52 protein-coding genes (1 of these 52 running past the window's edge) are annotated in these 57,671 nt (G+C 51.5%); 18 read left to right on the plus strand and 34 right to left on the minus strand.

What is annotated here, in order from left to right:
* Positions 1–139: 139 nt before the first annotated feature.
* Both ABYP33_RS03200 and ABYP33_RS03205 read right to left on the minus strand, forming a co-directional pair.
* Positions 140–1,870 carry a potassium/proton antiporter gene (locus ABYP33_RS03200; RefSeq protein ID WP_373088332.1) on the minus strand — a complete coding sequence of 577 codons (1,731 nt, stop codon included), beginning with the start codon at positions 1,868–1,870 and terminating at the stop codon, positions 140–142.
* A 176-nt stretch (positions 1,871–2,046) separates the two neighbouring features.
* On the minus strand, positions 2,047–3,057 hold the full coding sequence (locus tag ABYP33_RS03205; RefSeq protein ID WP_373088334.1) for an AraC family transcriptional regulator ligand-binding domain-containing protein: 1,011 nt from the start codon (positions 3,055–3,057) through the stop codon (positions 2,047–2,049).
* A gap of 114 nt (positions 3,058–3,171) precedes the next feature.
* On the opposite strand from ABYP33_RS03205, the gene ABYP33_RS03210 reads away from it, so the two are divergent.
* The 3 genes from ABYP33_RS03210 to ABYP33_RS03220 all read left to right on the plus strand — a co-directional run bounded on the left by ABYP33_RS03210 (position 3,172) and on the right by ABYP33_RS03220 (position 4,413).
* Entirely contained in the window at positions 3,172–3,654 is a 483-nt protein-coding gene (locus ABYP33_RS03210; RefSeq protein ID WP_373088337.1) for a hypothetical protein, read from the plus strand.
* A 14-nt stretch (positions 3,655–3,668) separates the two neighbouring features.
* Positions 3,669–4,196 (plus strand): parallel beta-helix domain-containing protein, encoded by a 528-nt coding sequence (locus ABYP33_RS03215; RefSeq protein ID WP_373088450.1) that lies wholly within the window; start codon positions 3,669–3,671, stop codon positions 4,194–4,196.
* An 82-nt stretch (positions 4,197–4,278) separates the two neighbouring features.
* Entirely contained in the window at positions 4,279–4,413 is a 135-nt protein-coding gene (locus ABYP33_RS03220) for a hypothetical protein (protein WP_373088339.1), read from the plus strand.
* A 147-nt stretch (positions 4,414–4,560) separates the two neighbouring features.
* Here the strand turns inward: ABYP33_RS03220 and ABYP33_RS03225 are convergent, their stop codons facing one another.
* The 5 genes from ABYP33_RS03225 to ABYP33_RS03245 all read right to left on the minus strand — a co-directional run bounded on the left by ABYP33_RS03225 (position 4,561) and on the right by ABYP33_RS03245 (position 17,820).
* The gene (locus tag ABYP33_RS03225; protein ID WP_373088341.1) at positions 4,561–6,894 is read right to left on the minus strand and encodes an ATP-dependent DNA helicase; all 2,334 of its coding nucleotides are present in this window, start codon (positions 6,892–6,894) and stop codon (positions 4,561–4,563) included.
* On the minus strand, positions 6,876–8,564 hold the full coding sequence (locus ABYP33_RS03230; RefSeq protein WP_373088344.1) for a VRR-NUC domain-containing protein: 1,689 nt from the start codon (positions 8,562–8,564) through the stop codon (positions 6,876–6,878). The genes ABYP33_RS03225 and ABYP33_RS03230 overlap by 19 nt, the downstream gene beginning before the upstream one ends.
* A gap of 205 nt (positions 8,565–8,769) precedes the next feature.
* On the minus strand, positions 8,770–11,025 hold the full coding sequence (locus tag ABYP33_RS03235) for a mechanosensitive ion channel domain-containing protein (RefSeq protein WP_373088347.1): 2,256 nt from the start codon (positions 11,023–11,025) through the stop codon (positions 8,770–8,772).
* Positions 11,026–11,189: 164 nt separating this feature from the next.
* Positions 11,190–15,992 carry an NAD-glutamate dehydrogenase gene (locus ABYP33_RS03240; protein ID WP_373088349.1) on the minus strand — a complete coding sequence of 1,601 codons (4,803 nt, stop codon included), beginning with the start codon at positions 15,990–15,992 and terminating at the stop codon, positions 11,190–11,192.
* Between the two features lie 622 nt (positions 15,993–16,614).
* Positions 16,615–17,820 carry a cytochrome P450 gene (locus tag ABYP33_RS03245; protein WP_373088351.1) on the minus strand — a complete coding sequence of 402 codons (1,206 nt, stop codon included), beginning with the start codon at positions 17,818–17,820 and terminating at the stop codon, positions 16,615–16,617.
* 465 nt (positions 17,821–18,285) lie between these two features.
* On the opposite strand from ABYP33_RS03245, the gene edd reads away from it, so the two are divergent.
* The 3 genes from edd (at position 18,286) to ABYP33_RS03260 (ending at position 22,670) form a co-directional block, all read left to right on the plus strand.
* On the plus strand, positions 18,286–20,097 hold the full coding sequence (gene edd, locus ABYP33_RS03250) for a phosphogluconate dehydratase (protein WP_373088353.1): 1,812 nt from the start codon (positions 18,286–18,288) through the stop codon (positions 20,095–20,097).
* 48 nt (positions 20,098–20,145) lie between these two features.
* The gene (locus ABYP33_RS03255; protein ID WP_373088355.1) at positions 20,146–20,292 is read left to right on the plus strand and encodes a hypothetical protein; all 147 of its coding nucleotides are present in this window, start codon (positions 20,146–20,148) and stop codon (positions 20,290–20,292) included.
* Between the two features lie 371 nt (positions 20,293–20,663).
* Positions 20,664–22,670, plus strand: a complete 2,007-nt coding sequence (locus ABYP33_RS03260; RefSeq protein WP_373088357.1) for a TonB-dependent receptor plug domain-containing protein — start codon at positions 20,664–20,666, stop codon at positions 22,668–22,670.
* Positions 22,671–22,710: 40 nt separating this feature from the next.
* On the opposite strand, the gene ABYP33_RS03265 is transcribed toward ABYP33_RS03260, so the two are convergent.
* Positions 22,711–23,712 carry an AraC family transcriptional regulator gene (locus tag ABYP33_RS03265; RefSeq protein WP_373088359.1) on the minus strand — a complete coding sequence of 334 codons (1,002 nt, stop codon included), beginning with the start codon at positions 23,710–23,712 and terminating at the stop codon, positions 22,711–22,713.
* A gap of 202 nt (positions 23,713–23,914) precedes the next feature.
* On the opposite strand from ABYP33_RS03265, the gene ABYP33_RS03270 reads away from it, so the two are divergent.
* The 3 genes from ABYP33_RS03270 (at position 23,915) to ABYP33_RS03280 (ending at position 27,158) form a co-directional block, all read left to right on the plus strand.
* Entirely contained in the window at positions 23,915–24,685 is a 771-nt protein-coding gene (locus tag ABYP33_RS03270; protein ID WP_373088361.1) for an SDR family NAD(P)-dependent oxidoreductase, read from the plus strand.
* A 73-nt stretch (positions 24,686–24,758) separates the two neighbouring features.
* Positions 24,759–25,991, plus strand: a complete 1,233-nt coding sequence (locus ABYP33_RS03275; protein WP_373088453.1) for an acetyl-CoA C-acetyltransferase — start codon at positions 24,759–24,761, stop codon at positions 25,989–25,991.
* A gap of 18 nt (positions 25,992–26,009) precedes the next feature.
* Complete coding sequence (locus ABYP33_RS03280; RefSeq protein WP_373088363.1) at positions 26,010–27,158, plus strand: acyl-CoA dehydrogenase family protein; 1,149 nt, start codon at positions 26,010–26,012, stop codon at positions 27,156–27,158.
* A gap of 6 nt (positions 27,159–27,164) precedes the next feature.
* Here ABYP33_RS03280 and ABYP33_RS03285 read toward each other — a convergent pair whose 3' ends face one another.
* A complete protein-coding gene (locus ABYP33_RS03285) occupies positions 27,165–27,980 on the minus strand; it encodes a queuosine precursor transporter (protein WP_373088365.1) in 816 nt (271 codons plus the stop codon).
* A gap of 165 nt (positions 27,981–28,145) precedes the next feature.
* On the opposite strand from ABYP33_RS03285, the gene ABYP33_RS03290 reads away from it, so the two are divergent.
* Positions 28,146–28,874, plus strand: a complete 729-nt coding sequence (locus ABYP33_RS03290) for an SDR family oxidoreductase (RefSeq protein WP_373088367.1) — start codon at positions 28,146–28,148, stop codon at positions 28,872–28,874.
* 9 nt (positions 28,875–28,883) lie between these two features.
* Here ABYP33_RS03290 and ABYP33_RS03295 read toward each other — a convergent pair whose 3' ends face one another.
* The 4 genes from ABYP33_RS03295 to ABYP33_RS03310 all read right to left on the minus strand — a co-directional run bounded on the left by ABYP33_RS03295 (position 28,884) and on the right by ABYP33_RS03310 (position 32,184).
* A complete protein-coding gene (locus tag ABYP33_RS03295) occupies positions 28,884–29,105 on the minus strand; it encodes a DUF3820 family protein (protein ID WP_008246857.1) in 222 nt (73 codons plus the stop codon).
* Positions 29,105–29,788: a TetR family transcriptional regulator gene (locus ABYP33_RS03300; RefSeq protein ID WP_373088370.1), complete on the minus strand. Its 684-nt coding sequence runs from the start codon at positions 29,786–29,788 to the stop codon at positions 29,105–29,107. Before ABYP33_RS03300 ends, ABYP33_RS03295 begins: the two co-directional genes overlap by 1 nt.
* A gap of 91 nt (positions 29,789–29,879) precedes the next feature.
* Positions 29,880–31,028 (minus strand): fatty acid desaturase, encoded by a 1,149-nt coding sequence (locus ABYP33_RS03305; RefSeq protein ID WP_373088372.1) that lies wholly within the window; start codon positions 31,026–31,028, stop codon positions 29,880–29,882.
* Between the two features lie 28 nt (positions 31,029–31,056).
* A complete protein-coding gene (locus ABYP33_RS03310) occupies positions 31,057–32,184 on the minus strand; it encodes a ferredoxin reductase (protein ID WP_373088375.1) in 1,128 nt (375 codons plus the stop codon).
* 342 nt (positions 32,185–32,526) lie between these two features.
* Between ABYP33_RS03310 and nadA the strand changes: the two genes are divergently transcribed.
* Positions 32,527–33,582 (plus strand): quinolinate synthase NadA, encoded by a 1,056-nt coding sequence (gene nadA / locus ABYP33_RS03315; protein WP_373088377.1) that lies wholly within the window; start codon positions 32,527–32,529, stop codon positions 33,580–33,582.
* Positions 33,579–34,331 carry a class I SAM-dependent methyltransferase gene (locus ABYP33_RS03320; RefSeq protein ID WP_373088380.1) on the plus strand — a complete coding sequence of 251 codons (753 nt, stop codon included), beginning with the start codon at positions 33,579–33,581 and terminating at the stop codon, positions 34,329–34,331. Before nadA ends, ABYP33_RS03320 begins: the two co-directional genes overlap by 4 nt.
* A 256-nt stretch (positions 34,332–34,587) precedes the next feature.
* Here ABYP33_RS03320 and dapE read toward each other — a convergent pair whose 3' ends face one another.
* Positions 34,588–35,724 (minus strand): succinyl-diaminopimelate desuccinylase, encoded by a 1,137-nt coding sequence (gene dapE / locus ABYP33_RS03325; protein ID WP_373088382.1) that lies wholly within the window; start codon positions 35,722–35,724, stop codon positions 34,588–34,590.
* A gap of 224 nt (positions 35,725–35,948) precedes the next feature.
* Here dapE and ABYP33_RS03330 point away from each other — a divergent pair, with 224 nt between their 5' ends.
* On the plus strand, positions 35,949–37,556 hold the full coding sequence (locus tag ABYP33_RS03330) for a class I adenylate-forming enzyme family protein (protein WP_373088384.1): 1,608 nt from the start codon (positions 35,949–35,951) through the stop codon (positions 37,554–37,556).
* Between the two features lie 158 nt (positions 37,557–37,714).
* Positions 37,715–37,903 carry a hypothetical protein gene (locus tag ABYP33_RS03335; RefSeq protein WP_373088387.1) on the plus strand — a complete coding sequence of 63 codons (189 nt, stop codon included), beginning with the start codon at positions 37,715–37,717 and terminating at the stop codon, positions 37,901–37,903.
* A 106-nt stretch (positions 37,904–38,009) separates the two neighbouring features.
* Here the strand turns inward: ABYP33_RS03335 and ABYP33_RS03340 are convergent, their stop codons facing one another.
* Positions 38,010–38,435 (minus strand): MAPEG family protein, encoded by a 426-nt coding sequence (locus ABYP33_RS03340; protein ID WP_373088389.1) that lies wholly within the window; start codon positions 38,433–38,435, stop codon positions 38,010–38,012.
* Between the two features lie 118 nt (positions 38,436–38,553).
* A complete protein-coding gene (locus ABYP33_RS03345) occupies positions 38,554–38,895 on the minus strand; it encodes a hypothetical protein (RefSeq protein WP_373088391.1) in 342 nt (113 codons plus the stop codon).
* A 157-nt stretch (positions 38,896–39,052) separates the two neighbouring features.
* On the opposite strand from ABYP33_RS03345, the gene ABYP33_RS03350 reads away from it, so the two are divergent.
* Together ABYP33_RS03350 and ABYP33_RS03355 are read left to right on the plus strand one after the other, a co-directional pair.
* Positions 39,053–39,298 (plus strand): hypothetical protein, encoded by a 246-nt coding sequence (locus ABYP33_RS03350; protein WP_373088394.1) that lies wholly within the window; start codon positions 39,053–39,055, stop codon positions 39,296–39,298.
* Positions 39,299–39,400: 102 nt separating this feature from the next.
* Positions 39,401–39,757, plus strand: a complete 357-nt coding sequence (locus ABYP33_RS03355) for a VOC family protein (RefSeq protein WP_373088396.1) — start codon at positions 39,401–39,403, stop codon at positions 39,755–39,757.
* A 20-nt stretch (positions 39,758–39,777) separates the two neighbouring features.
* On the opposite strand, the gene ABYP33_RS03360 is transcribed toward ABYP33_RS03355, so the two are convergent.
* Positions 39,778–40,668, minus strand: coding sequence for a sterol desaturase family protein (locus ABYP33_RS03360; RefSeq protein WP_373088399.1), 891 nt, complete (start codon positions 40,666–40,668; stop codon positions 39,778–39,780).
* 166 nt (positions 40,669–40,834) lie between these two features.
* Here ABYP33_RS03360 and ABYP33_RS03365 point away from each other — a divergent pair, with 166 nt between their 5' ends.
* Positions 40,835–41,842: an AraC family transcriptional regulator gene (locus ABYP33_RS03365; protein WP_373088402.1), complete on the plus strand. Its 1,008-nt coding sequence runs from the start codon at positions 40,835–40,837 to the stop codon at positions 41,840–41,842.
* Here the strand turns inward: ABYP33_RS03365 and ABYP33_RS03370 are convergent.
* From ABYP33_RS03370 to ABYP33_RS03405, 8 genes are all read right to left on the minus strand, one after another.
* On the minus strand, positions 41,839–42,267 hold the full coding sequence (locus ABYP33_RS03370; protein ID WP_373088405.1) for a DUF1499 domain-containing protein: 429 nt from the start codon (positions 42,265–42,267) through the stop codon (positions 41,839–41,841). The two genes, ABYP33_RS03365 and ABYP33_RS03370, sit on opposite strands and share 4 nt — an antisense overlap.
* Positions 42,268–42,376: 109 nt before the next feature.
* Positions 42,377–42,913, minus strand: coding sequence for a YaeQ family protein (locus ABYP33_RS03375; RefSeq protein ID WP_373088407.1), 537 nt, complete (start codon positions 42,911–42,913; stop codon positions 42,377–42,379).
* A gap of 49 nt (positions 42,914–42,962) precedes the next feature.
* Complete coding sequence (locus ABYP33_RS03380; protein ID WP_373088410.1) at positions 42,963–43,388, minus strand: YqaA family protein; 426 nt, start codon at positions 43,386–43,388, stop codon at positions 42,963–42,965.
* A complete protein-coding gene (locus ABYP33_RS03385) occupies positions 43,385–44,050 on the minus strand; it encodes a gamma-glutamyl-gamma-aminobutyrate hydrolase family protein (RefSeq protein WP_373088412.1) in 666 nt (221 codons plus the stop codon). The genes ABYP33_RS03380 and ABYP33_RS03385 overlap by 4 nt, the downstream gene beginning before the upstream one ends.
* Complete coding sequence (locus ABYP33_RS03390) at positions 44,047–45,063, minus strand: amidoligase family protein (RefSeq protein WP_373088414.1); 1,017 nt, start codon at positions 45,061–45,063, stop codon at positions 44,047–44,049. The genes ABYP33_RS03385 and ABYP33_RS03390 overlap by 4 nt, the downstream gene beginning before the upstream one ends.
* Positions 45,056–46,120 (minus strand): AI-2E family transporter, encoded by a 1,065-nt coding sequence (locus ABYP33_RS03395; RefSeq protein ID WP_373088456.1) that lies wholly within the window; start codon positions 46,118–46,120, stop codon positions 45,056–45,058. The genes ABYP33_RS03390 and ABYP33_RS03395 overlap by 8 nt, the downstream gene beginning before the upstream one ends.
* A gap of 54 nt (positions 46,121–46,174) precedes the next feature.
* Positions 46,175–46,360 (minus strand): PLD nuclease N-terminal domain-containing protein, encoded by a 186-nt coding sequence (locus ABYP33_RS03400; protein ID WP_373088416.1) that lies wholly within the window; start codon positions 46,358–46,360, stop codon positions 46,175–46,177.
* A 421-nt stretch (positions 46,361–46,781) separates the two neighbouring features.
* Positions 46,782–47,069: a hypothetical protein gene (locus ABYP33_RS03405; RefSeq protein WP_373088418.1), complete on the minus strand. Its 288-nt coding sequence runs from the start codon at positions 47,067–47,069 to the stop codon at positions 46,782–46,784.
* 200 nt (positions 47,070–47,269) lie between these two features.
* On the opposite strand from ABYP33_RS03405, the gene ABYP33_RS03410 reads away from it, so the two are divergent.
* Positions 47,270–48,643 (plus strand): DsbA family protein, encoded by a 1,374-nt coding sequence (locus ABYP33_RS03410; RefSeq protein WP_373088421.1) that lies wholly within the window; start codon positions 47,270–47,272, stop codon positions 48,641–48,643.
* Positions 48,644–48,685: 42 nt separating this feature from the next.
* On the opposite strand, the gene ABYP33_RS03415 is transcribed toward ABYP33_RS03410, so the two are convergent.
* The 9 genes from ABYP33_RS03415 to map all read right to left on the minus strand — a co-directional run.
* Positions 48,686–49,450, minus strand: coding sequence for an SDR family oxidoreductase (locus tag ABYP33_RS03415; RefSeq protein ID WP_373088424.1), 765 nt, complete (start codon positions 49,448–49,450; stop codon positions 48,686–48,688).
* A gap of 66 nt (positions 49,451–49,516) precedes the next feature.
* A complete protein-coding gene (locus ABYP33_RS03420) occupies positions 49,517–50,203 on the minus strand; it encodes a TetR/AcrR family transcriptional regulator (RefSeq protein ID WP_373088426.1) in 687 nt (228 codons plus the stop codon).
* Positions 50,204–50,337: 134 nt separating this feature from the next.
* The gene (locus ABYP33_RS03425) at positions 50,338–50,871 is read right to left on the minus strand and encodes a glutathione S-transferase family protein (protein ID WP_373088429.1); all 534 of its coding nucleotides are present in this window, start codon (positions 50,869–50,871) and stop codon (positions 50,338–50,340) included.
* Between the two features lie 166 nt (positions 50,872–51,037).
* The gene (gene dapD / locus ABYP33_RS03430; RefSeq protein WP_373088432.1) at positions 51,038–52,075 is read right to left on the minus strand and encodes a 2,3,4,5-tetrahydropyridine-2,6-dicarboxylate N-succinyltransferase; all 1,038 of its coding nucleotides are present in this window, start codon (positions 52,073–52,075) and stop codon (positions 51,038–51,040) included.
* Between the two features lie 20 nt (positions 52,076–52,095).
* Positions 52,096–52,455 carry an ArsC family reductase gene (locus ABYP33_RS03435; RefSeq protein ID WP_373088435.1) on the minus strand — a complete coding sequence of 120 codons (360 nt, stop codon included), beginning with the start codon at positions 52,453–52,455 and terminating at the stop codon, positions 52,096–52,098.
* 88 nt (positions 52,456–52,543) lie between these two features.
* Entirely contained in the window at positions 52,544–53,197 is a 654-nt protein-coding gene (nth, locus tag ABYP33_RS03440; protein ID WP_373088438.1) for an endonuclease III, read from the minus strand.
* Entirely contained in the window at positions 53,191–54,396 is a 1,206-nt protein-coding gene (gene dapC / locus ABYP33_RS03445; protein ID WP_373088441.1) for a succinyldiaminopimelate transaminase, read from the minus strand. The genes nth and dapC overlap by 7 nt, the downstream gene beginning before the upstream one ends.
* The gene (locus ABYP33_RS03450; protein WP_373088444.1) at positions 54,393–57,062 is read right to left on the minus strand and encodes a [protein-PII] uridylyltransferase; all 2,670 of its coding nucleotides are present in this window, start codon (positions 57,060–57,062) and stop codon (positions 54,393–54,395) included. Before ABYP33_RS03450 ends, dapC begins: the two co-directional genes overlap by 4 nt.
* Positions 57,059–57,671, minus strand: the 3' portion of a protein-coding gene (gene map, locus ABYP33_RS03455; protein ID WP_373088447.1) for a type I methionyl aminopeptidase. It continues 185 nt past the right edge of the window; the window shows 613 of its 798 coding nt (coding positions 186–798); the start codon falls outside the window, past its right edge — the gene reads right to left on this strand; the stop codon is at positions 57,059–57,061. The genes ABYP33_RS03450 and map overlap by 4 nt, the downstream gene beginning before the upstream one ends.

The raw sequence follows: 57,671 nt of genomic DNA on the forward strand, positions 1-57,671 counted from the left end.
CCTGCGAACTACCCGTTCAATCTCAAGGCCAGGTATGCCTATAATTCTTCCTGCGTGGGACATCGGTATTCTCCATCAAACTGTTTCTTCGCAAATTCAGTTTAATGAATGCCGGTGTCCCCCGTTAATGATGAAGAGCCTAGCAGTCCAGGTTGAGCTTGAGGCCTATTAAAGAGATCTCCCCATTTTTCATTTCCTTAACAGTTAGCTTGAGCTGCGGGAAGGTCAGCGCGTCACCAACCACGGGACGTCCCTTAAACTTGCGCTTAATATGCTCGCCTACGGTGAGGTGTTTTAATTCATCGGGTATGTCAAAGTTATAAAGGAGCGCCAGATCGCCCAATTTGCTGTTTGGTCGAATTGTAAAATCCCCGAAATAGCTGGACGATTGTTTTGATGACATGCGCGAAAGGGCCGGTGAGAATAAATCGGCTAGTTTTTCGGCCATGCCGGTAGTGGCAACGATGACGACTTGATCACTTTCCCGAAGCGTGTTTTCTTCGTTTGAGTTAAGCGGCACTTCATCGCGAATGAGCGCAACTACCTGAGCGTTAACAGGTAGTACCAGCTGATAGATTGATTTGCCAATGACACTGCTTCCGGCAACCACTTGATATACCACAAGGTCCTTGTGGGGATTGCTGGGCAAGTGGGTACTCTTGAAACTGGGCAGTTTCAGTGCCACTGGCAAGTCGACTTTTAACCAGCGAGCCATTGGCGCAATGGTCCAGCCTTGGATGACCAGCGAGGTTAATACCACGAAGAACACCAATTCAAAGTAGATGCGTGCGTTCTCTAAGCCTGCGAGGGAGGGGAATAGAGCGAGGATGATCGGTACCGCACCGCGTAATCCGCACCAGCTTACAAACACTTGATCGCGCACGGGAAACCTGAACGGCAGAAGTGATACCGCAACAGCCAGTGGCCGCGCGATGAATATTAGAACACCGGCGATAATTAACGCCGGAATGATGATGGGGGGCAGCAGACTTGGCGTTACCAAGAGACCTAGCATTAAGAACATGCCAATCTGACTCAACCAGGCGATGCCATCGTGAAAGCGTCGTATGTCATTCATATACAAAGATGACGTGGTGCCGGTCATCACGCCAGCGATGTAAATGGCGAGAAAACCACTGCCCCCGCTAAAGCTGGTGCCGCCAAATAAGGTGAGCGCGGCGGCAAAGACCATTAAAGGGTATAAGGACAAGGGCAGTGTTATCTTGCCCAGCGCTGCTGGGATGATGTAGCCGCCCAGTACCCCGAAGAGAAGGCCGAGCCCCATTTGCTTGGCGAGCTCGGCTAGCAGCAGCCAGCCACTTAATCCAGTAGGGCTGCTAAGAGCTTCAACGAGCGTGATAGTCAAGAAAATGGCCATAGGGTCGTTGGAGCCAGATTCAATCTCTAGGGTGGCACCGGTTCGATCCTTTAGGTTTAGTCCAGCATTTTTGATGAGGCCGAATACCGCTGCCGCATCTGTTGAGCCGACAATCGCGCCGATCAGTAAGCCCTCTTGCCAAGGTAGGTCAAGGATATAGCAGGCGGCCGCACCGGTTATTCCCGCGGTGAAAAATACGCCCACAGTGGCTAAGGAGAGCGCAGGCCGTAAGCTACTGCGAAAGGTATCCATACGCGTGCCAAGCCCGCCATCAAAAATGATAATGGCGAGGGCGAGGTTGCCAATTAAAAACGCGGTGTCAATATCATCAAAGTGGATGCCGCCGATGCCGTCTTCGCCTGCTAGCATGCCGAGCAGCAAGAATATCAGTAATAGGGGAGCCCCCAGGCGACGAGAGATGATGCTGGCGAACACCGCAAATAAGAATAGTGTGGCGCCGATAAAAACAAGTTGGTAGGTGTGTTCAATCATGTGTCGGCTAGGTGCTCATCACTTGCGGTGTATTGGGGGAGTGCTTTGTAGTCTGACTATGTAGCGGTCATTCTATCCCATTAAGGCGCTCGCCTTGGTTTTATATAGGCAGGCTAGATAAGGTTAGAGAACCGTGGCGATTTCTGTTTTGCTGTCGCCAGCGGGCGGTGCTTTGTTTAAGTGCCAGCTCTTAGTTGGCGAATTCCTGAGCCAGGGCGTCGCTTAAGCATTTTCCCTAGCGATTTCGCATCGGAATAGCCCAGTTTTTCGGCAATCGCCTCCATAGATTCACCGCGCTGCAGCTGGCGGAGGGTGAACTTTTCAAAGACTTGTTCTTGTACTTCTTTGTAAGTAAGGTTTTCATCTTTCAGCCTGCGCAATAGTGTGCGTTCACCTATCTCCAGTTTAGCCGATATGGTTTGCCGCGATGGCGCCACGCCTTTGTCGATCAATTTTAGGATGGCTTTTTCGATAATTGCACCTTGGTTGTTGAGTGTGCGAACTTGATAGTCAAGGCTGGTATCAAGGGATTCGTAGAGCTGAGGGTCGGCTGACTGCAGGGGAAGACCTAGCAGTTTTGCGTCTAGGCATAGTGCGTCTTCCTTGCTGTTAAACCGACAATGTGAGCTTAGCTTGGCCTCATATATATCTTTTAGGCCAAAGCCTGAGTGCGCAAACCAGATTTTGGCATATTTATAGGTGTTGTTTGGGAAGCCGTCTTGCAAAACCCGAACACAGGCGCAGATAAAGGCGTCATACGAGTAATGGCTCACTTCTAAATTGGGGTTTGAGAGGCGAAATCGCATTACGCCTAAATCGCATTCTTCCGTAAGTGAAAACGTCCACACTTCGCTGGCCAAAAATATTTGATCGAGTGCTTCTAAAATGGATTGCCGAAATGTCTTGGCGACTATCATCTTAAAGGCAAGAGAACCAATGGTTCTAAAGCGGAAGTGGTCTAATACATTGAGACCAATATCGCCCCGGCCAGTTAATTGCTGTGCTAACTTCCACAGCGCAGAGAGTTCCTCTTGATTCACCCGGTTCACTGAGTCCCAAGCGGATAAAGGAATACCCGCTTCCTTGAATAATTGCTCGCGATCAAAGCCGCAGGCCGCTGCGGTAACATTGGCGACCATGTTGGCCCACTGGGCATGGGCGGTGAGAGCGAGTGAGCTGTTTGTCACAAATTAACCCGTTTAAGACACGTTTCGTATTGCACCTAATCCTTTCCAATGTAGCATAATTGCTTGATAGCGGCAGCCCGCTCAATAGTTCACAGACGTCGCAGGTGGACTGTTATGTTGAAATTCAAGCAAAGACTCGTATCTCACTATTTACCATTACTGCTGGTGCTCATCCTTGCAGCTTGTGGTGGCGGTGCTAGCGCTAAATCGAACACTGGCTCGAACCCGGGCAATCCAAGCACTATGGATAAAACCGTACTCTCGTTCAAAAATAGCGGCTCGCATAAAGGCTTTCTTGCGACTACCGTGCGCGGCATTACCGTTGAAGATTTGACGGTGCTGGATTCGCCAGGTGATGCTTTCAAGCTACAGGGTGTTGATCACGGAACGTTACGTCGAGTTCGTGCATTTTGGTCTAGCGGCCGCAACACGGCCAACGAAGACACCATAAAGGCGGTAAATTATAAAACAAAGCTGCATGTTGCCTGTACTGATCCCGCGCGCCACAACCCCGACAATCCAAATCCACTTGAAATGGACACGACGTCACCAGATTACAGAGTAAGTTGTCGGGCTACTATGGGGTTTACCCAGTAAACTCACGGAATATTTTGGTTGGGTATGTGGAGTCCGTCGGTGCATCTGACGCCGGTATTTATGTAGGTCAAACCGATAACGCTATTATCCGTAACAGCCGCGCTGCGTTTAACGTCGTTGGTTTTGAAATTGAGAATGTGCGCGGTGGTGGGTATGTCGACAATTTGTCGGAATGTAATACCGGCGGTTTCTTGGTTTATGATTTAGACGGCCTAACGCGTTACGACAGCCGTACTCGTATGTATCGCAATACCTCCCGCAACAATAACACTTGCAATTTTGCCGAACCCGGTAGCATCGTATCTAACGTACCTCGCGGTACCGGTATGTTGACCATGGGTTACGACAAGATCGATATTTTTGATAACACCTTTGAAGACAATGGCACTGCCGGCATTGTGTACACGAGCTACAAGTTATTTGGTGTGCCTGGTGATCGCCGCATGGATTTATACAGTGAAGGTGTTCACATTTGGAATAATACATTTAAAAATAACGGTAACGATCTACCTAGCCCCGATTTCGCCTCGCGGCGGTCGTGAATATGATATTGTTCCCGGTAATTCTGCTGAGTCTATACTGTCCTACCGCCTAGGACCCGAAGCTACCGCGCTGGCTGCACGGATGCCGCCGATAGCGCGGAGCACGGTGCACGCTGGGGCATTTGATTTAGTGACAAAATGGATCAATGAAGTCGTCAACGACACCTACGACAATGCGGATGCCTGCGTCACCAGTAGTGGCTGGCAGTGGCTCTGATTTGGAACTTTGCCGACCGGGCGAAGTGCCGGTGCTTGGTGGCCAATGTTTGCCGCTAGATAGCCTGTAAACGTCTAAGGTAATACTCTAGCGAATAGGCCAGTGTTAGCTGGCCTATTCGCTTTCAAGCTCCCGTCTTTAATTCCCTCAGTGCAGCCACCATTTGGGCAGCATCGCTTTAATATCCTCACGTAAAAAGCGGTCGTCGATGAGTTCAATCACGCCGCGATCTTCGGGGGTGCGTATTAAGCGACCAGCCGCTTGTATGACTTTTTGCATGCCGGGGTAGAGGTAGGTGTAGCGGTAGCCGTCGCCATAGCGCGCTTCCAATCGGGTACGCAAAACCTCGTGCACTTCGTCGTGGGGTGGTAGGCCTAAGGTGGCGACAAAAACCCCAATCAGTTTGTCACCAGGTAGATCGATACCTTCCGAAAATACGCCGCCCAATACTGCAAAGCCAACGCTGGGTGTGGTGTCGCTGGCATCTAAAATAAACTGTTCCCGCGCGGAAGGCGCCATTCCCGCACTTTGGCGAATGGTAGGGATATCTGGCTGCAGTTTGTTTAAACACGCGCACAGCGCATTGAGGTATTCAAAGCTGCTGAGGTAGACGAGGTAGTTGCCGGGTTGCGCCTTGAACTGGGCGGCTATGCGCGCGCTGATCGGTTCTAATGAGGCAAAGCGGTCGTCGCGGCGAGTGCTGATGTCAGTCACAAAGCGCAGCTTAATTTGCTCGCGTTGAAAGGGACTTTCGATGTCTTTAAAGACGCTGGTGGTTGGCATGCCCAAGAGGTCTTGGTGGTAGCGATTTGGCGACAGTGTTGCCGAAAATAGCACGCAGCTATTGGCATCAAGAAAGCGCTGTTTTAAGTGGTCTGCGGGAATTAGGTTGTCGATTTTAAGTTTGGCACTGCCGCGTAAAATGGTGCCCGCTAGGGGCGACACGGTAAACTCTAAGGTGCAAAGTGAATGATCGGCAAAGGCGTCGGCGAGGCGCAGAAAGCCGAGCGCGGTAAACAGCACATACTGAATGTCGGCTGCAGTGGGGTGGTCGCTTAGGTAATCGGTTATGGCTGCAATTAGGCTGTATAAAGCGCTATTTAACTCTTCAGGTACGTCTGCTAAGAAGTAACGGTGTTCTACATCAGCTGCTGGGGTGTCGCTTAAAAAAGGCTTTATTAGCGTTTGCCATGCTTCTTCGAGATCCGCCAGCGGCTTTTGCAGTGGCGTTGGTGCCTTGCTGATGGTGTAGAGCATTTCCGCTTCGCTGAGCACAATGCTGTACATACCGCGGGCGCGGTCGATAAGGTTGTGGGCTTCGTCGACCAATGGTGCAACTTTCCATTCGTTTTGCTTGGTTAGGCTGTGGAGTAGTGCGAATTGATCAAAGTAGTGGTTCACATCGCCGACGATAATATCGCTCCAACGCGCCATTTCTTGGGCGAGAAAGTAGCGGCAAATAGAATGGTTACGGGCAATAGCGCGGAGCGCGGACTGATCTAAAAAACGTTGCTGAATGGCTTCTTCGCGGGCGTCGCTTAAACGGTCAAAAAAGTGTTTAGCCAGCGGGCAGGAGTCACCATGGCAGGCTTTGTCGGGGTGGTCGCAGGCGGCTTCGCGAGAGGAAAGCTCAAGTACGCGAATAGGGGGTGCTTCGAGTCCGCGTGGGGCTTCTTGGTCGACAGGGGCTTGCGCTTTGATAATGGTGCTCAAGCCGTCGAGCCCAAGTTTGCGCCCGGTATTGCGGCAGGTTAAAAAGAACAGGCGGTCTAAACCGGTCTTTGGCATGGCCTTCATTGCGGGGTATAAAACCCCAACGGTTTTACCTATGCCGGTAGGGGCTTGTAAGAGCAGCGGTACCGATGATGCTACTGCCATGTAAACATTGCGTGATAGATCGTGCTGGCCTGTGCGGAAATCCGCGTGGGGGAAATTCAACGCGGCGAGAGCGAAGTCGCGTCGCTCGCGATGGCGCTGTTCTTTTACTGCCCACTGAGCATAATCGCGGCATAAAGCGCTAAGGTAGTTCCACAGTTCGTCGGCGCTAAACTCCAGTGTTTCGTGGGTCTCTTCCTCTTTGCGCACTTCAAAATAGGTCAAGCGAAGATTAATTGACTCGCGATTGTCGCGCCGGCAAAACAGCGCGCCATACACTTTTAACTGTGCCCAGTGCAGTGCGCGGCGGCCGGGGCCAATTCTGGCGACATTGCCCCGATGGGTCTTTATTTCTTCCAGAAAGCAATCTTGTTGCAGTGCGTAGTAACCATCGACACGTCCGCTCACAAACACGTCTTCACATTCACCTTTAAGTAAGTACTCGGCTACGTAGGGATCGGGGCGTCGTTGCTGAACAGTAATATGGCCGATAATACCTTCTTCGGCGCTTGGTGCCGGGGTGTATTTAAACTCCAAGCTGCCGGTGCGGGCGGCAAATTCGCACAGTGATCTCACCGACACATTCATCATGGTGGGGTTATCCATTGCACTTGCGCGACCTCAATGGGAATGCCTGCAGCTAACATAGATTCTATCCATAAGGTTTGGTGGTCGTGCAGTCTATCGCCGGGGCCTTTGACTTCAACGAGTTTGTAGCTTTGCAGGCGAAGGTCAAACACGCACAAGTCTGGCATGCCGCGGCGGTGATTACGTAGGTCACTTAATAGGTGCGTGAAAATCGTTTTTAAGTGCGTAGCGGGAATAATCGCTAAGGCTAAATCCAATAGTGCCTCTGTGATCACCGGCCAGTGTACTAATGAACAAGCGATGCCGTATTTTTGCTGCCAGCTGTGTTTGATCAAGTCGCGGTACTCACCGGAATCTAATGTCGCGAGGCGCTCATCGATTTGAGCTTTTCTGCGTGCTACAAAATCTGGCCGATAGAGATCTGCTGGGCCAGCTTGAAACGGGTGAAAGAAGGCGCCGGGTAAAGGCTCGAACAGGGCTGGCCACAAGAGTAGGCCAAGGAGGCCGGTGAACAGCCAGTTTTCGGTATAAAAGCCTTCTTGCTCGTCGTCTGCCGTGAGCGCGTCTAGGGTCGCAAATTCCACGCGCTGGTCGTTGTTGTTAAGGCTGAACTCAACAATAGGCAGCTTTTGCTTTTTGGGTTTTGGCTGCGGTTTGCCAACTTTGCGGCTAAGCCGCAGGAGAATACGCTGCAGATGAACTTGGGTCTCTAGCCTGAGCGATGATTGTAAATCTTGCTCTAGGGCGTGAATAACGGCGAGCGAATCGTCGCTGTATTTCTCGAGCACCCGATACAGGCGCACCTTGGCCTCATCCAGAACATTGCCGGTATAAAGCTCGATAGCCAGCGGAATGTCGCCTGCACGCTCAGCGTGTTGCGCCATTTGAAAACCCAGCCGTTGGCGTCGATATTCAAGCCAAGAGTTGCTTAAGCGCTCAGGGAGTAGCGGCAAAATGGTGGTGATGTCGCTTGCCTCTTGCAGTGCGGTTTGGCAGTGGTGTAAGGCAAGATAGCTGTTGACGTCGTCGCGGCTGCCGAAAGCGCGAAACTGGGGGTCGAAGGCAACGGCTTCATAGGCTTGATGACCAAGCTCAGTTAATACAAATTCTGACCAGTCCTGATGAAGATTGCCGAAAAACATTAGTCGCAAGCGATCAAATAGTGCCATGCATTGCAGTGACACCAAGCTAAATGGCGCCTCCGGCCACCAGTCGTGGAGCGGACTGGCGCTTGTCGCTAGATCTAGAGTCTCAAGCGCGGTCAGCAACTCGGATTTTGTGGCCGATTTCGGCAGCGCGCTACCGGCGGCGATGAGTAAATTGAGAAGTTCATCGCGGCGGCAGTGTTTATGTATTTGTTCAATAGCTATCAGCGGATTACTGTCGATAAAGCGGTATTTACTTAGCTCATCTAATGCGTTCGCGCTTGATGGAATTTCGTCGTATTTCAGCTTATCACTGCGAAATATCTCGCCCTTGCGAATAATCATTCGGGCCAGTAGGGCCTGTGCGGGAATAGAAAGTTGCAGGAGTTGTTGGAGTGTTGTTAATTCCTCAGCGTCTAGTAGATCGTGATGGTGGGTCATTACCCAAGTCACCACTGCCTGAAGGTTTTTCAGGTAGTAGAGTGGGTCGTCGAGCGAGGCCGGTGCAAGCGCGCTGGCTAGCGGAGTGGCTTGCTCGTTCATCAATTGCGATTGTGCGAGGAGATCTGATTCATGTGCTTATTGTTGTGATTTTATGCTGCTACGTCCATTGATTAATTGCCGCGTTTAGCGGCAGAGAGGCCTGCGTCTAAGACGGGGCATATAATAGCCATAAATTGACACCCATTGAAAACGCCCTAGTTTCCTAATCTAGGGCGTTTTGATTTCGGAGGTGGTATCTATGTAATTACGATGCCGTTGAGCTAGCTTCAGTTGGCGCTATTTCAGGCTGGTCGGTGTCAACTCGAACATAGGCTGGTGGTGCCAAGCCTTCTTTGTCTTCCCCAAAATACAATGTGGTGTGGGGGAAGGGGATTTCGATACCGGCCTTGTCGAAGTGCATTTTCACCAAGCGGTTGTAGGCGCGACCAACGGCCCACTGCATACCCGGCGCGGTTTTGATGAGCACCCGTATATTTACCGAGCTGTCGGCTAGCGCTGAAACGCCGGCAACCTGCAAATCTTCCAGAATATCGTCCTTGTGTGCGCCTTGACGAAGCTCCTCGAAAGCCGCCTTGAGGTGTTCTATCGCATGGTCGATATTTTCGCGGTAGGCAATGCCGTATTCGCCGAGATGGAAGGCGAAGTCCCGGGTGAAATTTGAAACCGCTTCAACGGAGGAAAACGGCACTATATGGTAGGTGCCAAAGAGATCGCGGAGGGCGACCGAGCGAATGCCGACGCGCTCAACGGTCCCTTCATGGCTGCCAACATTCACATAATCGCCGGTATTAATGGCGTTCTCCAGCTGGATGAATACGCCGTTTATAATATCTTGCACTGATTTTTGCGCACCAAAACCAACGGCAAGACCGAGCACACCGGCACCAGCGATTAAGGGGCCAATCTCTACGCCAATCTCTGACAAGATAATCATCACCGTCATGACAATAATGACAATGGCCAGCGAACTGCGGAATAAGCCTAGCAGGGTTTCGGCGCGGGCGGCGGCCGAGGGTGTGACTTTTTTACTCGGTGACAAACGGTGCTCAATGTAGCTGGCTGCTAGGATCCAAAATGCCGAGGCCAGTACTAATATCAGCAAACAATCGAACAGCGATGACACCGCACTGTTACCGGTTTCAGTGTCATACCACGCATGCAAGTCAAATATCGCCCAGGCATCCAAGGTGAACACGCTAATAATAATGGCAACGAGCGTCCCCAGCACTTTTAAACCGGTTGGAATGTAGGTATTCACTCGCGACTGGAGCTGGGGTAATTGTTCGGTGAGCGAAGTCGGTAAATTGATTTCTCTGCCGATGAGTTGACGGATAACCGTCAGCAAGAGCGCGCCAATACCGATGTACAGTCCAGTTTTTAAGCTCGCGGTGGCGATAAACGGCAGAGCTGTTTCTGGGTACATGACGCTGCTAATTGTCACTGCAGTGGCGTAGGCCAGCGCCAAGAGATGCCAGCAGCGCGCAAGCAGGCGCAAGGCAATAGCTCTGCTGCCTTGTTGCAATTTCGCTTTAGCAATTAGGCTTTGGCTTATATTGCGCTTGTTGCGCAGCACCACAATACTAAAGTAAATGGCGGCACAGAGTACAAGGAGCGTCGTTAGCGCAGCGCCCGATGTCGGTGTCAGGTTTTTGTTTACTATAGGTACCAGCACCATCATGCCGTAGCCGGTGAAGCCCACTAAATTGGCAAAGAAGCGGTTACAGTATTTCGCCTGTGTTTCGTGTAATGGTAGTAAGCGTAGCGCTGGGAATCGGCTAGCGAACAACATACGTAGCAGGAGCTTAACACCTTCCACAAGGAGAAAAGCATTTAGTAGTAATGCAAGTCGGGTAGCGTCGGCGCCGTTGTGTGTACTTAGTAGTGACGCGGTTGTGTTACCGATGAGGTAGGCGCCTACAACGACCCCGGTGTCGACTAAGCCCGCCGCCGTCACCGCTCCGATGGTGCGCAGCATGGCGTATTTTTTCGCGCCTTTGCAGGCCCAGGTGTTAATAATGCTAAAAAGGCGGCGGGCAAACAGCCGAAAAAGTATAAAGACCGCAAAGGTCACGCCAATTAATACTGCAATATTGATAGCGGTTGAGGCAATTGCGGCGCTCGCCGCGCTTGCTGCAGTTGCGCTTTCACTGTTAAACAGTGCGGAAATAGCAGTGAACAGCGCGCTAAATTGCTGCTTGATGCTACTGCCAATATTGCTTGTCGTCTGTGCAATTGTGCGCGCAAAGGACTTTTTCTGTTCCCGTTTAGGCTGCGCTTCGGTGTTCGTCAGTTTGTTGTCAGAGGGGCTTGCGGTCGGCTCGCCATCTGCCGCGCGCAATTGGTCGATTAAGGCTTGCCTGCTTCCGCTATTTTCGAGTAAATCCGCTAAGACCAGATTGGTGTTGATTTCCTGGGAAGAGCTCGGGGCCGCGTTTGCATCATTTTTGGCCTGACTGGGGCTTGCACTGAGTATTAATCCGCTTAATACAATGATCAACATGTGGCGCGATCTAAGTCGCTGGTGCTGCAGGCTTGGTGTTTTTGTTTGTCGGCGGGTAAAGCTGATGACGTCCTCCGTATAGGCCGTTGTTTCATATGATTACGGTATATTGACACTCTGTCAGCAAAACGAAGTAAGAGTTCCCTTATTATTGTAAATACGGCTTACGCAGATAGCCTTCCCAGTTGCCGCAATATAACAGAGAGACTTAAATAGTTGGCTTGCTGGGTACTTTTAACCTCGGTAATCAAATTGCTTAAGTACGCGGTTTGGACACTGTTGTTGTTTAGCCAGAGATCGAGTTCGGCAGCAATATTAGCGCTAATGTCGATGTCGTCGGTTACTTTTGCACAGAGCTCGCGATGGCGTTGATATAGGTCGTCACGTAAGGCATTGCGCGCTAGGGCATGCCAGCGGGAGTCGGCAGTGAGTTTGTCGATATGTCGGCGAACCCAGGTGATTTGCAGTGATTCAGCCAGTCTGAAGTAAATTTCGCTCAATACTTTTACAGGTGCGCCAGTGCGTTCCTTCAGCCATGTAATATCGGGGCTGGCAAACAGGGCCTTTAGCATAACAACTCGTCGTGCAACTCGCCGGGGAATGCCGCTGTTACAGTACTCTGCAATACGATGTTCAATGCGATGCAACTCATCTTTAGATAAGTAATGATGGATGTCGTCGGCGAGTAGCTTTATATCTTCGGCATAGCGGCTTATTAAAGTTTGAATATTGTTTAATTGCTCTTTGTTGTTTATTAGCCACAGGGTGATGTGTTTTATCAGGCGGCGAATTTCAAGCATCATGCGGGTTTGATGTTCATCGGGTACTTTATTGTCTAGTTTCTCAATGTCTGCCCACAGTGAACGGATATCAAAAAGGTCGCGGGCCACGGTATACGCGCGAGCTATATCCTCAAAACTGTTGCCGAGCTCGTCATTTAAGCGGTGGGCAAAGGCATTACCCATGCGGTTTACTAGGCTGTTGGTGATTACTGTGCAAATAATTTCGCGGCGCAAGCGATGTTTACTGATCTCGTCGGGGTAGCGATTATCCAATTGCTGCGGGAAATAGCGATAGAGCTCCTGCGCCAAGTAGGGATCTTCTGGAATAGTGGAATCCAGTAATATTTTTTTGATATGAATTTTCGAATAAGATAATAGGCATGCTAGCTCGGGACGGGTGAGTCCGAGTCCGGCAGTCCTGCGGCTCTGAATCGTCTTTTCATCGGGTAGTGATTCGCGTTTTCGATCCAATCCGGCGTCTCGCTCCAATATGCGGATCAGTTCAGCCTGCTCCCCTAATCGCTCCGGGGACTGAGACGCGACCATGCTAATAGATTGAGTTTGCAGGTAGTTACTGCGCAGAACTTGCTGTTCTACATCCCTGGTCATACTTTTTAAGAGCTTGTTGCGGTCAACAAAGCTTATTGCTTGTTTAGCGACGAGCTCGTTTAGCAGTATTTTAATGTTGACTTCATTGTCCGACGAATCGACACCGGCGGAATTGTCGATAAAGTCAGAGTTACAGCGGCCACCGTTCAGCGCGTATTCAATACGGCCAGCTTGGGTTAAACCTAAGTTACCTCCTTCACCGACGGCTTTGCAGCGTAATTGCGAGCCGTTGACGCGCAGGTTGTCGTTGGCGCGATCACCGGCTTGTTGATGGATTTCGCCCTCTGCTTTGACATAGGTGCCAATGCCGCCGTTCCACAGTAAATCCACTGGCGCTTGCAGAATATGATGAATCAATTCATCTGGGGTGTAAACGCGATGTTCCAGTGCGAGTGCTTGGCAGACTTGCACGCTGGGGGTAATACTTTTTAGTGCCCGGGAATAAATACCACCACCTGTTGACAGTCGCGCTTTGTCATAATCATTCCAGTTGGAACGAGGCAGCTTAAATAGGCGTTTTCGCTCTTTCCAACTTTCTTCGGTATTGGGCGTCGGATCGAGAAAAATATGGAGATGATTGAAGGCCGCTAGCAGGGCTGTTTTTTTCGACAGTAGCATGCCATTACCAAAGACATCACCGGCCATATCGCCAATGCCAATGGTGGTAAATTCCTCGCGTTGGATGTCTTTGTTCTGTTCGCGAAAATGGCGTTTGACCGCCTCCCAGCCGCCTTTGGCGGTTATGCCCATCTTTTTGTGGTCGTAGCCGTGAGATCCCCCCGAGGCAAAGGCGTCGCCAATCCAAAAGCCCCGGTCGTTGGACACGCTGTTAGCAATGTCTGAGAACGCCGCCGTCCCTTTGTCGGCGGCAACCACTAAGTAGGGGTCGTCGTCGTCATGACAAACTGATAAGGGTGGACGAATAACTTGGTCGCCCTGTAGATTATCGGTTAGCGACAGCATTGCCCGGATAAAATCTTTATAACATCTGATCACTTCAGCTTGAATGGCTTCTCTAGATCCGTTCTCAGGTAAGCGTCGACACACAAATCCGCCCTTGGCACCGACGGGAACGATAACGGCATTTTTAACCATTTGCGCTTTTACTAAGCCAAGCACTTCGGTGCGGAAATCTTCGGGTCGGTCAGACCACCGCAAGCCACCGCGTGCGACTTTGTCGCCGCGCAGGTGCACTGCTTCAACGTTGGGTGAGTGCACCCAGATTTCAAATCGCGGCCGTGGTGCCGGTGCTTCTAATATATCTCGTGTCGAAAATTTAAAGGCGTAGATGGCACAATTTTCCACCTGCTCGTGCCCAGTTTGATAGTAGTTGCTGCGCAGTGTTGCCATAATTAAGGTGCGTAAGCTGCGGCACAGACGGTCGGCATCCAGACTTTGCACTGCTTCCAGTGCTATATTTAACTGTTCGTTTAGCTTGTTTTGGAGGGCGTCGCGTTCTGCAATATTTGGATTAAAACGGGCATGAAATAAATCGATTAGCAAACGGCTGATCCCGCCGTTATCGACTAATAATTTACTGAGATAATTTTGTTCGAAGTAGTTGCCAATTTGTTTTAGGTAACGGCAGTAGGCGCGTATTAGCGAGACTTCACGCCAGTTAATATCGGCGCTGATAATTAAGCGATTGAAATCATCGTCGTCACATAATTCTTTATGAATGGCAATGAAGGCCTGCTCAAAATGGCTGGCGTCGTGCCAAAATACGTGATTTACATCAACGGCAGTCTGGGCGCGAAAATCTTGAACCCAATACGTTTCATCATGTTCAGCGCTCACTGAATATAAGTCTTCCAGCATTAAGCGCAAGCCGAGATTGTTGAGTCGGGGTTGTATTTCGGAAAGTGCTAGGGGTTGATGCTTAAAATAGCAACGCAATTCAACGCGCTCGTCGCGGTGAGAGGTGTCGCGGTAAATCTTTACCGCTAAGTTATTGTCGGAATTTTTAAGTTGCTCCAGCTGTTCTATGTCCGCGGCAGCTTTTTGAATCTCAGTCTTTGCAATATAGGGAGCAGTAAAGGCTTCGGTATAGCGCTGGAATAGTTGCCGGGCTGTTTTGCGTGGATAGTTGTTATAAAGTTCTGATTTTAATTTCTCTTGCCAACTTTCAGTCGCGCCGAAGATCAATTTCTCTATGGCAGCGTTGTCTAAATTTTTCTTCTCATTAGTACTAACTTGAACGATGAGGTGTAAACGAGCCATTCGGTTATCAGTGAAATAAATGGAAAAATCACAACTATACGCATTCAGTTTTAATGAGATTAAAGTTTGTATTTTTTCTCGAACTTGCTGACTATACTGCTCGCGAGGAATGTACACCAGAATAGAGTAGTAACGGTGAAACGGGTCAGTGCGGCTGAACACCCGCACTCGATTTTGCTCTTCTATTGCGATAAGACCCATGGCAATTTCATATAATTTTTTGGCACTGCTTTGAAATAGCTCGTCTCGGGGGAAGGTTTCTAATATTTGCAGCATGACTTTGCCGTTGTGACTGCCTGGCGGAAAATGAGCGAGGTTCATGGCGGCGTGAATGCGGTCAGCTAGCAGGGGGATATCCAAGGCTCGACTATTGTAGGCGGCTCGGGTCATCAATCCATAAAAGCGATGTTCACCTACTAGCTCGCCCTTGGCGTTATAGTCCTTAATGGCGATATAGTCCATGGGAACAAATCGTCGAATCGGCGCCAATTCACTGGATTTAGTAATCGTCAGCACGCGTGGCCCATTTAAATAATGCGCTAAAATCTGCTCACGCTGCTGGGGAGGTTCTATGTGTTCCCACGGCGTAGATTCCAATTTCAAGCCGAGCCGTGATGATTCAACCGCGTGCAAGCTGCGTTTATCACTGTGTTGCTGTATCTGCATTTCGACATAGGCAAGAAAGGTTAGGTTGTTGTCGGTAAGCCAGCTCAGAAAATTACAAACTTGGCGACGCGCTCTAGCATTCATCGGTGCGGGACTTTGGGCGTAGTATTGCTGCAGTGATTTTGCTCTTTCCCGCATGGGCTGCCAGTGCGCAACAATTCGCGTGATGATGTCTAGGGCTTCGCGGATGCGCTGTTTTAAACGGTTAGGCGATATTGCACTCGGACCAGCCTCCAGTTCATAACGCACAAAAGATTCAGCGTGGTAGTTTGTGTGTTGTTGCTGCTTTCGGTCTAGTGCGAGGATATCCAGAAGTTGACCGCGCTTGTCTCGGCATACCCAGAAAATGGGATGGTTAGATAATATAACTGTGTAACCTGCGTCATAAATTAGACTGGATAGGGTGTCAAAGATGAAGGGTTGGTCTTTGGCAACCATCTCAAATACCAGAACACCACTGTCGATTGGCAGATCAATTCGTATTTTTGGGTTGTCGGTGCGTCTTGATTCGGCAAGGGATAAGTGCAGCTGAACAATATCGAGGAGTTCCGCTGCGCTGCGCTTGATGATCGTCTCGCTTGCTGTAACGTCCCAGTAGCGGGCTGCTAATGCATTTAGCGCGGCAGAGTCGGGGGTATTACCCAATCGCTGTTGAATGAGGCGTGTTAGTTTGTTGAGTTTTGATCTCATATGTCAGGCTTGCCTAGTAATAATCGTGTTATGACTAAATGGCGTGTTAATAGTACTTCTGAATAGCGATACGGACTTTAGTTCAGCTTAGTCAAGATACGACTGATTTCAAACTTGTCCGCATTGAACAAGGTAGGGGATCATCAACCAGCGCTTCATTTTGCCGAACCAGCAGTAGATGTATTTTAGATGCGGCTAATAAGTGCAGTTGGCGATGGTGGACGTGGCGGAGCCCAATTTAGGTTTTAGTGGCTAGGTTTGGTAAGTGCTTTCAATACTTGGTATGGCGATACACAGCAGCGTCGCTTGATAATAGAAAGAATGCCATATTCCTTCGCGGCTATTGCCCTTTTAAACAGGGGTATGGGCAGGCGCTAGGTCGTTTGCGGACAATATTGCAAGCTGGCTGAGGGCATGACTGTGCCTGGCTGTGATCGTATTCAGATCAGCAGCCTTGTTTGGTATGTGGTCTGTGTTTGATGGCTCGCTTCGGATTGTTTGGCGGTATGCTCTGCAATAGGGTGCACGCCAGACATTTTTTAGATTTAAGCGGCGTCTAAGGTCTGTTTTTCGGTCTTAAGCAGAGGCGGGATCGAAGGTGATTGGCATTGATTTAATTGTGTTAATAAAAAAAAGAACGCATATACGTTACGTCGCCGGCAAATTTCGGATTGCGAATACGTGGAATCAGTTCTTCAAAAATAATATTTAATTCCATACGGGCTAAATTCATGCCCAAGCAAAAATGTTCACCAATGCCAAATGCACGCATTTCCCGGCGTAGTGTCGGCATTTTTTTGGCGCGGTGAAGATCAAATTTCATCGCATCGTCACCGAATACATCTTCATTGTGATTAACTGCATGGTAATGTAATACGACTTTATCGCCCTTCTTTATACTGTAACCGTTCCAATCAATATCTTGGGTCGCTGTCCGGCGCATCGCAATAAATGCCGTGTTATAACGGAGCATTTCTTCAACGGCATCGGCGATATCTGCTGGGTGGTTAACCAAGTGTTGAAGCTGGTCCGGGTGCGCCATTAAGAGGCGCATGCCGTGTGCCGTCGCGGTGCGAGTACTTTCATTGCCGCCAACCATAATCAATATGAACATCCAGGCAAACATTTCTTCGGTGACTTTCTGGCCGTCGACTTCACCGTTTAGTAAAGCCTCAACAACCTGGCTAGTGGGGTTTGACCGCTGCTTAGCGGCGAGTTCAGCGGCATAGCCCATGACCTCAAAGCTTACTGTGTTGGCTTCGTCGCGACTGGTGGCGAGGTCTGGATCATCGGCGAAGGCCATGATGTTCGTCCACTCAAAAAACTGCTTGCGGTCTTCTTGAGGAACGCCAAGTAGTTTGAGAATGGCCATTAAGGGCAGTTCTGCGGCAATATCTTCTACAAACTCATACCCCGCCTCGCTGGCCACACGATCAATAAAGGCGCGTGCGCTCTGGCGCAACCACGTCTCCATATTGTTCACGGCTTTAGGTGTAAAGGCATCCCTGACAATTTTACGGTATTTCAAGTGCTTAGGCGGATCCATGGCGATAATAATGTTCTCCTGCATAATCGCTTGGATCTCTTTCTCGCTTTCGTGTACTTCCATTGGGAAAGCACCCTGCAAGTTTGACGAAAATAGGTCTGGGTTTTGCGAGACAAAGTCCAGTGCGTCGCGCTTAACAACGGCCCAATATGGCACGCCTTTCTCTGGATCTTCCATGTACACCATTGACCCGTGCGCGCGAATTCGAGCGAGCTCTTCGTAGGGCATTCCATTTTGATAGGTAGCCAAGCTCAGTAGATTGGCGAATGGGCACTGGCTCATTGTTTTATCCTCTTCTATGAAGCCCTGTTGGGCATATTTTAATTGGGGCAGGTTTACTTGGCGGTAGATTGGCCACGATATTAATCACGGAAATGTTATGGGAGGGAGATTTAGGTCAATAAACAAGCTTAAGCGGTCAGCTTCATTGCGCGGTGTTTGAACGTGCATATCGCAGCACATAAACACATGCATACTTCTAGTGAGCGCGTATTAGAGCTGGACGCTGTTTCGGTGTTGACAGTGCATTATGGAGATAGGGGTACGTACAATATTAGACAATATTCGGTCAATTGAGGCATGTCATCGCGCATTGCGCTAGATCACAGCACATGCGTTGTGGCTTAATTATAATTATTATGGGTTGTTGCTTTTTGTTGTGTGCCATATTTATTTAAATGACAGCGACTTAGGTCAGTGTAATATTTTAGCTGTCAATGAAAGATTAATCAGGCGGGGATAACTAGCGTGCTTAATAAAGTGATTGACAAGGTTACTCAAACGATTATCGAACGCAGTGCAGCAAGTCGCCAAGCGTATCTAGAGAAAATTCGTCGTGCCCACCGCCCCGGTGTGTCGCGGGGGCATTTATCTTGCGGCAATTTAGCCCACGGTTTTGCCGCTTCTGATGCGCACGACAAGTCTGCATTGGCTATTGATCGCGCGGCGAACTTTGCCATTGTCTCTTCTTATAACGATATGTTGTCCGCCCATCAGCCGTTTCAGGATTACCCGGCGCAACTTAAAGCGGCGGCGCGGGAGTTGGGCGCCGTAGCCCAGTTTGCTGGTGGTGTGCCTGCGATGTGCGACGGTGTAACGCAAGGGCGGGAGGGTATGGAGTTGTCGCTTTTTAGTCGCGACAATATTGCGATGGCGACAGGCGTTGCGCTTTCTCACGACATGTTTGATGGCGTTTTATGTCTTGGTGTTTGCGACAAGATTGTACCGGGTTTGGCCATTGGCGCGCTGGCCTTTGGGCATTTGCCCTGTTTGTTTGTGCCCGCAGGGCCGATGGAGTCGGGGCTGCCAAACGCCGAGAAAAGCCGTATTCGCCAGCTTTACGCCGAAGGCAAGGTCGGGCGCGCAGAATTACTTCAGGCAGAGAGCGAGTCCTACCACAGCGCCGGTACCTGCACTTTTTACGGCACCGCGAATAGCAACCAAATGCTAATGGAAATTATGGGCATGCAGTTGCCCGGCAGTTCGTTTATTAATCCGGGGACGCCGATGCGTGAAGCAATGACCAAAGCCGCGGTTGCTACGCTGAATAACTTGTCGCCGCTATCGCCGGGGTTTTTGCCACTCGGTGAAATGGTTAATGAACAGAGCATTGTCAACGGCATTATTGGTTTGTTGGCAACCGGTGGTTCAACAAATCACACAATCCACTTAGTTGCTATTGCCCGTGCTGCAGGAGTAATTATTAATTGGCAAGACATGGCGGAGCTGTCGGAAGTGGTGCCTTTGTTGTGCCGGATTTACCCTAATGGCCTAGCCGATGTAAACCATTTTCAGGCTGCCGGCGGCATGCCGCTATTGATTAAAGAATTGCTCGATAATGGACTGCTTCATAACGATGTGAGCACGGTTGCAGGTGCGGGTGGCATGCGGCGCTATTGCGAAGAGCCCTTTGTAGATCATGATGGTGGTGTAGTATGGCGTGGTGGGCCGACCGTTAGTTTGGATACAGAGATTATAGCCACTGTCGAACAGCCCTTTAGCAAAGAAGGGGGCTTGCGTTTGATGCAGGGCAACCTGGGTCGCTCGGTGATTAAGACCTCGGCAGTTAAGCCCGAGTATCGCGTGTTAACGGCGCCTGCCGTTATTTTTAGTGATCAAGATGAAATGAAGACCCGCTTTGATTCTGGTGATCTTAATCGCGATTTTATCGCCGTGGTGCGTTTTCAGGGACCGAAGGCGAATGGTATGCCTGAACTCCACAAACTAACGCCATTGCTGGGTGTGTTGCAGGACCGTGGCTACAAGGTTGCTCTGGTAACGGACGGTCGCATGTCTGGGGCGTCTGGCAAGGTAGCCGCTGCAATTCATTTAAGCCCAGAGGCCCTTGATGGTGGCCCAATAGCGCAGTTGCGTGACGGGGATATGATCGAGTTCGACGCCGACCACAGTGTATTGCGGGTACTGGATGAATCTGTGTTCACGCGGCCAGCAGCGATTTACGCAGGTGGCCATCAAGAGGGCATGGGGCGGGAGCTGTTCTCTGGTTTTAGAAAATTAGTGAGTGATGCCGAACACGGTGCGTCGGTAATGGATGGGTAATTATCACCACTGATTGGTGAGCGCTCGTCTCACTAACTGGGAAATGGTATGGCAGAGCCCGGTAATACTGTCATTTTTGGCGGCGCTGGCGATTTCGCGTTTCGCAAGTTTATTCCTGCGCTGTATTGCAGTTATTGTGAGGACAAATTGCCCGCTAACTCAAGGGTGGTTGCCTGTGGCCGAAATGGACAATAGCAGTTTGCTTATCGGTAGCACATCAATGCGAACTGCAAGAACGCTTGACTGCAAATCGGGGATTACTTGGGTATTTATTCACTCTGTACCAGCCGGGGCGGCGCGGTAGATGGTCACGATGTCCCATGATCTGAGCAGTTCCTCAAACAAACTCGCCTTTTAATCCTAGTGTTCTATACTTTTTGAGTTAGCGGGGAGTAGTGCAGGGTTCATTTTTATGTTTCTTGGCTTGCGACACGCGCATTTTTAACTGATACGGAAACGTGGCAGGTCGTGACGCATGGTATTTGAGCTGATTTCTTGTGAACGGGCGCTGGCTACAGTGCGTTCAAGGGGTGCTGCAACGATGATGTCTATGGGAAACGCCGGCTATGTTTGATTGCGGTAGATTATATGGTGTGCGCGCAACCGCGTTTTGTCTTTGCGCAGGCTTGGCAGCCAGTGGGCTTAATGCCAAGGATTATCGCACTGAAGATCTCGTGTCGTTGAGCTTAGAAGAACTGTTGGATATTGATGTGTCGCTGGGCGTGCGTCGAGGCGAGTCGCATAGGGAGTCGTCTGCGGCAGTGTATGTGTTGAGTCGGGATTCTATTGCGCGGTCTGGCGCGACAAGTATTCCTGAATTATTGCGGCTTGTGCCCGGTGTTGAGGTTACCCGGTTTGGCTCTGCCAAATGGGGTGTCGGTATTCGGGGCTTTAATGGCGGCATATTTACCAATCGCCTGCTTATCCTGGTCGACGGGCGAAGTATGTTTTCTCCCGCCAAGGTCGGCATGTTTTGGGATACCCTCGATACCCTCATTAACGATATTGAACGCATTGAAGTAGTGCGTGGCCCTGGCGCATCGCTGTGGGGTTCTAATGCCTTTAATGGCGTTATTAATATTGTGACCCGGCACAGCGCCGAAACCCAAGGTGGCATGTTGGAAGTGGGCGCTGGCAATGAGGAAAAATGGTTTACGGGCTATCGCGTTGGGGTGCAGCTAGGAGAGCAAAAATACCTGCGCGCCCACATTAAAGCCTTTGAACGTGACGATGCTATTAGGCCCGACGGCCGTGAAAATCGTGACGGCTGGAATTCGGTACAGGCTGGGCTCCGCTACGATCAAGGCAGCCCTGAGCTAGGTGCATTTAGCCTACAAGTCAATGCCTATGAAGGTGCAGAGGGAGAGGAGCTCGAGCTTCCGGATCAAAACGCCCTAAGTTTAGAAAGCTTGTTCTATACCCGAGCGGAATTTTCCGGCATTAACTTGATGACGCATTGGCAGTATCAGCAAAATGAGCGATCACATTATAGTCTCAAATTCTACGCCGACCACGCTGAGCGAGCTGACTTGCTGTTTAATCTGACACTTGACAGTTACGACGCTGATTTTCAACACAGCTACCGTATTGATGATCGACGGCGCTTTGTTTGGGGCTTAGCTTATCGCTATACCGACGACAAGCTAGCTGACCGGTATATTCGTTTTACCCGTGAGCAGCGTCACTACGACGTGGCGAGCGGCTTTTTGCAGTATGAGTTTACGGTCACTAAAAATTGGCGTTTAATTGCTGGCAGTAAATTAGAGTATAACGATTTTAGTGGTAGCGAGGTTCAGCCGAATGCCCGCGCCATTTGGCGTTACAGTGCGCAGGGGGCGGCGTGGTTGGCGGTTTCGAAGGCGAAGCGTACGCCCTCGCGTATTGAACACGATCTTCGTGTCGATTTTGATTACCTCGCGCCGCAAGTGCAACTGCAGATCCAAGGTAGTGAATCTTTTCAATCCGAAACACTGCGAGCCTATGAGCTGGGTTGGCGGCGGCAATTGGGTCGTGCGGTGAACTTGGATGTTGCGCTATTTTTTAATGAATACGAGGGTTTGCGCACGCTGGAGCCCGGTGCACTCGAAGCTAATTCGGCGCCCCCGCCAGCGGCTAAAGTACCGATCATCACTAGCAATGGCGCCAATGCGCGCTCCTGGGGCGGCGAACTGGTAGTCAGTGCAGCGCTGAGCCCGAGCTGGCGCACAGAGTTGCAATATAGCAATGTGCAAATCGACGTTGAAGCCGATGCCAGCGGCGACCCGGCGGCGACAAACGCGGAAGGTGATAGCCCGCAACATCGCTTGACATTTCGTTCTAGCTGGGATTTGAGTGAAGGTTGGGGCGTTGATGCAACACTGCGCTATGTTGACGACCTCAATGGGCAACGAATTGATGAATACACAGAGCTCGATGTTCATGTCAGTAAGCGAATTGGCGAGGCAATGACGATTTCCTTTGTTGGCCAAAATTTGCTCGACAGTAGCCATGAGGAATACGTGGATAAGGTGGTGGGCACGCCTCGGACTGAGGTTGAGCGGGGCGGGTACCTCAAGTTTAGACTGAATTTTTAAGCGTTAAGCTCGATGGCTAATCGGCTTTAGTACGATCTGTTTATTCGCGCTTTTTGTATGCCATCGGTTTTGTTCCCGTCCATTTTTTGAAGGAGCGAATAAAGGCACTGGGTTCTGAAAAGCCAATTAAAAATGCAGTTTCTTCTACACTGCAGCCCATACTATTCAAGTGAAAAATAGCTGTGTCGCAGCGTACCCGGTTTTTAATTTCTTGATATTGGAAACCCTCCTGGCGCAAGTAATTGCGGAGGGTGTGGGGGTGTATATTCAGTTCCTTGGCAAGGTCGGCAAAGCTTGGTTTATGTTGCAGTGTTGCCTCGACCAGTGAGCTTACTTTGTAATGCCAGCTTGTCGAGGTATAGGGCTGGGTAATCATTGCCAAATTTACGTGGTTTAAAAACTTCTCTAAAGTCTGGGCTGAAATGTTTACGTTGTGCTCAAGCAAAGAAGCGGAAAATTGAAGTTGCGCGTAGCCTTGTTGGTGGTGAATGTTTTTAGTGAGAAACAGGTTCCAATATTCCGCCGCGTGGGGCTGCTCGCTAAAAGTAAAATCAACTCGGTGCAGGGGGATTTGTCTGCCAATCAGCCAATTGGCAGTGCGGTGGATGTAAAAGAGGAATGACTCATACAAATAGGGGTCAAACTCTGAATTCGCGGTATTAGGCGTGAGCGAGATACTTGCGATGTCATTATGTATTTCTAAGTTTGTATTTAAGCCCCAGGGGATTAGGCGGTAAAAGCGCGTGAGGCGTTTTAAGGCCTCGCCGAGGTTGGGTGCATTGGCCGCGAGTTCGGTCATGGTCGTCCAGCAGCCGAGCTTTTGCGCTTGGGCGCCAAATCCCATCAATTCGTCATCCATGGCTTGCATGGTGTCGCGGCAGAGATTGGCGTAGTTTTCTGCTGGGATTCGGGCATTGGCTTGCTTGAGCAAGCTGGGGCTAATGTGATTTTGAGTCAGTAGCGTAAGTTGTAGGTCGGGCTGCTGTTGCAAGTTCTGCAGGCATTTCTGCACGAAATAAATGGCGATAGTGGGTGATCGCATATCGAGTAGCCCAATTTGATTAGCCGCAAATTATAACAAAATGTCTATTTTTAACCATCTCAATGTCATTGTTTTAGGGCTTGTCGTAGGGGCAAAATGCCCCTTAATTAATTTGTGGTGCGGTGGCCGCACGAAAATACGCTTATTGGGGCAATTTCCGCCCCTTTTATATTAATCACGCACTCGGGTGCTAGGAGTCGATATGAACATTCAAGGCAAGGTAGCGGTAGTTAGTGGTGGCGCATCAGGCATGGGCTTAGAAATTGTGCGACGCTTGGTCAGTCTCGGCGGCAAGGCGGCAATATTTGATTTAAACGCCACAGCGGGTGCGGCGGCCGTCGCAGAGCTGGGTGAGTCGGTGGTTTTTGCCGAGGTTAACGTTACCAGTGAAGATTCTATTAAGGCTGGTATTGAGCAGACCATGACGGCCTTCGGCGCGATCCATATTTGTGTTAACTGCGCAGGTATTGCGACGGGCAGTAAAACCCTTGGTAAAAACGGCCCGTTCCCACTGGATTTATGGAGCAAAACCTTGGCCGTAAACTTGACCGGCACCTTCAATGTGCTGCGTTTGTGTGCTGAGCAAATGGCAAAAAATACGCCCGAGAACGCCGACGGTGTTCGTGGCGCAATTATTAATACCGCGTCGGTGGCGGCCTTTGAAGGCCAGGTTGGTCAAGCGGCGTACAGCGCCAGTAAAGGCGGTATTGTCGGTATGACACTGCCGATTGCCCGCGATCTGTCAACGATTGGTATTCGTGTTAACTGTATCGCCCCCGGCTTGATCAATACCCCCATGTTTGAATCACTGCCCGCGCCGGTGTATGAAGCATTGAGCAGCACGCCCCTGTTTCCTAAGCGTCTTGGTCGCGCCGCTGAAATTGCCCACATGGTGACCAGTGTTATTGAGAATGATTATATCAACGGTGAGTGTATTCGTATGGACGCCGGTTTGCGTATGCAGCCCAAGTAATTACACGGACAATTCTGATAAATACAGCACTGGAAGACTCCTCGGTCTTCTTGCAAATTGAGTGGAGCTAATGATGACTGAAGCGTGGATTATTGACGCCTGCCGCACCCCCCGCGGTATTGGTAAATTGGGTAAAGGCGCTTTGGCCGATATTCATCCGCAACAACTGGGTGCCTGTGTGCTTAAGGCATTGGTAGACCGGAATACCTTAAATACCGCGGATGTCGATGACGTAGTGTGGGGCACGAGCTGCCAAAAAGGCCGCCACGGTGGTGATATGGGGCGTATGTCGGCGCTCGATGCCGGCTTTGATATCCGCTCTAGCGGTGTGACCTTAGATCGATTTTGCGGCTCGGGTATTACCAGTGTCAATATTGCGGCCGCCTCAATTATGTCTGGTATGGAAGATGTCGTCATTGCGGGCGGTGCTGAGATGATGTCGAGCTATGGTCACGACAATGGTCTGCCTGTAGTAATGGACAGCGGTAATATGCGTCTGCGTGCCCGCCACCCCCAAACTAATCAAGGGGTGTGTGCCGATACGATTGCGACCCTAGAAGGTATTGATCGCGAGGCACTGGACAAGCTTGCGGTGGTAAGCCAGCAGCGCGCTGCTCACGCAATTGAAAATGGCTATTTCGACAAGTCTTTGGTACCGGTATACCATGAAGATGGCCGCCTAGCGCTGGATCGCGAAGAGTTTCCACGGCCGAGCACTACCTTGGAATCCTTATCGCAGTTAAAGCCGTCTTTCCCGATCTTGGCCGATCAGCCGCTAGACGAAGAAGGTACGACTTACCGTTCTTTAATGCAGGCGAAATATCCCGACATTCAAATTAATCATGTTCATCATGCGGGTAACTCATCTGGGGTGGTCGATGGTGCGGCGGCAATTTTGTTGGCTTCTCCGGCCTATGCAACTAAGCAGGGCTGGAAGCCAAGAGCCAAAGTGCTGGCGATGGCAAATATGGGCGATTGCCCAACATTAATGCTAAATGCACCCGTTGCTGCCGCTGAAAAAGTATTGAAAAAAGCGGGACTCACCATCGACGATATTGATCTGTTCGAGGTGAATGAAGCATTTGCCGTGGTTTTGGAGCGCTTTATCCGTAAACTCAATATTGACCGCGACAAGATCAATGTTAACGGTGGATCTATGGCGTTGGGCCATCCGATTGGCGCGACCGGTTCGATTCTTATTGGCACGCTGCTAGATGAGTTAGAACGCCGCAACCTTAAGCGTGGGCTTATTACTATGTGTACGGCGGGCGGCATGGCGCCGGCGATTATCATTGAGCGTATGTAATACAGGCGGATAGCAAGCATGAATTTAAATCTCTCAGAAGAGCAGCAATTTATTCAGCAAACGGCGCGGGATTTTGCCGAGAAGGAACTCGTCGGCAACGCTGCCAAGCTGGATGCAGGTCAGGGCCGAGACGAATTTTTAGCGAATCTTAAAAAGCTCGCTGATTTAGGCTTTATGGGCCTGAATGTCGACGCGGCATACGGTGGCACAGAAGCGGGGACCGTGGCGTTTAGTTTGGCAATTAGCAGTATTGCCCGGGGTTGCGCCTCTACCGCAGTCACCGTGTCGGTGACCAATATGGTGGCCGAAGTGATTCAGTCGGTGGCGAGTGCGGAGCAGAAGCAAAATTACCTGTCTAAAATTTGCTCCGGTGAATATTTGGCGGCGGGCTTTTGCCTAACCGAGTCGGGTGCCGGCTCAGACCCCTCAGGGATGAAAACCACTGCAGTGCGCGATGGCGACGGCTGGGTTTTAAATGGCTCCAAAGCCTATATTACTAGTGCCGAGTACGCAGGGGTGTTTGTTGTGTGGGCGGTAACCGACAAAGACGCGCCGCGCGGTAAGGGCATTTCCTGCTTTTTGGTCGAGCGCGAAGCGGCTGGTCTTACCGTGGGGCCGGCTGAAGAGAAGATGGGCCAGAAAGGTTCGGCAACCAATCCGGTGTATTTTGATGATTGTCGTATTCCCGCCAGCGCGCTCATGGGCACCTTAAACCGTGGCTATCAAGTGGCCTTGGGTGAGTTGGCCGGTGGTCGTATTGGCGTTGGATCCTTAGCGTTGGGTTTGGGTGAAGCTGCACTCGATTACGCCAGAGACTACGCTAAAGAGCGCCAGCAATTCGGCCAGCCCATCGCTAATTTTCAGGGTTTGCAGTGGATGTTGGCCGACGCTTACACCGAAATGGAAGCGGCGCGCTTACTATTAATGCAAGCGGCGTTTACCAAAGAGCGCGGCGGCGATTTTGGTAAGCAGGCCTCCATGGCTAAATTGTTTGCCTCGGAAGCCGCCAACCGAGCGTGTTATACCGGGCTGCAAATTCTGGGCGGCAATGGTTATAACCGCGAGTACCCCCTGGAGCGCTTGGCCAGAGATGTGCGGATTACCAGTATTTATGAAGGCACCAGCGAAATTCAGCGCATGATTATTTCACGCAGTGTATTTAGTTGATTAGTGCTAGTGCGAACTGGCAAGTGCCTGTTGTTTTAAGGTGCTGGCCAGTTCATCGCCCAAATATTTTTCAATTATATAGTGCACGCCATATAACACCGGCGTCATGACCACGGCCATCATAAACTTGTAAATATAGTTCACTACGCCAATCGCAAAAACTAACTGTAAACTCCAGTCGGCGCCAATATAAAAGGCGATGAATAGCACCACAAAACTGTCGATAAACTGGCTGACCAAGGTAGAGCCGGTGGCGCGCAGCCATATCCAGCGTTCCCCAGTGATTTCTTTCACTCGGTGAAACACTTTTACATCAATAATCTGACCAAGTAAAAAGGCGACTAGGGAGCCAAGAATAATCCACAAACCCTGGCCAAACACTAATTTAAATGCTGCGTCGTAATCGCTGACCAGCGCCCGTAAATTATCTTGCTCGCTCTGTGGGAGTGCTGGGCTAATATGGGATTGCGGCCAAAAATCCGCTGGCACTAGATGAATGCCAATAAAAAACATGGCAAAGGCGTACACAATTAAGCCCGCGGCGAGGTAAGACAATAACTGCACACCGCGCTTGCCGTAGTATTCGTTAATAATATCGGTAAGCACAAAAACAAAGGGCCACAGTAAAACCCCGACTGTGAGATTGAAAGACAGGTGTTCAATACCAAAAATATTGAGATCAAGCGGCGGCATGCCGAGGGTCTGCTCGAGGGAAAATATTTTTACGCCGATCAATTCCGCGATCAGGGCATTGGCCACAAAAAAGCCGCCCAGAAAAATAAATAGACGGGTGGCTTTATTATTAAGGGTATTGCTCATCATGGGCGTATCCTAATGACGAAATTGCAGAGCGGGAATTCTGGCGCCGAAATGCGGTAATATGGCGGATCAAGGCATTTTACATTAATCGACCTTGCTCGACAGTTTTGTTCGGTAAAGCGATCAGCGATTTATGCACACTAGATGATTAGAGTGAAGCGAGTTTCTATGTCAGTTCAACATTACGCACCACTGGTGCTTATCACTGGGGCCTCGCAAGGCATTGGCGCGGCGATCGCAAAGTGCTTTGCTAACGCCGATTTTCCGGTGCGCCTTGCGCTGCTTGCACGCACCCGCAGCGGGCTGATGGACGTTGCGGCGGACTGCGCCAAGGCGAACTCGGTAAAGATATACACCGTTGATGTGAGCGACGCGGAGCAGGTGGCTGATTTCGCCCAGACACTCAGGTCAGAGATGGGCGAGGTTGATGTGCTCATCAATAACGCTGGAAGTTGGCTGGGTATGAGTATTGTCGATATGGCGGTAGCCGATTTTGACCGGATTATCGCCGCCAATTTGCGCAGTACGTTTTTACTGTCGAAAATGGTATTACCGGCCATGATTGCCAAGGGGGCTGGAGATATTTTTAATATGTCTTCAACGGCGGGTTTTGAAGGCTACGCTGGGGTCTCCGCTTATTGCGCTGCCAAACACGGGGTTAGTGGGTTTACTAAGGCGCTGCGCGAAGAAGTGCGGGGCAAAGGTGTGCGGGTGTGTTGCGTGTCACCAGGGCCGACTCATTCCCCTTCTTGGCAGGACAGCGGTGTGGCCAAAGAGCAGTTAATGCCCGCTGACGATGTGGCGCGCGCATTCCTGGCGATATATAAACTCGACCGCAATGTGGTGGTAGAAGATATTGTGCTGCGGCCGCAAGCTGGGCATATTGTCAGTAATTGAAAAGGGCAATTAGCGTAGCAAAGGCCGCAACATGCCCTCTAAACCATTGAGTTTGATTTCATACATCAGGCCTAACTGCTCGCCAAGTTTCCCTGCCGGAAAACCCTGTTTGTGGAACCACACTAAATAGGGTTCCGGTAACTCAAGTAATTTTCTGCCTTTGTATTTACCAAAGGGCATGACTTGATTGACTGCATCGATCAGCTGTTGCGGGTTTTGTTCGAGATCCATTACGGCTTTCCAGCCTTGCTGGTATCGTCATTCAAGGCTTTATTTTGATTGCTCTGCCATGAGTTGGCGCCAAGTGCGATAAGGCGAAGCTGCTTTTCTGCGAGAGCGATGAGTTCGTCATCGTCTTCGCCGCGGGGTCTGGCCATCAATTGTTGGTTCACGATTTGTATCATGGAACGGATCATAAGGTTGGCGAGCATCCGCAAGTCCGACTCGCTCCAATTGTCGTGGGTGACCAAGCGCCTTAAGTCGTGGGCCAGCTCAATTTCTAACTGTTTGAATTCATCGTTGATTGCCTCGCGGATGCAGGCAACGCCACCAAAGCTCTCTCGGGCAATAAACTGAAACTGACGGCGATGGGCGCGAACATAGGTTACAAACGTCTCGACCGAGCGGCGAATAATCAGTTCTTCGGGTATTGGGTTAGCGCGCACGGTGATTAGCATGGCGCGCAGGGTGCTGAAGGAGGTGGTTACCAGCTCAAGGCCGAGGGTGTTCATGTCGGGAAAATGGCGGTAAAAGGCGCCCGGAGTAATACCAACTTCGCGGGTAACTTCGCGAAGGCTGATGGCGTCGAAACTTTTATCGCGACTAATAAGCTCCAGTACCGCTTCCAGCAAGGCCTGTCGGGTATTGATTACAGTGTCACTGTGGCTGCGGTGACGTTTTTGCGGGCGACTCATTGGGGTTGGCTACTCATTTTTGCTCGGGCAATGCCGCTAAGTGTACAAGCCCCAGCCGATCGAGGCTACGACTTGTGCTGCGCCCCGTCGATTAAGCGGCCTGTGGAGCGGCGGGGTTGCGGGGTGGTAGTGCTAGCTTGAATATTTTTACCCACACCGTGGCGTACTGGCTGTACAGCGGCCCGGTATTGTAGGGCAGGCCGTATTTCTCACAGATTTGGCGAACCTCAACCGACATTTCAGCGTAGCGGTGGGCGGGCACATCGGGAAACAGGTGGTGCTCAATTTGGTGAGAGAGGTTGCCACTCATTACATGGAACAGCGCGCCGCCAGTAAGGTTGGCAGAGCCAAGCAGTTGGCGGTAATACCAGCGGCCACGGCTTTCGTTTTCGCAGGACGCTTCAGTAAAACTGTGTACGCCATCGGGGAAATGTCCGCAAAATATAATCGAAAAACTCCATATATTCCGAATGACGCTGGCGCTGACATTGGCGGCGAGAACGACCGGAAATAAGGGGCCAGCGAGGAGTGGGTAAAGGATAAAGTCCTTACCCCAGATTTGTGCGGTTTTACGTAGTGACAATTTAAGCTCTGGCCAAACGTCTTTAAAGGTTTTTCGACCGGAACGAAGACTGTCGATCTCGACACCGTGCAGGGCGACGCCCATATCGAAAAACAGCATGAGCAGGGTAGCAAATATTGGGTTGGCGAGATAGGCGGGGTGCCATTTTTGCGCGGGGTCCATACGCAATATGCCATAGCCGATATCGCGGTCTTTATCGAGAATATTGGTGTAGGTGTGGTGCTCGTAATTGTGGGAGTGAGCCCATTGGTCGCCGGGGCAGTTTGTGTCCCAATCGTAATGGCGGGAATGGAAGCGCGGGTCGCCCATCCAGTCGTATTGGCCGTGAATAATATTGTGGCCAATCTCCATATTGTCGAGAATTTTGGCGATACCCAGGCCAATACTGCCAGCACTGAATAGCAGCCAAAATAGCGGCCAGCTGGCAATGCTTACCGCTATGCTGAATCCGAAGAGTGAGGCGGGTAAAAATAACAGCGACGCAAAAATACTCAGGCGCGCGCCAATGGTGAGCAGGTGGTGAATCTTAACCAGTTTTTTGATGTAGCGGGCGTCCCGCTCGCCGCGATCGGCGAGGGCGCGCTGCTTTACTGCTTCGATGTCAGCGCCGAAAGCGTCGAGTTGCGCTGGGTTCATCGCGGTGGTGTTGGTATTCATTTTATTGCTTCTCCAGTAATGTCGATCGCTAAAGGGCGAGGCTGACATCGCCAAGTGGCTGGGAAATACACAGGCGAATATATTCTTCACCGTGACTGATTTCACCGCTGTTCATATTGCGCACACTGCCTTCGGTTTTGAGGCAGCTACAGCTATGGCATATACCCATGCGGCAGCCTGCTTGAGGCTGCAGACCGGCGGCTTCAGCTTGCTCCAGCAGATTTCGGCTGTCGCTGCTGACTTCACAGTGGCTATGTGTAAAGGCCAGTGTGCCAACGACCTCGGTATTGCCGGAGACACTGGCGACCGCTTTAAAACGCTCGGCGTGAAATTTCTCGCCGTGTCCGAGCAGCTGGTACTCCTCGCTCACGGTCTGAATTAAGGTTTCGGGGCCGCACACAAAACACTCGGGCAAGCTCAGCGCACCGGTGTGGTCGCTAAGGGTATTTTGAAAGCTCAGCGCGGCGAGTAAATGCCGTTGGCTAAAATGCCCGCTCAATTCACCAGTGCCGTCGCTGAACACTGGTAATAGCGAGAAGTTGGCGTGGGTACTCGCAAGTGCCTGTAAGCGTGAATGGAATAGGGTATTCGTTTCATCACGGTTGTAATACAACAGGGTAATACCACCCTTGTAGCCTTGTTTTAAGGCGGCTTCCAGCATGGCCATGATGGGTGTGATGCCGCTTCCCGCAGCGACCATCAGCAGTGCGCCGGGCAATTGTGGCGGCAGCACAAATTCGCCCATTGGTGGTGAAAGACGAATTAAATCGCCAACCTTCAGCTGACGATTAATGTGCGTGGAAACGAGGCCGTCTGCCTGCGCCTTTACGGTAATGGCAATGCGTCCAGCGCGACGGTTTAAGGAATAACTGCGGCTGTGTAGGCGACCATCAATTTCAATATACACCTGGCAAAACTGACCGGGGCGAAAGCCGGGCCACTCGCCATTCGGCGCTAACATCAAGGTTACCGACTCGTCGGTTTCCCGGTGAATTGCCGTGATATAGGCCGGAATTCGATGCTGATCCAGCGACCACATCGGATTTAGCACTTCTAAGTAGCGGCCCATTCCGTTGGGGGCTGCGAGGGCATTAATTAGCCGCGAGTCGGCAATTCGACGCCAGGTACTACGCGATGGATTTGTGCTGAGCTTCATTGCTTTCTCCTTGTGGTAAATAGTGATGGCTAAAGGTGTTTGTGAACATTTGTGCACTTTATGCGCGCAAAAGCCTTAAGTCAACATGTGTTCACAAATAATTAACATGTATTTCGATTCGCCTTGTTAGCGGATTTATTTCTAAGTTGTTGAAATTATTGGCTTGTTAGCTGGTTTTACTTATGTTTACATCTGCAAAGTTTTTGATATGGTGAATTTTTACCAATAGCCATGCAGCCATAATCGCAACACGTTGCTTGTCATCAACGCGTGCGGCTGGGATTGCCAATAACTATTCTGTTAAACTTCGCCCCCCGGTATCCGCCTAGAACGAGATTGAATATGACGGAACAAGCATCAGCCCAGCAGGTGGTTCGCGATCATTTGGCCAAGCTCCACGAGCAGCCACAGGTGCCCGCCGCCGAGCGCGCGACGCTGCGAGACAAAATTAAGCGCTTATTGAAAGAGCGCAATGCGGTGCTGGTTGCCCATTACTACACCGACCCAGAAATTCAGGCCTTGGCCGAAGAAACTGGCGGTTGCGTTTCTGACTCGCTGGAAATGGCCCGTTTTGGCCGTGACCACCCCGCGTCGACCTTGGTCGTGGCGGGGGTGAAGTTTATGGGCGAAACCGCAAAAATTTTGTCGCCAGAGAAACAGGTGTTTATGCCGACCTTGGAGGCAACCTGCTCTTTAGACATCGGCTGCCCTATTGAAGAGTTTTCGGCATTCTGCGACCAGCATCCTGATCGCACCGTGGTGGTGTATGCGAATACGTCTGCTGCGGTAAAGGCGCGAGCCGACTGGGTCGTGACTTCAAGTATTGCGCTAGACGTTGTAGACCACCTCGACAGCGAAGGCCAAAAAATTCTGTGGGCGCCAGATAAGCACCTCGGCGATTATGTCCGCCGCGAAACCGGTGCAGATGTATTGCTGTGGGATGGCGCCTGTATTGTTCACGAAGAGTTTAAAGCTCAAGGTATTCTCGATCTTAAAAAGGTCTACCCTGACGCCGCGGTACTGGTGCATCCCGAATCGCCCGCGAGCGTCGTGGCAATTGCGGACATGGTTGGTTCAACCACCCAAATCATTAACGCGGCGCGTGACCTACCAAATAAGCAAATGATCATCGCCACTGACCAAGGTATTTTCTACAAGCTGCAACAGTTGGTGCCAGATAAAGAGTTCATCATCGCGCCAACCGCTGGCAGTGGCGCCACGTGCCGCAGCTGTGCGAATTGCCCGTGGATGGCCATGAACGCCTTAGATAATCTTGCTCACGTTTTAGAGCACGGCGGCAACGAAGTACATGTCGACCCCGCTCTCGGGGTGCAAGCCATGAAGCCGCTCACCCGGATGCTGGACTTTACCGCGGCCAAGCCCAAGTCCAAGTCTTGAGTAGCTCACCGGCACCGGTATTTTATAAAACCAGCGCCGCCTGCGATGCCATGGCGGCGCGCTTGGGTTTGGACCTTGTAAAAAAATGGCTGCCAAACCCAGAACAACTTTATGTCTTTTTTGAACAAGGTCGTCTCGGCATTGGCTTAGCGCCTGCGCAGCGCGAGAACCCCGTTGCCGTGGATTTTGTTCACGCTCTGCAGCACCGCCACCCCGGCAAAGAATTATTAATCAAAGCCCTAGGTGGCAAGCGCCCAACGGTAGTTGACGCGACTGCCGGTCTCGGCCGCGACAGCTTTGTGATGGCCACTAACGGCTGCACTGTGACCATGTGCGAGCGCATGCCAGTGGTTGCCGCACTACTAGAAGACGGCTTAATGCGCGCCAATATCAGTATCGACACCATGGATATCGCGGCCAGAATGAGCTTAGTAAAGTGCGGCGCCGCAGACTATCTGGAACGGCTTAGTGCGATGGATTGCCCGGACGTGGTCTACCTCGATCCCATGTTCCCAGTGTCCGGCAAATCAGCATTGGTAAAAAAAGAAATGCGTCTTTTCCACTCGCTGGTGGGTTTAGATGAAGACAGCGCTGCCTTGCTGGATATTGCACTGCAAAGAGCGCGACATCGAGTTGTTGTTAAGCGCCCACCCAAGGCGCCGTATTTAGCCGAGCGAAAGCCTCAGCTCTCGGTGTCGGGCAAAGCGGTGCGTTTCGATATTTATCCGCTAAGGGCGTTTGCGAAGTAAGTGAAGGCGGAATGCTTGACGGGAGACGGTGAGCGCAAAAGCTAGGCCATTGCGTTCGCAACGGTGAGTAGCGAGTGCCTTTTCTGATGCTCCGAAGCGGGTATGGACTCCTGCCTGCGCAGGAGTGACGACCCTTGTTAGCTGCGTTTTATGTACGACCGGTCAGCGGGGTTATCGTCATAGCTGCGTAGGCAGGTATCCAGGTCAGCAAGGCGAACCTTCTTGTATGCTGCCCCTTCTTACAAAGGGTGGCGCTTTACGGCAGCAATTCCCGCAGCATTCCCTCATACATCAGTGACAATTTATCTAAGTCTTCGGCCTTAACGCATTCATCCACTTTATGGATGGTGGCATTTACGGGGCCGAGTTCAACTACCTGCGCGCCAGTGGGGGCGATAAAACGCCCATCGGAGGTGCCGCCAGCGGTGGATAGAATGGTGTCTTTACCCGTCACTGCTTTAATGGCGTGTTGTGCCGCCTCCACCAGGGGGCCTTCTGAGGTGAGGAAGGGTTGGCCGCTCAAATTCCAGTCAATGTGGTAATCCGCCCCGTGGCTGTCGAGTATGGCGTGGGTGCGGTCTTTTAATATCTCAGCGGTGAGTTCGGTCGAAAAACGGAAGTTAAAAATCACTTCCAGCTCGCCGGGAATCACATTGGTGGCACCGGTGCCGCCATTGATATTGGAAATTTGAAAAGAAGTGGCGGGGAAGAAGTCATTGCCCTCGTCCCACTGCTCCGCGGCCAAGGAGGCCAGCGCAGGGGCAGCTTGGTGAATGGGGTTGTTTGCCAAATGCGGGTAGGCAACATGGCCTTGAATACCTTTTACCGTCATCACTGCGCCTAATGAACCGCGACGACCGTTTTTAATGACATCGCCAACGTGGTCGGTTGAGGAGGGCTCGCCCACCAAGCACCAGGTGATTTTTTCATTTTGTTGTTCTAGCCACTCAACCACCTTTACGGTGCCGTTGACTGCGGGGCCTTCTTCGTCGCTGGTGATTAAAAAGGCGATGCGACCGCTGTGGTCTGGGTGGGCGGCAACAAAGTTCTCACAGGCGGTAATCATCGCCGCGAGACTGCCCTTCATGTCGGCGGCCCCACGGCCCCGCAGCATGCCATCTTGAATAACGGCTTCAAAGGGCTGGGTTTGCCAATTTGCCGCTGGGCCGGTGGGCACCACGTCGGTATGACCTGCAAAACAGAATATTGGCCCGCTAGTGCCGTGCACTGCCCAAAAATTGTCAACATCGCCAAAGCGCAGCGACTGGCACTCAAAGCCAATCGCGCTTAGGCGGGCCATCATAATGGTTTGGCAGTCGGCGTCGGCAGGCGTTACCGAGGGGCGTTCAATGAGTTCGCAGGCCAGTTGCAAGGTGGGGGAGAGCGCTGTCATAGGGTGTCGACTTCTGTAGCGTAAATAGGTGTTGCGGCGGGCGCAGATGTAAGCGGCGTATTCTAACAGAACTTTGCTGACTGACCGAATCACTCACTGGCGGGGGAATTGAGTGGAAATGTCATAGAGCCCATTTTCTGGCTTGGTTAAGATGGCTTATCTGGTCGCGCTTACGCCACGCGGCTGCAGTTTAGTCAGTGCATACAAATAACAGAGGAAGGCTTATGAGCATGGATTTGGATATTGCGGTTGGCGCCGCCGAATTTGACTTTGCCGATCAGGATATTCCCCAGCGGCTGCGTCACTGGGCGCGAGTTAAGTCGGATCATCCGTTTATGATTTGGGAACCGCGTTCCGGCGAGGACAAGCGTTGGACCTATAGCGCCTTTGATGCTGAGACAAGCCGCATTGCGGCGGGCTTGTATGCCAAGGGCGTACGCAAGCACGACAAAATCATGATTCACGCGGAGAATTGCCCAGAAATGGTTTTGGCATGGTATGCCTGTGCCAAAATTGGGGCTGTTGGCGTGACCACCAATACCCGCTCGGTGGGTGGCGAAATCACCTACTTTGCAGGCCACACCGAAGCGGTGGGTGCAATTACGCAGCCCAAGTTTTACGACGAAATCAAGGCCCACGCCAAAGAGCTGAAGTGGATTGTGGTTACCGACGATAATTCTGGCGAGGCGGCGGACGCGCCTAGTGGCGGCGATAAATTCGCCAGTCTGTATGGCGATGCGGCAAGCCTGCCGACACGTGCTGCAGAACCGATGTTACCTGCCGGCATTATGTTTACGTCGGGAACGACCTCGCTACCTAAGGCGGTGGTGCATACCCACGCCAATGCGCTGTGGTCGGGCACCATGGGTTCCAGCAGCATGGGAATGAATGGCGACAGCGTCTACCTCGGTTTTTTACCGTTCTTTCATGTTAACTGCCAAAGCTGGGCATTTTGGGGTTCGCTCGGGGTGGGTGCCACCGCAGTGTTAATGCCCAAGTTTTCTGCCAGCCGATTTTGGGCAGTGATTGACAAGTATCAAGTTTCTCACTGCTCTATGATTCCCTTTGTCTTTAAGGCGATAGGGATGGAAGCGGTGCCGGAACAACACAGCTTAAAGGTCATGCCAATGGGCATTATCTGGAAAGACATTGAAGGCTGGCTTAAGGCCAAGTCATTTGCCAGCTGGGGTATGACTGAAACCGTTACCCACGCAACGCGGTCTGATTTTGTCAGTGACTGGCCGCAAGGTTCTATTGGTAAGCCGACACCGGGCTATCATCTTGCGGTCGTGAATCCAGAGACTGGCGCGACCTGTAAAAAAGGCGAAATCGGCGAGCTGTGGGTGCAGGGTACACGGGGTGTGAACTTGTTTTTGGAATACTATAAAAACCCCGAGGCCATGGCCAAAGCCTTTACACCTAACGGTTGGTTTAAAACCGGCGATATGGTGCATGTCGGCGACGAGGGTAACTTCTATTTCAGCGACCGCGATAAAGACGCTTTAAAAGTGGGGGGCGAAAATGTCTCTGCTCGTCAGGTCGAAGAAGTGTGTATGCAAGTGCCTGGTGGTGGTATTGGCGAAGTTGCCGTTGTTGCCAAAGCCCACGACATGTTAGACATGGTGCCAGTGGCGTTTGTGATTAAAGGTTGGGGTGCGCCAGAGGATAATGCGATGTTCGCACAAACCATTATCGACCACTGCAAGGCGAATTTGGCCGATTTTAAAGTGCCGCGCGCGGTGTATATTGTTGATGAATTTCCCCGTGCAACCTTAGATAAAGTGGCTAAAAACCTCTTGCGGGAAATGGCTGACGACATGCCTGCAGTATAGTCTTAGGCTTACGTTATTCTGCTAATAAAGGTCGCATTGCGGCTTTTATTTTTTTAAAACTGTCATAAAACCATCCCTAAAATGTCATTTCCTCTCTATAGCATTCTCTTTGCCGCTGAGCAGGTGGCTTGTAGGCATAATTGTTAAGGGGTTGAGGTATGGATCGTTATATAAAGCAACACGGCACCCATTCTAATCATTATCAGCAAAGCTTGAGAGCGGAGATATCTCGGCAGGTCGATGAGTTTTTAAACGACGGCGGGAAAATAGAACAGTTACACGGGCCTCAGTTTCAGCCCCATCGTGCGGTTCGCATCAGTAACGCATTAATTACCGAAGCGGTATAACACTCAATAGATTGAATAATAAAAAAGCGCTGCTAAGTCCCGCCGCTCGGTGGGCTTAGCCAGCGCCTATTGCTGTCTCTGTACTTTAAGGCTTAGTAATAGTGCCTTAAAAGATGAGCAAGCAAGCTCTGGCCGCCATAATGATTAGCGCGAGTGACGTTAAGAAAAACAGGCTGAAACGCACCATAACCACGTTGCTGGTTGCATGCACTAGACTGTGCACAATACGACCGCCAACATAAAACCACGCCAGCATTAGGTTAAAACCTTCTCCGGCGCCAAGCAGCGCCAAGACGATGGCGGTTGCATAGAAAATGGTCGGCTGTTCCATTAGGTGGTTGTAGTTGTCGGCCTTCCACTGAATATGGGGTGGCATTTGTTTGCCCAAATCACTGGTGCGCTGGCCAGCATCACGACCGAGTTTAAGCTTTGGGATTGCGGGTAGACGGGTCACCGCCATCCAAGTCATCATGACAAAGCTCCACATGACCAACACCATAATGGGCGCGAGAATTGCCGAGGGTTCAAACATAGTGATTTCCTTCTTATTAAAGACACGAGTATAGGTAAGCGGTATTGTCGCCTGAGTTACAGGTCAATAACAATATCGCGGGAAGTAGTATGAATCTACTAAGCTTGCGAGGGCTTGCTTAGTGAACTTTGCGCTCGCTAGCCGTGCCCTTGCGCTTGCCCTTGGGGCTAGCAAGTTCAAATTCGATCCAATTCATATTATTGCTAGGCAAATAGCCGGCGCTGCGAAGTTTGTCGCGAATCAACTGTTTTAAGGCTAAGCCCTCGGGGCTGCTGCTTAGCGTCTTCAGGTCCGCATTGGCATCAAACACACAGCGCACCGTCAAGCTTTGCTGGATGTTACTATAGTCCAATTCATGGCTGAGCCAGCGGAAATCGGCAATGGTGCTTAAGGCTTCATCACAGGCTTGGGTTAATACCTCAATGATGTCGTTTTCAGCTTTCTTGTCTTTTTTACGCATAGTTCAGCTTAATCTTGGCGAGGATGGCCACTCAGTATAGGGGAAATGCCGGTGGCGAGCTAAAATTTCAAAGGCAGACCGTAATAGCACTTAGTTCACTATTGGTGGTCTGAGCTGTGGTAGCGATTTTTTCGACGTTCAATGAGGTTGGGTCATCATGAAAATAACAGCGATGTTAGGCATTATTATGGCGTCTGGTTTGCTGCTGGCGACAACGCCAGCCGTGGCCAAACAAGAGGGTAAGTCATTGCCACCGGGCTTGCAGAAAAAGGTCGCGGAGGGCCGTTCTCTGCCGCCAGGTTGGCAAAAGAAGTTGGCGGTGGGTCACCATTTGGATCGCGATATATACAGTCATGGCCATATCATTGAGCCAATCGATAACTACGGCTATGGTTACCGTTGAAATCGAAGATCGGCGCCTGCGCTTGCTCGCGGCTACCTTAGAAATTATCGAAATATTGCACTAAGCGCCTAGGTGCAAGCAGCCGATTAAACGAGGTGGTATATGAATATTCACGGCAAACTCAATTATGTCGAACTCGCGGCGGCGGATATTGAGGCCACCAAAGCCTTTTTTAGCAAGGCCTTTGGCTGGTCTTTTACCGACTACGGTGCAGATTATACCGCGTTTGCCGGTGAGGGCTTAGATGGTGGCTTTTACCGCGCGCCACTCAGTGGCAAAGTGGAAAGCGGCAGTGCCTTGCTGGTATTTTACAGTGCGAGCCTAGAAGAGACCCGCAACGAGGTGGTGCGGGCCGGCGGGATTATTCTAAAAGAAATTTACGACTTTCCCGGCGGTCGCCGCTTTCATTTTGCTGAGCCCAGTGGCAATGAGTTTGCGGTGTGGTCCGAGCCTGCCTAGTTTATGATGGCCTGAGGTGTTCAGGCCTTTTCGCCCACCCACTCCGTTTTGACTGCCTTGTTCGCATAGACTTCGTCGACCCATTCAGGGTGCTTGTACAAAATCCGTAAATCTTTGTAACGCCACACATCCTGCGCCAATTCCACCCAGCCGTGAGTTTGTAAATACCAAGGGTTGTAAGGCTTAGCTGGCATGTGCGTGACACCGTATTTGATTACGCCGGCATCGGCCTCGTCGCGGAAGGTCTTGAATATTTTATCCCAGAAGATAAAAATACCACCGAAGTTGCGATCGATCTGCTGGGGGTTACTGCCGTGGTGAACACGGTGGTGGGACGGGGTGTTCATGATTTTTTCGACAAAGCCCAATCGACCCACTTGCTCGGTGTGCAAAAAGAACTGATAGAGTAAGTTACCTTCAATCGCCAATAGCACCCAGTCCTTATCAAAGCCGACTAAGGCGGCGGGCAGCCACCACAATACCCAGGTGCCCGAGAGGGCAAAGGTAAAGTTTTGGCGCAGTGCGGTTGAAAAGTTCATGTGCTCTGAGGAGTGGTGGGTTATATGGCCGCTCCAAAACCAGCGCACTTTGTGCATCATGATGTGATTTACATAAAAGCAAAAATCGATAAACACAATGAGCGCCGCAATACTCAATACCGACGCCTCGGGCTGCCACTGCAAACCCCACTCGTAAACGCTTAGGTAAAAAGCCTGAATGAACAGTGCAATGGCTATGCCGTCGACCACCTTATAGGACAGGCCTGCGGTCAAGTTGGCCAGCGTCTCGCGGGGGTGGTAAACCCCGGTTTGGCCGGTTTTACGCACATAGAGGTATTCCGCGCCAATAATCGCGAGAAAGAGTGCGCCAAAGGCCGTGACAAAAAACAGGGCGTGGAGAACGTCTTGCATGAGAAAGCCTCGTTAATAAGCAAACAGCAGGGTACATGATCGCTGGAGTGTTAAGAATAGGCGGTCTTAACGGAAATAAATTGACTAAGCCAGGCACCTTTTTGACATTTCCTGCCATTGTGCCGATGATATGCGTTATTCAGGCCAATTACTGGGAGTACAACGCGTGGCGGCATTACAGCTAGCAGAATTGCAGGTCAGTGGCGATTTGGCCGGTTTGCTTCGCGATTTTATGCGTAGCGAAGGTGATATTCACTGCGAATTATATGCTCAGCTGCAAAGCTTTAGCCCCAGTAGTCGGATTAGCTTTGGCCAGTGGTGGGCTTTATTAGACCGCCTGCAACAGCGTTTTCCCCGTCGGCATATTGGTTTGGACTTAGGCCAGCGCGTACAGCCCGCCCATTTGGGCATGTTGGGGTATTTAACCCTCGCCAGCGATACGGTGGCCGAAGCGCTACTGGAGTTTCAGCGCTATCAAGGCCTGCTGCACGACGGCGACAAGGCCAGTATTGAATTGCAGGGTGAACGCATGATCTTGAGTTGGAGCGCAAATTACGGGCCGTCTACCCGCTTGTCGGACGAGGTGCTCGTTGGCGGATTGCTGCGCTTTTTGCGGTTAATGACTGGCCGGCCCGACCTGCGTCCCTTGGCGGTAAATTTTACCTTTGCGCAGCCTGACGATTGCCAAGCCTATATCGATGTTTTTGGCGCGCCGGTGGGTTTTGGGCAAAGCTGTACGGCATTGGAATTTCCCACGGCGTATTTAGATTTGCCGGTAAGCAATAGCGATCCCGGCTTGAAACTACTATTAGAACGTCAGGCGCAAGCGGCACTCGCCGTGCTGCCCGATAGCGAAGGCTTTATTCAAGGCCTGCGCAAAGCGCTGCTGAGGGCCATGCAAAGTGGTCGCGCTAATTCTGCGCAGGTCGCCGCGACTCTGAATATGTCAGAGCGTACCTTGTTTCGACGCCTTAGCGAGCAGGGTTTGAGCTTTAAGGTGATCTTGGCGCAAACCCGCACTCAGTTAGCACAGGAGTATTTGCGGGATAAGCGGCTTACCTTAAGTGAAATAGCACTATTGTTAGGCTATTCAGAACAAAGCGCGTTTAACCGCGCATTTAAGCGGGAAACTGGCTTGTCTCCGCGGCGTTATCAGCAGCAGACCGCGCCTTAAGGGGCGGTCGTGGCATTAAACTGCTCGCGCAGTGCTTCAATGCGTTTGCGATTAACCTCAAAGTCGTAGTAGCCAATGCGTGATGCGCTGCGCACATCGACGCGATTTTCTTTCGGGCTATAGCGCAATTCAATATCATCTTTGTAGCGCATAATTGCACTGTGGCTGACCGCGTGGACGTATTGGGCTTGTCGCTCAATGGCCTCGGTGCGGGGCATGGCTAAGAGTGTTGCTTGCAGCCGCTGCCATTCTTGAGCAGAATTCACTGAAATGGCGGCAATGTGTTTACTGCCGGTTTCCAAGCTGGATACGCAGTGGGGGGCGCTGGGGCAGGGAGCAAATTGCGTGCTGGCCTTGCTTTTCATCGGCGCATTGCTACAGGCACTTAGGGCGCTTACGGCGATGAGGATTAAAAAACGAAACATATGCGCTCTCCTGTGCGCTCTTTAAAAGAGCCTTACAAAAATGATTGAATACCCAGTTTCTACGTAAACACCGTCATTTTAGAGTTTGGGTATTCGCACGCTTTTTTGTCTAGCAGCGGTTAATCAGTTGTACGTCAACATTGCTGGTGGCGTCAGAAAACCACACCGAGCCTTCGTCGATTGTGCACTGTAATTTCATGGTGCGCTGAGCCATGGCGGTGAGCACGGCGGAGTCTTCTGGGTTCACTTCAATGACCCGAACATTGCCGTAACGACTAATTTTGGCGCCGTGTTCGTCCCACCACATTTGCGCCGTGCGGCCGCCGTAAATTAACAGTACAACTTGTTTGGCTATACCTCGGGCCTTGCGCATGCGTTTTTCGCTGGGGAGGCCGAGTTCGACCCACAGGTCTATTTCGCCGGTGAGCGACTTAAGCCATAAATCGGGTTCGTCGTCAGTGCTCAGGCCCTTGGTAAACTCGAGATGCTCATCGGCATAAAGCGCAAAGGCGAGGATTCGCAGCATCATGCGTTCATCGGTCTCTGAAGGGTGGCGTGCCACCGTAAACTGATGGGTTTGATAATAGTGCCGACGAATATCACTGACATCGAGGGTGGTTTTGAACAGCGTGGCATTTAAGGCCATGGTCTAACTCGCGGTATTTCAGGAGGCCTTATTCTACGCTTATTTGCGCTTAAAAGGCGGCCAAACCAATAATTACCAGGGCATAACGCACGCCTTTGCCGATGCCGACTAAGATGAAAAAGGCCGGGGCGGGCACCTTCATTATACCGCCGACAACGGTGAGGGCGTCGCCGCCAATGGGCATCCACGACATGAGTAAGGTCCATTTACCGTAGCGGGTAAACCAGTTTTGGGCGCGCTGGATGTCGGCTTTACGGGCCGGAAACCAACGCCGGTCAGCGTATTGCACAAGTTTTGCGCCCATCCACCAATTCACGCCAGCGCCCAAGGTGTTGCCGGTGGTAGCGGCCAGCCATAGCCATCCGGGGTGCAGGCCTTCGCGCAACTGGCTAACCAATAAAATTTCAGAATAAAAGGGCAGCAGGGTGGCGGCGCCAAAGGCAACCGCAAACAAGAGTAGATAAGAGGAAATCACAGGCGGGCACTCGCAACCAGATGCCGGAATAAATGTAATTGCCGTGCTTGAAAAGGCAGGTATTCTGGGTGCCATTGCACACCAATACGGCAGCGGTTTTCGGGGTCTTCAACGGCCTGTACGATAAAGTCTGAATCACGGCCTGCAATCTGCAAGCCCTCGCCAAGATCTTTAATGGCTTGATGGTGCAGGCTATTTATTTTGCATTGCTCTTTGCCAAGAATATCGAAAAGCTTGCTATAGGTTTCTATGTGCAGGGTTTTACGCGGTAGCAACATACGTTTATTTGAGGTTAGACGGCGCAGCTCCCCCAAATCGATATGCAGGGTGCCGCCGAGTACCACGTTCATTAATTGCGCGCCGCGACAGATGCCGAGTATCGGCAAATTTCGGCTCAGACTAAGCTCCAAGGCAATCATTTCGAAGCGATCGCGCTCGCGGTTGATCGGCGCAATTTCCGGCGCGTCTGGCATATAGAGGCGCTGATCAATGTCGTCGCCGCCACTGATAATAATACCGTCCAGATTTTCGGGGATGGCGCTGTGGCTTGGTGTGAGGCGATAGGCCTCAGCGCCGCAGCGCTGTAACGCCAAGCGAATAAACCACCAGGCCAGCGGCAGGCGCGTGTCGTCGCCGGTAACGCCAATTAATGGTCGATTCACAGCAGCTCCGGTATCAACCATTGGCTAACGCTGTGCGACCAATTGGTGAATAAATTGGCGGTGGGGTTATCTAAATAATTGCGATACGCCCGACACACTGTTTCGAGGCGGGCTTTGTCCATGGCCAAATTGTCCACTTGCAGCCAGTCGCGGTAGGGGTGAATTAAACCCCATTGCGGGTCGTCAATTAAGCTATTAGGTAAGCGATAGTGTAGGGTGGGCCGCGCTTTAACTCGGTCGTCATCCACTTTGGCGCGCAGTCGTGGTTCGTCGATATGGGCGAATAATGGCAGCATATCTAAGGCGCGGTTGCGGGTAGGATTAAACTCCAAGTAATCGTCAATCAGCTCTTCGATAGTGGGTTCATAGCTGGGCTTGAGAATCTTGCGTATATAGTCTCTGCCGAAGGGGTCGACATACGAGGTTAGGCGGCGACTGAAGTCGACATCGCAACGCATTTTTAGCCACTCGTACAGACATAAAAAGGCGCGCAAGTAATTGAGAATAGTGGCGGCTTCACAATCTGGCATCTCGGGGTTGAGCTGCAGACCAAAGGCGTTTTTGGCCGAGGCGTGGGTGCCTTGGGCATCGCTATTACGCAGCGTCAGAAAAAGGTCTTCTAGCTGCCATAAGTCCGTCATGTCGATGGGGGGGGCAACAACTTCAAAGGGCACCAACTGTTTGGCGATAGCGCCGACAATGGCTTCGGCCAATTCTTCAAGGTCGTTGCTGTCGGCAGATTCATGACGCTCGCGGCTGATGCGCTTGATGTATGAAAAATCTAACTCAACACCAAATTGGCCCAGCGACGTCTCCACAACATTTATTTCGTAGTCAGAGAGGGGCTCGGCGCGGCCACCGTATTGATTAATAATGCTGTCGACAATAGCGTCTATTTCCATGCCGGTAAATTCAATTTCTACCCCAAGGCGACGCACATCACCGGTATGGGTATGCAATTGTATCGGCAGTGGCCAAAGTTGCTTGCGATAGGCATCTAAGGGCTTAGTCATCGGTATTTCCTATAATATGGGCGACGGGAAGCAGGCGCTCTGTGTGCTGACAAACCACTTGGAACAGCGTGAGGAGTGGCACTGCGAGCAATACGCCGGGTGCCCCCCACAGCCATCCCCAGAAAAAAATCCACAGAAACACCACAATCGGATTGAGGCTGAAGCGGAAGCCGTGCACGAAGGGGTCGACAAACTGGCCTATGCCAGCGGTAAACAGCCCATAACTCACCGGCACCACGATCATGGCGGCGGCGGTCGGGTAGCTCACCGCGCTTACTATACTCAATAGAATCAAGGTCATACTGACCCCGAGGTAGGGAATATAACGCAACAGTGCCGCTACTGCGCCCCACAGCGCGGGGTCGGGAAAATCTAACACATATAATGCAAGTGCCGTTATAAAGCCGACTGACACATTGACGGCGGTAATGGTCATTAAATAGCGGGACATCTGAGTTTGGGCGCGCTCGGCTATACGGGTGACCACGGCTTTGTCGCGCTGGGCGGGTAGGCTATGAATAAAGCGCCGCATTAGCGCTTCCCCAGACGTTAGCAGGAAGAATAAGAGAATAATACTCAGCGTACCGTAAACCCCGAAATTCTTCGCGGTTTCGCCCAGCTCCGAGCGCCAGCCCGCATCGCTAATCACCACCTTCGTTAATCCGGGATTGCTGGAGGTGGTGCTGAGCTCTTTGGCGAGCGAGTCGATGCTGCGGGTGGCTGCGTCAACGTCGGGGCTGTCAGCATTGACGTTGCTGAGTTGCTCGCGAACTATTTCAACCGCCTCCGGTACGCGCTGTAGCCACTGGCTGGCGGGTTTGGCCAGGGCGTAAACACCAGCACCGGCTATGCCTAGGCAAACGGCCATCACCAGCAGCGCCGCGAGGCTGCGGGGTAGGCGCAAGGCCTGCAAGCGACTTACGACGGGGCTTAATAACAGCGAGAAAATGAGCGCCAAGGTAATTGGCAGCATGACGTCCCTCGCCACCTGTAGGGTGTAGAGGATGGCCAGAATAGCAATGATTTTAAGCGGCCAATTAGCCGATTTTTGAGGCATGGTTTCCACGGCAGGTTTATTTCCTAGCGTTGGTGAAGGCATTTATGGGCGGAATTAGCGTGGGTCGCGGGGACCGGCAAACCACCAAATGGCTAGGCCTAGCACGGGTAAAAATAGGATTAAGACTATCCATAATAACTTGGTGGCGGAGCTTTCCTTGCTTTGCACAATATTGAGAATGGCCCAAATATCGGCTATAAAAATAAGAAATCCGAATACACCCGTAATCTGAAGTTCCATGTTTTTCCCCGTTTAAAACGTAAAAACTTGCGTTGAGTGATGAATAAAAGCCGGTGGTGACATCGGCAGTTTAGAGTCATTTTGCCGCTAGGAGTTCACTGATTCCCAATCAACACTGCGGCGAGCAGGGCAAATTGCATTGGCAAAAGAGGGCATCACACTGTCGCTATAAGGTAGAGCAGTTTTGCTAAAAAGCGGCGTTCAGAAGAAAGGAGCTTAAATTTGCCATAGCGAGAGGCCGATTTTCCCCTCGCTATGTTATGAGGGTGTAGTCGCCGCTAAGCGACACAGATTATGTCTGCTGCCTGCCTATAGCCCGTGGTGCGCCGCTCGCCCAGTGTAGCGTACCCATTTCACTTAAGTCGTCGATGTGATCAGAGTGACAGTGAGTGAGAAACACCGCTTCACTCTGGTTTATTGGCTAGCCCATGCGCGCAATGTTTCTAAGGCCATCGGTGCCCGCATCAACAACAAACATACGCTCGCCAGCAATAACGAGTACGCAGGGGCCAGACGCATTGGGCGATGGCATCGGTCCGCGTGCGCCGCAAAGCGCAAGATGCAGGCCGTCGTCGAGTTCAGCGAGGGTATTGGCCGACATGCGCGCTGCCATGCCTTTTTCGAGAATCAGTTTGCTCAGGCCCGAGGGCATGCAGCCAGTAAGTGCGAAAAGAAATAGCAGGCTTATTAATTTATTGTATTTTTTCATTATCTATTCCGGCGTCAATTGGTGGTTATTCATATTAGAATGCTTGTAATGGCATTGTGAGTGTCAATACTTGCGGGTAACAAGTCATTTGTAAAGAAAGGAGTCAATGGCCGACTTATGTGCTGTGTTAAAAGTTGCTTTTCGACTGAATAATAATGATTGTCGCGCTATAAAGTGACAGTGGATGAAAGAGGTCGACCATGCCTGAAAATTTTAAAAATCAGGGCGGCATATCAAGCTCTGAACCGAGCCGACTATATCGCTGGCTGACCTCAACACTGTTTATGTCAAGGCTTGCGAGTTTGCGCTACCAAGCTAAACTGCGCGCTAAATTTGAGCGTCGTCGTCATAGCGCTGGCTCTCCACATATTGTGGAATATTTTCATCAAGTTGATGATGGCTACAGCCACCTCAGCGCGCAGCTATTGTCGGCAATCAGTAAGCGCTACGACGTGACGGTGGTCTGCCATTTGGTATCCGCGTCACAAGACGCAAATGCCCCTGAGCCCCAATTGCTGAGTGACCTTGCTCGGCAAGATGCGATTCACATTGGGCCACACTACGGTTTGCATTTTCCCCATGGCAGCACCCAGCCGCCTAAGGCCCTTGTGGATCAAGCGCAGGCGATACTGGCTAGGCAAACTGCGCAGGGATTTATTGATTGCCTCGTTGAGGTGAGCACACCGCTATGGAATCACGATCAGACGACGCTGGCCGCCCTTGCTGAGAGGCTAGGCGCTGCAAACCCTGAAGTCACCGCGGCGCGTATTCAGCAGGGTAATGCGCAACGCGCTGTGCTCGGTCATTATTCCGGCGCGATGTTTTACTATGGCAAGGAGTGGTATTGGGGTGTTGACCGTCTCTACCATTTAGAAGCCCGACTGGCGACGCTCGGCGTCGATAAGCAGCCAGATGCCGCGCTGTTAGCACCACGTAAAGCGGTAGAAATCGGCGAGCTAAAAGATAATGGCTCGCTGACCTTTGAAATTTACCCCTCTTTGCGCAGCCCTTATACCGCCATCATCTTTGATCGGGCACTAAAACTGGCCGCAGACAGTGGCGTTAAGCTTGTAGTGCGGCCGGTATTGCCAATGGTCATGCGCGGTGTTCCGGCAACGCGAGTCAAGGGGGCTTATATTATGACTGATTGCAGTCGTGAGGCGCGGGCGAGCGGCGTGCCATTCGGCCCTATTTACGACCCTATTGGTGACCCAGTGCGGCGCTGTTATGCAATCTACCCCTGGGCGTGTGAGCAGGGTAAGGGCAATGCTCTGCTCTCCAGCGTTTTGCGTTTGGCCTTTGCGGAAGGGGTGAATACGAATAAATTGAGTGGTTTGCAGGAGGTTGTTGAGCAGGCGGGATTGGACTGGCAGGTGGCTAAGGAGCAATTAGTGGATACGCGCTGGGAAGCGATGGTCGAACAAAATCGACTGGCTATGTACGACGCTGGTTTATGGGGCGTGCCGAGTTTTCGTTTGTTAAATAAAAACGGTGAGCAAGTGTTGGCGCTGTGGGGGCAGGATCGGCTTTGGCTATTTGGCCGCGAAATTCAGCGCTTGCTCGAGGCTGGCTGAGCTTCGCCGCGCTTGTCACGGCGCGGCGAATCCCTTGCTTGTTTAAAGCGTTAGACCACCGTCGACAACAATGCATTCGCCCGTGGTATAGCTGCTGGCGTTGGACGCCAAATACAGCACGGTGCCGGCCATTTCTTGAGGTTCGGCGTGGCGACGCATGGGAATTTTTTCCATGGCGGCTTTGTATATTTTATCGTGAGTAAAAAGTGCGCTGGCGAACTTGGTTTTTGTTAAACCAGGCAATATCGCGTTGCAGCGGATATTGTGTTTCGCGCATTCTTTAGCAAAGGTCTTGGTCATATTGACCACGGAGGCCTTGGTAATAGAGTAAATGCCCTGCATATCACCGGGCTGTAGCGCGTTGACCGAGGCGGTGTTAATAATGACGCCACCGCCGCTATCGCGCATGATTTTGCCGCCTTCGACGCTCATAAAGAAATAGCCGCGTATATTTACGTCCACCGTTTTATTGTAAGCCGCCAAGTCGGTATCGAGCACGTCGCCGAAATAAGGGTTGGCAGCCGCATTGTTCACTAAAATATCGAGTTTGCCATGTTGTGTGCGAATGGCTGCAAAAGCGTCGGCAATTTGCTGCATATCACCCACGTGACAGGCTAGGGCTTCAGCGCTGTGGCCAGCTGCAATAATACTATTGGCGACAGTGCGGCAGTCGTCAATTTTGCGGCTAGAGACAATAACATGGGCACCTTGCTCGGCCAAAAGTCGGGCAATGGCTTCGCCGATGCCACGGCTTGCGCCGGTAACCAGCGCCACGCTTCCAGTTAAATCAAACAGATTAGTGCTCATATTATATTATCCTTGTTTTGCGATGAGGGTTTACACCTGACGAGCAAATAGGGGTAGTCGAGGTGTTTAAGCGCTTTGGGTCAGTTTTAGTAGCAGGCCGTTAATTATCTCTATACAGGTTTTGACGCTTAGGCCCTGATGTTCTCTAAGCCGGTGCCACATCTCAAAAGAGGCAATAGCATCTATGGCTTCGCGCTGTGACGAGGCGATGGTCTTGAGTTCGGGCAGCCAGTTATCAAGATCTTTGCGCAGGCCTTTTTGCACCCGGGCGTAGTTTTTCTGCAATACTTCAAGGCGCCAGCGCTGTGCAGTCGTCGCTAAGATTATATTGTAATTTTGCTCGTAAACGTCGGCGTGACGCTCCACTGCGTGCAGAATGCGCTCCTCAAACGTGCCGCTGCGGTCGGCGTCGAGCATGGCCGCTTCGTATTGCCCGCGAATACTTTCATCAACCGCTTGAGCGAGGGCGCCCATGTCTTCAAAGTGGCGAAAAAAGGTACGAATGCCGATGTTGGCACGGTCGGCAATTTGTTGAGCCGTCGCGATCAGTAGGCCTTCTTCGATTAGTTCGAGAGCGGCATTAATGATGGCGCTGCGGCTGCGCTCGGTGCGTTGACGGCGGCCATCACTTTCTACAGTTGTTGCGTCTTTAGGCATAATTAATAGCTTAGCGAGTATGATTGTTGGAGCCGCGATAGGCGACGCTGTATTACAACGCTGGCTTTGAATATAGGGCATTGTAACTAGTGGCATTGTTACTGTCTATTTGACTAGGATACACCACTAGTTTGCCGCGTCGCTATTTTTGCAAGAGCTTAGTTGCATTGTCAGTAAATTTCTTCTGGGCGTCTTTGTCTTCTAATAAATTATCGAGACTAAACGGCACATCAATGCCCTTTTACATGCCGGGCTGCTCGCGCATGGCATTTAGCCAGCGCCCTGACAGATATCCCAGGCCATTTGTGAGTGCGCACCCAGCACCAATTGGTGATATCGGCAACCGAGTAATCTTTGGCAAGCCATTGGCTTTCGCCGAGGCGCTTGTCTAATACCTCGAATAAGCGGCGACTTTCATTTTGGTAGCGATCAATTGCAGCAGGTATTTTTGCAGGAAAATAGCGAAAAAACACATTGGCTTGGCCCATCATTGGTCCTACACCGCCCATTTGAAATATAAGCCATTGCATGACCATTGCACGGCCTTTAGCGTCTGTTGGCAGTAAGCGTCCCGCCTTTTCGGCGAGGTGAATCATAATTGCACCGGATTCAAAAATCGGAAAGTCGCCCAAGTCGCGGTCGATAATGGCGGGAATTCGCCCGTTAGGATTAATCGCTAAAAATTCCGGCTTTTTCTGTTCGCGCTCGGTGATGAAGGTCGTTTGAGATCCGTGGGCAAAGTTGTTAATCGCACTAAGTCGCAATTTATTGTTGAGGCGGTTGTTTATGATAGTGACGGTAACGAGGTGGGGCGTGGCAATGGCATATTTGTGCGCAGCAAAATGCGCTTAAACGATGCGATGGGCTATGGCGAGTAGTTGGCAAGGCTAGCTCTAGCGCCAAGGGGCGCTAGAGCACAGTGATCCGCGCTTAGTTGTGCGCGTGAAGCATCTCGTTGAGGGCGATAGCGGATTTATTGGTTAACACTTCAACCGCGCCATTTTTAGAGTTGCGACGGAACAGTAAGTCAGACTGGCCCGATAATTCGCGCGCCTTCGTCGTGCCAGCAACCGCGCCATCGGCGTCGATGATGGTGAGTACCGATCCGGCAGTGATGTACAGGCCAGCTTCAATGGTGCAGCGATCACCCAGCGGAATGCCAACGCCAGCATTGGCGCCGATGAGGCATTCTTTGCCTACCGAGATAATAATATTATTGCCGCCAGACAAGGTGCCCATGGTGGAGCAGCCGCCGCCGAGGTCGGAACCCGAGCCAACCATCACGCCTGCGGAAATCCGGCCTTCAATCATCCCCGGCCCTTCGGTGCCCGCGTTAAAGTTGACGAAGCCCTCGTGCATAATGGTGGTGCCTTCACCGAGGTAGGCGCCGAGGCGAACCCGCGCGGTGTGGGCAATGCGCACGCCACTTGGCACAACGTAGTTTGTCATCTTGGGGAATTTGTCTACCGACATCACTTCGAGCATTTCACCGCGAAGGCGTGCATCGAGCTGACGGCTCTTGAGCTCGCTGATATCAACCGCGCCCTTATTGGTCCACGCCACATTGGGCAGTGCGCCGAAGAGGCCGGTAAGGTTAATGCTGTGAGGCTTTACTAAGCGGTGTGACAGCAAATGCAGTTTTAAATAGCCTTCAGGTACTGAGCTCGGCGCGTCGTCGGTGGCGAGCAGGGTAACGACTAAGGGTTGGCTGCCGCTGGCCAACTGCACCGCGAGTTCCGCTTGGTCTTTGTTGCCTGCAGCCTTCAGGGCTTCAGCGATCTGCGCCATTTGGTCTTTTGTTACTGCGCTGGCGGTATTGCCTTCGACAGGCTCAATAACGCTGAGGATGGCATCGACCATTTTGGCGGCTGGGGCGAGTACGGGCCGGGCATAGAAGGTATCTAGCCACTCGCCTTTGCGATTTTGGGTGCCGAGGCCGAGGCCGAGTGCGAAGTGTGCTTGAGTCATTGTAAGGTCTCTTAAATGGCTTAAAGGGTGTGATGAGTGAACAGTGACTGATAATGCTCGGCCTTAAAGCCGAGGTGTAGCTCGCTGCCGGTGTCGAGCAGGGGGCGTTTCATTAGCGTCGGGTGTTCCAAAAGTAGGGTATTAGCTGTGTCTGGGTTTAACCCATCGCGTTGCGCGGGGCTGAGTTGTTTCCATGTGGTGCTGCGTTTATTGACTAGCGCGTCTACGCCCAATGCTTGCAGCCAGGTTTTTAGCTGTGCTGCTGTTAACGGGGTGTCGCGAACATCTTGAAAGCTAAAGTCGACGTTGTGGGTCTCTAGCCAGCGGCGCGCGGCGCGCACAGTATCGCAATTTTTAATGCCGTAGAGTGTGGTGCTCATGGTTCTGCTCTTGTTGCATGTGGGCTGAAAAATTCAGCCGCTAAGGATAACAAATTCTGGCCGGTGGTTCACGGCGCCATGTCGTCTACTAAGGTTTGTACACTGTTGGCGGCTTTTTGCGCTTGGGGTACAAGGTGGTGCATATCTCGCACACCGTGCCGTCGCAGCCTCTGGCGCTGCAGTATTCGCGGCCATAAAAAATAATTTGCAGGTGTAGCGAGTTCCACTTTTCCTTGGGGAAGAGGGATTTGAGGTCTTTCTCCGTTTGCACCACGTTTTTGCCGTTTGTCAGGCCCCAGCGCTGGGCCAAGCGGTGAATATGAGTGTCGACGGCGAAGGCGGGCACGCCAAAGGCTTGGGACATTACCACGCTGGCGGTTTTGTGACCGACGCCGGGCAGGGTTTCCAGTGCGGCCATATCTTGGGGAACAACGCCGTTAAACTTCTCGATCAGAATTTCTGACAGGCGTTTTATGGCGCTAGATTTTTGTGGTGATAAGCCGCAGGGGCGAATAATTTGGCGGATAACTTCCACATTCTGCGCGGCCATATCAAAGGGGTTGTCGGCCAATTCAAATAGCGCGGGGGTAATTTGGTTTACCCGCGCATCGGTACACTGGGCTGACAACAAAACCGCAACCAAGAGGGTGTAGGGGTCTTTGTGGTCTAGTGGAATAAGCTGTTCTGGATACAGTTCTTGCAGGCGTTTTTCAATAAATGCGGCCCGTTCTTTCTTTAACATGCGCCACGCTCTTTTAAGCTGTGTACATAGGCTTTTACGCGGTGGGCGGCCTCTGCGCATTGGGCGGCCTCAGCCACCAGCGCCATACGCACGTAGTTAGCACCGGGATTGTAGCCGTCGACGTCGCGAGATAAATAGCTGCCGGGCAATACCGTGACATGCTGTTGTTCGAATAGGCCCTTGGCGAAATCGGTGTCGCTGATCGGGGTTTTGGCCCACAAATAGAATGAGGCATCGGGCTGACGAACATCTAAGCAGCCGTCCAGAATAGCCAGTACCTCGGCAAATTTCTGACGATAGAGGTCGCGGTTGGCTTTAACGTGAGCTTCGTCGTTCCACGCGGCAACACTGGCCAATTGGTGCTGAACTGGCATCGCGCAGCCGTGGTAGGTGCGGTAGAGCAAGAAGTCTTTGAGAATATTGGCGTCGCCCGCCACAAAACCAGAGCGTAAACCCGGCAGGTTAGAGCGCTTTGACAGGCTGTGAAAGACCACGCAGCGCTGGTAGTCATTGCGATCAAGTTCGGCGCAGGCTTGCAGTAGGCCGGGAGGCGGACTAGCTTCGTCAAAATACAGTTCTGAATAGCATTCATCGCTGGCAATCACAAAGTCGTATTGATCGGCCAGCGCGATAAGCGCTTTTAATTGCGCGCTGCTCATTACGGCACCGCTGGGATTGCCCGGCGTGCAGATAAAAAGCAGTTGGCAGCGCTGCCACACGTCGGGGCTGACTGCGGCAAAGTCTGGGATAAAATTGTTATCTGCGCGACAGGCTAGGAATTCGGGTTGGGCGCCGGCCAGCAATGCCGCGCCTTCATAAATTTGATAGAAGGGGTTGGGGCTGCACACGAGTGCATTGGGAGTGGCCGCAACCACGGTTTGGGCAAAGGAAAATAGCGCTTCGCGGGTGCCATTAACTGGCAGTATTTCAGTCTCTGGGTCGAGCTTGTTTAAGCTAAAGCGTTGAGTTGCCCAATGGGCAATGGCTTGCCTTAGCTCGGGAATGCCTTTGGTGGTGGGGTAGTTGCTGAGCTTGTCGATATTGTCCTTAATGGCATTGGCGACAAAATCTGGCGAGGCGTGCTTGGGCTCGCCAATAGACAGTGCAATATGGGCCAGTGCAGGAGTGCGTATGTCGGCAAATAAGGCGCGTAGTTTTTCAAAGGGGTAGGCTTGCAGAGCCGTTAAATTGGGGTTCATAGGGGCTTGCTACTCGCTTTTTCGTCCAGTTCCCGGCAAATGGCCTGCTGAATTTCTTCGCAGAGCTTGGGGTCATCAATGGGGCGCTGGTTTTCGTCGGTAATAAAAAATACGTCTTCAACGCGTTCGCCGAGGGTGGCGATTTTGGCGTTTTGCAGGCGAATACTGTACTGATTGAATATTCGCGCCAAACGCGCCAGTAACCCCGGTCTATCGGGGGTGATGACTTCGAGCACTGTGTGACCTTTGTTGAGATCGGTGGCCATACTGGTGCGTGTGGGTATTGAGAACAAACGCATTTGCCGGGGTGTACGGCGCTCAGTGGTGGCGGGGAACCGCTCGGGGTATTCTAAGTGTTCCTGCATGAACTCAATAATGTGAGCGATCCGGCTGGGATTGTCGCCAATGGATTCGCCATCGGCGCCGAGTACATAAAAGGTATCGAGAGTGTAGCCGGTGCCACTATTGTAAATACGTGCATCTTGAATGCTGAGGTCGAGTTGCTCTAGCGCCTCTGCGAGCAGGGCAAAGAGGCCAAGCCTGGCCTGGGTGTGCACAAAGATTTGGGTGGCACCCTCGTGGTCGAGCAAGCCGCCTTCTTTGACTAGTACTACGCTCGCACTGGGTTTGGTGCGCTGAGCAATGGCACGGGTGTGCCAAACGATATCGTCGATCTGCTCGCGAATAAAATAGTCTTCGCCGGTGTCGGCCCACAGGGTCCGGATTTCTGTTTCGGTGAAGCCGTAGTCTTCGAGCTTTTCGATGGCGCCCGCTTGGGTTTCGTCAATCCACTCTTGTTTGTCGATGGGAGTTTCTAAGCCACGGCGCAGTGCACGCCGGGTTTCGGCGTAGAGCTGACGCATTAGCGAGGCGCGCCAGGACGTCCACAGGGTGGGATTGGTGGCGTTTATATCGGCTACGGTAAGGCAGAACAGATAATCCAAGTGCTGAATGTCGCCCATGGTGAGGGCGAAATCGCGAATGACTTCGGGGTCTTGAATATCTTTGCGCTGGGAGACCGAGGACATCTCGAGGTGTTTTTCGACTAACCACGCGACTAAATTACCGTCGCGTTTGTTAAGGCCAATAGATTCACAAAACGCTCTGGCATCTACCGCGCCGAGGCTGGAGTGGTCGCCGCCACGGCCTTTGGCGATGTCGTGAAACAAGCCCGCGAGATACAGTAGCTCGTGCTTTGGTAGGCGCTGCATTATTCGGCAGGCCATGGGGTACTGCGCGACCATGCTGGGGTAGCGGAAGCGGCTAATATTTTTGATTAGCTCTAGGGTGTGGGCGTCGACAGAGTATATGTGAAAGAGGTCGTGTTGCATCTGGCCGACGATGTGGGCAAAGGCCGGAATAAACTTGCCGAGAATGCGGAAGCGTTTCATGCGCCGTAAATTCAGGGCGACCCGATTGGGGGAGCGCAGTAATTCCAGAAAATAGCGTTTGTTCTTCGGATCTGCGCGGAAACGGTCGTCTATTAAGTGGCGGGACTTACGAATGAGCCGAATGGTGCTGGCCCTCACGCCGTCAATACCTTCGTGATTTGCCATCAGCACAAAGATTTCCATGAGTGCCGAGGGCGTTTTGTCAAAGACTTTGTCGTTAGCGACTTCTATATGACCGTTGCGAATGCGGAAACGCGGGTTTATCTCGAGTACGGTTTCGGCCTCGCAGGCGCGCAGTATGGTCTCATCAAAGTGCTGCATGAGAACGTCGTTAAGCTCACCAAGATGCATGGCCCAGCGATAGTACTGCTGCATAAACTGTTCAACGGCGAGCTTGCCATTGCCGTCGGTAAACCCAAAGGATTCCGCCAGTGTACGCTGGTGGTCAAATAAGAGACGGTCTTCTTCGCGACCACCAAGGAGGTGCAGTGCAAAGCGAACGCGCCATAAGTAATCTTGTCCTTCTTTTAGTGTGTCTAATTCGTCTTGGCTGAGGAATTGGCGCTCTAATAATTCGTCAATGGACTGGGCGCCAAAGTGCCGCTTTACTACCCAGCCAATCATCTGGATGTCGCGCAGGCCGCCGGGAGAGCTTTTGACATTGGGTTCCAGATTGTATTCTGAATTTGCGAATTTGCGATGGCGATGGATTTGTTCATCCCACTTGGCGCGGAAGAATTCGCTGCTCGGCCAAATTTGATCGGGTCCAACCAGCGCCATTAACTCAGTGTGCAGGGCGTCGTTACCGGCCAGCGGGCGCGACTCCATTAAATTGGTGACAACGGTAATGTCTTCGGCGGCGGTCTTGCAGCACTGGCTAATGGTTCTGACGCTGTGGCCGATCTCAAGATTAATATCCCACAGGAGGGTGATTAAGCTTTCAATATTGTCGCGGTAGTCAGCGGCGTCATCCGTGGTCAGAATCAGTAAATCGATATCGGAGTAGGGGTGTAGTTCACCCCGACCATAGCCGCCAACCGCGATTAGACTGATGTCATTCTGCCATTGATAGCTGGCCCAAATGTTTTGCAGTAGGGCGTCGATGCGGGCAGAGCGCAGCGCCACGAGTTCGCGAATGCTCTCCTTGACTTCAAAGCGTTCTTTGAGGTCTTTGGCTAATTCTTTTAGGTAGGTTTTATAGACCTTAATGGGTTTGTTGGTGCTGGGGTCTTTCTGGCTTAGGAGCTGGGCTTCCGGTAGAACCAAATTGCTCATTTGGACTCCTGGTAAAAAGGTTCGTCGGGCCGGGCAGTTAATACTTCTACACCATCGCTGGTCACCGCCATGGTGTGTTCCCATTGGGCTGAAAGACGGCGGTCTTTGGTGGTCACTGTCCAGCCGTCTTTCATATTGAGCTTGGTGTGTTTTTTGCCCGCATTGATCATCGGTTCGATGGTGAAGGTCATGCCTTCCTTTAATACCAGATCATTGCGACGGTTATAGCCCTCGCCATAATGCAAAACCTGCGGGTCTTCGTGAAAGACCAAGCCAATGCCGTGACCGCAGTACTCTTCGACCACGCTGTAGTGTTTGCCGCGGGCGTGCTTGGCAATAACAGTGCCGATATCACTCAGCTTGCAGCCGGGGCGAACGATTTCAATGGCTTGGTATAAGCATTCTTGCGCTACAACGCACAGGCGTTTGGCGTGCTCGGGCACATTGCCAACATAAAACATGCGATTGGTGTCGCCGTGCCAACCGTCTTTAATAACGGTGACGTCGATATTCAGGATGTCGCCATCCTTTATTACCTTGTTGTCTGACGGTATGCCGTGACAGATGACCTCGTTCAGCGAGGTACAAACTGACTTGGGAAAACCGTTG

This window comes from Zhongshania sp. (genome assembly GCF_041584495.1).
In the GTDB taxonomy this organism is placed as follows: domain Bacteria; phylum Pseudomonadota; class Gammaproteobacteria; order Pseudomonadales; family Spongiibacteraceae; genus Spongiibacter.

Bases quoted from the DNA above. Each gene is read 5' to 3' on its own strand.
- ABYP33_RS03200 (WP_373088332.1), bottom strand. From the start codon at position 1,870: ATGATTGAACACACCTACCAACTTGTTTTTATCGGCGCCACACTATTC.
- ABYP33_RS03210 (WP_373088337.1), top strand. From the start codon at position 3,172: ATGTTGAAATTCAAGCAAAGACTCGTATCTCACTATTTACCATTACTG.
- ABYP33_RS03220 (WP_373088339.1), top strand. From the start codon at position 4,279: ATGCCGCCGATAGCGCGGAGCACGGTGCACGCTGGGGCATTTGATTTA.
- ABYP33_RS03225 (WP_373088341.1), bottom strand. From the start codon at position 6,894: ATGGATAACCCCACCATGATGAATGTGTCGGTGAGATCACTGTGCGAA.
- ABYP33_RS03230 (WP_373088344.1), bottom strand. From the start codon at position 8,564: ATGAACGAGCAAGCCACTCCGCTAGCCAGCGCGCTTGCACCGGCCTCG.
- ABYP33_RS03235 (WP_373088347.1), bottom strand. From the start codon at position 11,025: ATGTTGATCATTGTATTAAGCGGATTAATACTCAGTGCAAGCCCCAGT.
- ABYP33_RS03240 (WP_373088349.1), bottom strand. From the start codon at position 15,992: ATGAGATCAAAACTCAACAAACTAACACGCCTCATTCAACAGCGATTG.
- ABYP33_RS03245 (WP_373088351.1), bottom strand. From the start codon at position 17,820: ATGAGCCAGTGCCCATTCGCCAATCTACTGAGCTTGGCTACCTATCAA.
- ABYP33_RS03255 (WP_373088355.1), top strand. From the start codon at position 20,146: ATGGCAGAGCCCGGTAATACTGTCATTTTTGGCGGCGCTGGCGATTTC.
- ABYP33_RS03260 (WP_373088357.1), top strand. From the start codon at position 20,664: ATGTTTGATTGCGGTAGATTATATGGTGTGCGCGCAACCGCGTTTTGT.
- ABYP33_RS03265 (WP_373088359.1), bottom strand. From the start codon at position 23,712: ATGCGATCACCCACTATCGCCATTTATTTCGTGCAGAAATGCCTGCAG.
- ABYP33_RS03270 (WP_373088361.1), top strand. From the start codon at position 23,915: ATGAACATTCAAGGCAAGGTAGCGGTAGTTAGTGGTGGCGCATCAGGC.
- ABYP33_RS03275 (WP_373088453.1), top strand. From the start codon at position 24,759: ATGACTGAAGCGTGGATTATTGACGCCTGCCGCACCCCCCGCGGTATT.
- ABYP33_RS03280 (WP_373088363.1), top strand. From the start codon at position 26,010: ATGAATTTAAATCTCTCAGAAGAGCAGCAATTTATTCAGCAAACGGCG.
- ABYP33_RS03285 (WP_373088365.1), bottom strand. From the start codon at position 27,980: ATGATGAGCAATACCCTTAATAATAAAGCCACCCGTCTATTTATTTTT.
- ABYP33_RS03290 (WP_373088367.1), top strand. From the start codon at position 28,146: ATGTCAGTTCAACATTACGCACCACTGGTGCTTATCACTGGGGCCTCG.
- ABYP33_RS03295 (WP_008246857.1), bottom strand. From the start codon at position 29,105: ATGGATCTCGAACAAAACCCGCAACAGCTGATCGATGCAGTCAATCAA.
- ABYP33_RS03300 (WP_373088370.1), bottom strand. From the start codon at position 29,788: ATGAGTCGCCCGCAAAAACGTCACCGCAGCCACAGTGACACTGTAATC.
- ABYP33_RS03305 (WP_373088372.1), bottom strand. From the start codon at position 31,028: ATGAATACCAACACCACCGCGATGAACCCAGCGCAACTCGACGCTTTC.
- ABYP33_RS03310 (WP_373088375.1), bottom strand. From the start codon at position 32,184: ATGAAGCTCAGCACAAATCCATCGCGTAGTACCTGGCGTCGAATTGCC.
- nadA (WP_373088377.1), top strand. From the start codon at position 32,527: ATGACGGAACAAGCATCAGCCCAGCAGGTGGTTCGCGATCATTTGGCC.
- dapE (WP_373088382.1), bottom strand. From the start codon at position 35,724: ATGACAGCGCTCTCCCCCACCTTGCAACTGGCCTGCGAACTCATTGAA.
- ABYP33_RS03330 (WP_373088384.1), top strand. From the start codon at position 35,949: ATGAGCATGGATTTGGATATTGCGGTTGGCGCCGCCGAATTTGACTTT.
- ABYP33_RS03335 (WP_373088387.1), top strand. From the start codon at position 37,715: ATGGATCGTTATATAAAGCAACACGGCACCCATTCTAATCATTATCAG.
- ABYP33_RS03340 (WP_373088389.1), bottom strand. From the start codon at position 38,435: ATGTTTGAACCCTCGGCAATTCTCGCGCCCATTATGGTGTTGGTCATG.
- ABYP33_RS03345 (WP_373088391.1), bottom strand. From the start codon at position 38,895: ATGCGTAAAAAAGACAAGAAAGCTGAAAACGACATCATTGAGGTATTA.
- ABYP33_RS03350 (WP_373088394.1), top strand. From the start codon at position 39,053: ATGAAAATAACAGCGATGTTAGGCATTATTATGGCGTCTGGTTTGCTG.
- ABYP33_RS03355 (WP_373088396.1), top strand. From the start codon at position 39,401: ATGAATATTCACGGCAAACTCAATTATGTCGAACTCGCGGCGGCGGAT.
- ABYP33_RS03360 (WP_373088399.1), bottom strand. From the start codon at position 40,668: ATGCAAGACGTTCTCCACGCCCTGTTTTTTGTCACGGCCTTTGGCGCA.
- ABYP33_RS03370 (WP_373088405.1), bottom strand. From the start codon at position 42,267: ATGTTTCGTTTTTTAATCCTCATCGCCGTAAGCGCCCTAAGTGCCTGT.
- ABYP33_RS03375 (WP_373088407.1), bottom strand. From the start codon at position 42,913: ATGGCCTTAAATGCCACGCTGTTCAAAACCACCCTCGATGTCAGTGAT.
- ABYP33_RS03390 (WP_373088414.1), bottom strand. From the start codon at position 45,063: ATGACTAAGCCCTTAGATGCCTATCGCAAGCAACTTTGGCCACTGCCG.
- ABYP33_RS03395 (WP_373088456.1), bottom strand. From the start codon at position 46,120: ATGCCTCAAAAATCGGCTAATTGGCCGCTTAAAATCATTGCTATTCTG.
- ABYP33_RS03400 (WP_373088416.1), bottom strand. From the start codon at position 46,360: ATGGAACTTCAGATTACGGGTGTATTCGGATTTCTTATTTTTATAGCC.
- ABYP33_RS03405 (WP_373088418.1), bottom strand. From the start codon at position 47,069: ATGAAAAAATACAATAAATTAATAAGCCTGCTATTTCTTTTCGCACTT.
- ABYP33_RS03410 (WP_373088421.1), top strand. From the start codon at position 47,270: ATGCCTGAAAATTTTAAAAATCAGGGCGGCATATCAAGCTCTGAACCG.
- ABYP33_RS03415 (WP_373088424.1), bottom strand. From the start codon at position 49,450: ATGAGCACTAATCTGTTTGATTTAACTGGAAGCGTGGCGCTGGTTACC.
- ABYP33_RS03420 (WP_373088426.1), bottom strand. From the start codon at position 50,203: ATGCCACTAGTTACAATGCCCTATATTCAAAGCCAGCGTTGTAATACA.
- dapD (WP_373088432.1), bottom strand. From the start codon at position 52,075: ATGACTCAAGCACACTTCGCACTCGGCCTCGGCCTCGGCACCCAAAAT.
- ABYP33_RS03435 (WP_373088435.1), bottom strand. From the start codon at position 52,455: ATGAGCACCACACTCTACGGCATTAAAAATTGCGATACTGTGCGCGCC.
- nth (WP_373088438.1), bottom strand. From the start codon at position 53,197: ATGTTAAAGAAAGAACGGGCCGCATTTATTGAAAAACGCCTGCAAGAA.
- dapC (WP_373088441.1), bottom strand. From the start codon at position 54,396: ATGAACCCCAATTTAACGGCTCTGCAAGCCTACCCCTTTGAAAAACTA.
- ABYP33_RS03450 (WP_373088444.1), bottom strand. From the start codon at position 57,062: ATGAGCAATTTGGTTCTACCGGAAGCCCAGCTCCTAAGCCAGAAAGAC.